This window comes from Jatrophihabitans sp. GAS493, from assembly GCF_900230215.1.
Taxonomy (GTDB): Bacteria; Actinomycetota; Actinomycetes; order Mycobacteriales; family Jatrophihabitantaceae; genus MT45.
On the sequence record NZ_LT907982.1, the window covers coordinates 1,206,410 to 1,264,080 of the forward strand.

Here is a 57,671-nt window from a genome sequence, read left to right on the forward strand (position 1 = left end):
GCCTGCAGTTGCGCGCGGACGGAGTCCCGGGTCCAGCCCTGCCGGTACAGGTCGCTGGGCGTTTGCACGGTCTCGTCGTAGGCGTCGGGGACGGAGCGAAGGGCAGATCGCGTCAGCACCTCACCAGCGTCGCGGTCAGTTGCCGGCCGCGAAGCCGCCGACGCGACCCTGTGGACGACCGAGTGGCCTGGGGACGACCACCGCCAGCGCGAAGCTCCTGCACATCGGGTATCGGAGTACGCAATGTGCAGGAGGTTTGCCGGGATGGGTGGGCGTCCGTGCAGAATGGCGGTATGACGAAACTCGGCGACCTCCTCTCCTCACCGACCCGCCTCGGCGACGACCCGGCCGTGGACCTGCTCGCTGCCGGCACGCCGGCGGTCGAGGTGGCCGCGAAGTATCCCGCCTCATCGGCCGCCTGGGCCGTGCTGGCCGAGGCGGCGCTCGCTGCCCATGAGCCGGTGACCGCCTACGCCTACGCCCGCACCGGCTACCACCGCGGCCTGGACGCCCTGCGCCGCAGCGGATGGAAGGGCAACGGCCCCATCCCGTGGTCGCACGTGCCGAATCAGGGCTTCCTGCGGGCGCTGCACGCGCTGGCCGAGGCCGCCGCGGCGATCGGCGAGACCGACGAGGCGACCCGCTGTTCGACCTTCCTGCACGACAGCGACCCGGCCGCCGAAGCAGCCCTGAGCTAGCCGGCCCGACCCGCTGGTCAACTGGCGTCAGCAGCCAGCCCGGGTCCGGTCCCGAGCTGGAGCCCACCGCCGATCCAGATCCAGATCCAGACCCAGATCCACCCGAGATTCCGCAGATCCACCCCCCGCCTCCTAGGATTCATGCACGTAGGGTGTCGGGGCGGCATCTGCTCCAGTGCTAGTCGCAGGCTGGATACAGGTGGCACGCAAAAAGCAGTTTGTCGGATTGCTCGGCGCTGCCTGGCTTGTTGAAAGGTGATCCATGCCGGCGATAGTTCTGGTTGGTGCCCAGTGGGGCGATGAAGGCAAGGGCAAGGCGACCGACCTGCTCGGGAGCCGGGTCGAGGCGGTCGTCAAGTTCAACGGCGGCAACAACGCCGGCCACACCATCGTCATCGACACCGCCGGCCAGCGGGAGAAGTACGCCCTGCACCTGCTGCCCTCAGGCATCCTCAGCCCCGGCTGCACGCCCATCATCGGCAACGGCGTGGTCATCGACCTCGAGGTTCTCTTCAGTGAGATCGACGGGCTGGAAGCTCGTGGCGTCGACACCTCGAAGCTGGTCGTCAGCGGCGCCGCGCACGTCATCACGCCGTACAACCGAACCCTGGACAAGGTCACCGAGCGGTATCTCGGCAGCCGCAAGATCGGCACCACCGGCCGTGGCATCGGCCCCACCTACGCGGACAAGATGTCCCGGGTCGGCATCCGCATCCAGGATCTCTTCGACGAGAAGATCCTGCGGGCGAAGGTCTCCGGCGCCCTCGAATTCAAGAACCAGGTACTGGTCAAGGTCTACAACCGGCGCGCGGTCGAGGTCGACGCGGTCGTCGACGAACTCCTCGGCTACGCCGAGCGGCTGCGTCCGATGGTGGCCGACACCCCACTGTTGCTGGAGCAACTTCTCGACGCCGGGCGCACCGTCATCCTCGAAGCCGGCCAGGCGACGCTGCTCGACGTCGACCACGGCACCTACCCGTTCGTCACCTCATCCAACGCCACCGCGGGCGGCGCCTGCACCGGCAGCGGAATCCCCCCGACGCGCATCAGCTCGGTCATCGCCGTGATCAAGGCGTACACGACGCGAGTCGGGGAGGGTCCGTTCCCGACCGAACTCCTCGACGCCGACGGAGAGCGGCTGCGCGATGTCGGCGCCGAATTCGGGACCACGACGGGACGCCCCCGCCGCTGCGGCTGGTTCGACGCGGTCATCGGCCGCTACGCCACGCGGATCAACGGCGTCACCGATTTCGTGTTGACCAAGCTCGACGTTCTCACCGGCATCGAGCAGATCCCGGTCTGTGTCGCCTACGACATCGACGGTGTGCGCCACAATGAGCTGCCCAGCTCGCAGGGCGACTTCGCCCGCGCGACCCCGATCTACGAGGTCTTCCCAGGGTGGAGCGAGGACATCTCGAAGGCGCGCACGCTGGAGGATCTGCCGGAGAACGCGCGTCGCTACGTCGCCGCGCTGGAGCAGATGATCAAGGCGCCGATCTCGGCCATCGGAGTCGGTCCCGGCCGCGACGAGACGATCGCCGTCCGCGACCTGCTGCGTTGACGGGCGTGGTTGCGGGGTGATCGGGCCGGTCGCCGGCGCTGAGAACTGGCTAACGCCCAAAGTCATGTGTGACACATCCGACCCAACTCTCTGGATGGGGCGCCGTTGCTGCGAGTAGCGTGAGCCGTTCGCGAGACACGTCGGTCACGACTCCGCCTTCACGAGCGATCCTGACCGGCCGATCACGAGCCGAACACGACCGGAAGGCCTTCGGATGCCACGTATGGGATTGACGCCCGAGAAAGTGGTCATTGCCGCCGCGGAGATCGCTGACTCCGGCGGACTCGACGAAGCGTCGCTCTCCAACGTCGCCGCCGCGCTCGGTGTGCGGGTCCCCAGCCTCTACAAGCACGTCGACGGGCTGGACGATCTGCAGGTCCGGATCGCCCTCTACGGGGCCGAGACGCTGCTGGCCAGCCTCGGGCATGCGGTGGACGGGAAGTCCGGGCGTGACGCGCTGCTGGCCGCATTCACCGCGCACCGCCGCTTCGCCACCTCGCACCCCGGGCAGTTCCAGGCCTTGGTGCGCGCGCCGCTCTCGGCGCAGCAGCGCAGCGAGTTCGGCAGCGGCATCGAGGAGATTCTGCGCAAGATCATGGACGACTACGGTGTGCGCGGCGCGGAGGCGACCCACGCCATCCGTTCGGCCCGCAGCGCGCTGACCGGCTTCGCGTCATTGGAGTCGCTGCGGGCCTTCGACGCCGACGAGGACACCGAGGCCAGCTTCTACGCGATGATCGCCCTCTTCGACCGTGGGCTGGCCGGCCCCGGTGTCGCTGCCCCGCGACGCGGCGGATTCCGCCTCCCCGGCCTGCCCGCACTGCCGATCCCGGGGCGCTGACCGTGCGCGTTCTGGTTGTCGGATCGGGGGCCCGCGAACACGCGATTTGCCTGAGTTTTTCGGGTGATTCACGGGTCACGTCGCTGATCTGTGCACCCGGCAACGCGGGTACGGCGGCGATCGCCGAGCAGCGTCCGTTGGATATTCTGAACCCGGCCGCGGTGGCTGCGCTGGCCGTCGAGCTCGGTGCCGAGTTCGTCGTCATCGGCCCGGAGGCGCCACTCGTCGCCGGGGTGGCCGACGCGGTGCGGGCGGCCGGCATTCCCTGCTTCGGGCCGTCGCAGGCCGCCGCTCAGCTGGAGGGGAGCAAGGCCTTCGCCAAGGACGTCATGGCCGCGGCCGGCGTCCCGACCGCGCGGTCCCGGCTCTGCCTGGACGCTGCTCAGGCCGCTGCGGCGTTGGACGAGTTCGGCGCACCGTACGTGGTGAAGGACGACGGGCTCGCCGCCGGCAAGGGCGTCGTCGTCACCTCCGATCGGGACGAGGCGCTGGCCCACGCGGCCGAGTGTGGCCGGGTCGTCATCGAGGAGTATCTGGACGGCCCGGAGGTGTCGCTCTTCTGTGTCACTGACGGCCACACCGTCGTCCCGCTGCTGCCGGCTCAGGACTTCAAACGCATCGGCGACGGCGACACCGGACCGAACACCGGCGGGATGGGGGCCTACGCGCCGCTGCCGTGGCTGCCGCCGGAGACCGTCGACCAAGTGCTGCGCGAGGTGGCCCAGCCGACGGTTGAGGAACTCGCGGCGCGCGGAGTGCCGTTCGCCGGCCTGCTCTACATCGGCCTGGCGATGACCTCGGCCGGCCCACGGGTGATCGAGTTCAACGCCCGATTCGGAGACCCCGAGACCCAGGTCGTGCTGGCGCTGCTGGAGTCGTCGCTGCTGCAGCTGCTCTATGCCGCCGCTGTGGGCACGCTGGCCGAGGTGCCGTCGTTGGTCTGGCGGGACGAGTCGGCGGTGACGGTGGTGATCGCCGCCGCGAACTATCCGGGAACGCCCCGGCTGGGCGACGTCATCACCGGATCCGAGGCCGAGGGTGTCATCCACGCCGGCACCCGGCGCCGCGAGGATGGAGCGATCGTCTCCTCCGGTGGGCGCGTGCTGTCGGCGACGGCGACCGCATCCACGCTGGCCGGGGCCCGGGATCAGGCCTACACGGTGCTGTCGGGCATCGACCTGGCCGGCGGGCAGTTCCGCACCGACATCGCCCAGCGCGCCATCTACAAGGAGATCGAGATCCCGCAGTAGGCCGGCCGCCGTCCTGCCTCCTTGCCCGGAGGGACTGTGACGCGCGACACTGTAGGTGTGCCCACCGGGCCGGAGGAGAGCGAACGCCTTCTCGACGTCGTCGAGCTCTACGCCGACGATCTTGACGGAAGCGCCTATTCGGCGCGGGCCAGCGACCTGGTATCAGACCTACCTCGCCCGCGGCGGCCCCGAGGTTGGCTAGGCGTTGTAGCCGTGCTCGGCCTTCTGCTGGCCGCGTTCGTCTTCGGCCGGGCATCGGTGACGCGGGTGCCAGCGGTGACGGCGAAGCTGGCTGCCCCGACGAGTGCGGTCAGCGTGACGTCGGCGTCCGAGTCGAACCTCATCTGCGACCGTCCGGCCTACGAGCTGACCGTGGTCGCCGGAGTCGGCACCGAGGACGCGGTGGCCGCCGTCGCCACCTACTTTCCGGGATTCGTGCTGCAGTCGGCGCATCGCTTCGTCTACGCGGACACCCTCAAGCTCTGCCGGGTGGAGCTCACGGCCAGCGACCGCGCGGGAGTCGCACTGCGGCTGCAGGCGCATACCGGCCCGGGCAACCCCTACGACGTGATGGCCAACCGGATCCTCACCGGCCAGCACGTCATCGTGCTGTCGCACATGTCCGACAACGGGTTCGTCGTCTCGATCGAGATCGCCGGGCCGGCCGCCGCGTCGCTGCCCTCGGTCAGCGACTTGGAGCGCTTCGTCGCCGATCCGGTGTTGGCGGCCTGAGACCGGATTGCGTGCGCCGAGCTGCCTGACACACTGGTCGGGTGAGCAATCGGGAATGGGAGAACCTCGAGATTATCGAGACCTTCGGCGAACAGGACGTCTACCGCGCCTTCGCCGCTCCCGCCCAGCGCACAGCTGCTACCGAAGAGGATTCAGTAGACGTCGGTGTCGAACCCGGCAGCCATCCGCCGGTATCGACCAGCACGCAATCGACCGGAATGCGGTGGCGCCTGGCCGGTGCAGTGCTTCTGACCGCGCTCCTCGCGTCGCTGGTCGGCTATGCGGTCGGCAATCACACGGGCCGCGGTGAGGCCGAACGTGCGCCGGTCGCGTCGTCTGCGGCGGTCGACGTGACGCCCCTACCGACGTATGAGTTCACGTCGCCCGACCAGGGGCCCTGTGACCGGCTAGCGGCGACCACCGACGAGATCGTCCCCACCTCGCCGCTCGTGCGGGCGATGCACTGGCACTTCCCGACGTTCCAGATCAGCTCGCTGAGCACCTCGCGCTACGACGACAACGACCAGGTCTGCAATGTCGCGGTCGATGCGGTCGATGCGTCCGGGATAACGGCCACGGTCCAAGCCGGCTACTACGGGATCGGGCAGGATTCGTCGGCGTCCGGCGTCAGCAGCTTCCAGGGTCAGTTTCAAGAGTCCTACGACCACTCGAGCATGGCCCACAACTACCAGGTCACCGTGTCGATGAGCTCCCTGAACAAGTCCAGACTGCCGGCCCCGGCTCGGCTGGTGGCCTTCGCGACCGACCCGCTCCTCTACGGCAACTGACCCGCTGCTGGACGGCAACTGACTCGCGTTCGCCGACCGGCCCGAGGTTTTGTGGCGGTGCCCGCCGGGCGGTGGCAGTCTGAGGCTATGCGTGACGACGATGGGGTCGAATGGCTAACCGCAGAAGCTGGTGAAGCTGCGGGACTGCCGATCCCCGGCCGTCCCGACCATGCCTTGGCCACGGTCGCGCCGCCCTTCACGGGGTCGCCCGAGACGATCTCAGCTGGAGCCCGACGCCGGCCGCTCTCGCCGACCTGGTCGCGTCGGCTGCGCTGGGGTGCCGTGCTGATCGCCGCGGTCGCGCTGGTCGGTGGGGCGATCCAGCTGGCCCGTCTACATGCTCGACCGTCGGCGTCCCAACTCGCGGCCCAGCAAGACCTGGTGAGTCGGATCGTGGGTGCGGCAACTCCGGTCGAACTGCAGCCGGTGATCGCCCGCGGGGTTGCCGACGGATCATGCCGACCGGTCACCGGAGACTCGATGACCAGCCGCGTCAATGTCGCCGTCGTCCCCCGGCTGGCCAACTATGTCAGCTTCGATCAGAGCGAGACCTTCGAAGCCGGCAGTTCGCTCTGCGCGGCCACCGTCCGTCTGCACGGGGTGGGCGGGGTGGTGCTGGTGGTGTCGGTCGAGACGCCGTTCAACGAGCCGGCTCGCTCGCTCTACGTCTCGCGTAGCGTCAGCACCGGACGCGTGCAGGCGCTGAGCCGAGTCACGCCGGACGGCTGGCGGGTGGTCGTCGGAGCCATCGGGCCGGCGAAGAACCTTCCGTCCCGGGCCCAGCTGGCGGCGATCGCCGCCGACCCGGGGCTGACCTGGTAGAGCGATGCGGGACAATTGAACACCGTGACACCGAAACCCGAAATCTCGAATGTTCTCGCCGGCCGCTACGCATCGACCTCGATCGCGACGATCTGGTCGCCTGAGCAGAAGATCGTCCTCGAACGGCAGCTCTGGCTGGCCGTCCTGCGCGCCCAGAAGGACCTCGGCGTCGAGGTTCCGGATGGTGCGATCGAGGACTACCAGCGGGTCATCGATCAGGGTGTGGCCGCCGTCGACACCGCGTCGATCACCGAGCGGGAACGGGTCACCAAGCACGATGTGAAGGCCCGCATCGAGGAGTTCGCCGCGCTGGCCGGGCACGAGCAGATCCACAAGGGGATGACCAGTCGCGACCTCACCGAGAACGTCGAGCAGCTGCAGATCCTCTCCTCGCTGCAGGTTATCCGTAGTAAAACATTGGCTGTTCTCGCGCGCTTGGCTCGGCGAGCCAGCGAGTACGAGGCGCTGGTGATGGCCGGACGCTCCCACAATGTGGCCGCCCAGGCCACCACGCTGGGGAAGCGTTTCGCGTCGGCCGCCGAGGAGTTGATGATCGCCGTCGAGCGCGTCGACGATCTCATCGCCCGCTACCCGCTGCGGGGTATCAAGGGGCCGGTGGGCACTGCGCAGGACATGCTCGATCTCCTCGACGGTGACCTGGAGAAGCTCGCCACGCTGGAGCAGCGGGTGGCCGAACATCTCGGCTTCAGCGCGGTCTTCATCAGCGTTGGACAGGTCTACCCGCGCTCACTCGACTTCGACGTCGTCTCCGCATTGGTGCAACTGGCGGCCGGTCCCTCGTCGCTGGCCAAGACGATCCGGCTCATGGCCGGCCTGGAACTGGTCACCGAAGGGTTCCGTCCGGGGCAGGTCGGCTCGAGCGCCATGCCGCACAAGATGAACACCCGTTCGGCCGAGCGGATCAACGGATTTGCCGTAATTATCAGGGGATACTCGTCCATGGTCGGCGAGCTCGCGGGTGACCAGTGGAACGAGGGAGACGTCTCCTGCTCGGTGGTGCGGCGGGTTGCCCTGCCGGATGCCTTCTTCGCCATCGACGGACTGCTGGAGACCACGCTCACCGTCCTCGACGACTTCGGGGCCTACCCAGCCGTCATCGAACGTGAGCTGGACCGATACCTGCCCTTCCTGGCCACCACCAAGGTGCTGATCGCCGCCGTGCGGGCCGGCGTGGGTCGGGAGGCGGCCCATGAGGCGATCAAGGAGCACGCCGTCGCCGTGGCGCTCGGGATGCGCGAGCAGGGTTCACCGGCCAACGATCTCTTCGCGCGCCTGTCCGCCGATCCGCGGCTGGGGCTGTCGAGTGCCGACCTGGATGCCCTGCTGGCTGAGCCGCTCTCCTTCACCGGCGCGGCGCAGACCCAGGTGGCGGAGGTCGTCGCCGCCGTCGATGAGGTGCTGGCCACCGACCCAGCTGCGGCCAAGTATCAGCCGGAGCCGATCTTCTAACGGGTCAGAGGGTCCACTCGGTGGGGCGGTCCAGCGCGGGGCGGGGCAGGCCGAGCGCCGCGATAACCTGCTCCACGCTCATCCGGATCGGCGCACTGTGATCGACCGGGAGCTGGCGGCCGGGGAAGACGTGCAGCCAGTCACCTGACGGCACGTTCTCGACGAAGCTGACCAGGCCGGTCTTGCGGTACAGCGGCCGGACGTCGGCCAGGCCGAGACGGACCAGACTCGGCAGGCGCGCGATACCGGCCAGCACTGACGGAACCAGGGCGATCGCGAAGTAGGTCGCGACCGATCCGTCGCTGCCGACCGAGCGGACCTCGCGCCAGTCGTCGCGCGGCACGGGGGTGACGCGCCAGGTCTGGCCATGCCAGCGGGCGAGCAGTTCGCGGGCCTGCCGGTTCGGGCTGATAAGGGTCACCTCGCGGGCCTGCTGCCACCGGGGCACCGCCCGCAGCCCGACGACCGTAGCTATCGCCAGGCCGAGGTTCGGCAGCAGGTCGCCGCCCACCGGCGCAATCAGCGGCACCAGCGCGATCGCCAGCAGCTGCGGCGTGCTCGGAAGTAGAAACGCCCGCCAACTGCGTCCCGGCCCGTCCATCGGGGTCAGCCGGACCGCCAGCAGAATCGCGACCACCGACCAGACGGTCACCGCAATAAGCCGGCCTCCCGACTGGGGGTAGCCGAAGGTCAGGGCGACGAAGAGGAGCCAGTAGAGCGTGCGCGTGACGATGATCATGCGTGCCGTCGGAGGCCGCTTGGCCAGGAAACGCGGGTGCTTCACGTCCTCGAGTTCCGAGAGCGGGTGCTCGGTGTACATCTGTTCTACATCGCGGAAGATCGTGACCTCCGGGTGCACCGACGCGACCTCGGCGACCACCTCGCGCGGCACGTCCACCGGCAGATAGAGCGCCTCGATCCGGGAGAACTCCGCCCGCACCCCGCGAGAGCCGGCGATCAGCTGCCCCCAGCAGGAGACCACAGCGGTAACCGTGCCGGTGATGCCGGTGCGCTGGGTGATCCAGGCCGGGTCGAGGTAGGCGTAGAAGCCGCACGTGCAGTCGGTCGCCGGCGCGTCATGGGAGAAGCCACGTATGCAGCGGGCGGTGTTCTTCCCCGGACTCCATGGCGCGTCCGATCCGCCTACCGGAAAGAGATTGCCGTCGTCGCTGAGCCCGAAGGAGCGAACCGCGTGGATCTCGCCGACCAGCGGTTCGACGGTGTCGGCGGCGAAGCCTCGCATGCTGGGGCGCTATCGCTAGCTGGGGGTTGAGGCAGGTTCCGCCGGTTCGCGAACCGGTTCGGACGGCGACTCGGACGGAGTGGTGGCCGGGACCTGCCGCGGCTCGCTGTGGCTCGGGTCGCCACTGGGCAGCACCTCGATGCGGCGCTTCTTACGACCGATGTTGCCCATGCGTCACTCTCTAATCAATCTGCCCGCCCAGTCAACTGGTGACCGGCCGGGTCGGTGGCTGACGCCGCTAGCTGGCCGAGCGGTGGCTGCCCGGGAACGACTGATCGGTCTTCACCTGCGGCCACTCGTTGACGACCTGATCCAGGAAATCGTCCACGTCACCGGTGTCGTACCCGCGCTTGCCGATCGGCGGCTTGCGGAACTGGGCCTTCCGCACGTCGTCGGCGGTCATCGAGGCACCGGCCGGGTCGCGGAAGAAGCGCTCGAGTCGCTCGAGCAGGTCGTCGACGTCATCCTCGTCGTATCCACGCTTGCCCAAAGGCGGCTTGCGGAACGCGATGTAGTGGATCTCGCTTGGCGTCATGCCTCAATCATTCCCGTAAAGATTCCGATGCGCACGTCGAAACCGGCGAATCCTCAATGTAACGATTCGCTGTGTGAGCGAATGTGCGCTATACGTGCTCCGGGCCGTGCCCGGGCGCCCGTACCGGGATCCTCGGATGGAAGAATGCGGCCGTGACCGAACTGACGCATCTGCACACCGGAAAGGTGCGCGACCTCTACGGCGCGCCGGACGGATCGCTGGTGATGGTGGCCAGTGACCGGATCTCGGCCTACGACTTCATCCTCTCGACGCCGATCCCGGACAAGGGGGCCATCCTCACCGCGCTCTCGGTCTGGTGGTTCGAGCAACTGGCCGACCTGGCCCCGAATCACCTCATCAGCGTCGACTCCCCGCTGATCCCGCCGAAGTGGCGGGGACGGGCAATGCTCTGCCAATCACTGGAGATGGTGAAGGTCGAGTGCGTCGCCCGCGGTTATCTGACCGGGGGCGGCCTGACTGAGTACGAGGCCTCCGGTTCAGTCTGTGGTCTGCCCCTGGTGTCCGGTCTGGTTGACGGATCCCAGCTGCCGGAACCGATCTTCACGCCAACCTCGAAAGCCGCCGTCGGCGACCACGACGAGTCGATGACCTTTGACGAGGTCGGCGCGCTGATCGGCGCGGCCGCGGCCGAGGAGATTCGTGCGCTCACCCTGGCCGTTTACTCCCGTGCCGCCGCCATCGCGGCCCAGGCCGGGGTGATCCTGGCCGACACCAAGATCGAGCTCGGACGGGATGCGACCGGTCGCCTGGTGATCGCCGACGAGGTGCTGACACCGGATTCGTCGCGCTTCTGGCCGGCCGACGAGTGGAAGCCGGGTCAGCGGCAATCCTCCTACGACAAGCAGTTCGTGCGGGACTGGCTCACCTCGCCGGCCGCGAACTGGGACCGCCGCAGTGGGGCCGAACCACCGCCGCTGCCCGAGGAGATCGTGCTGGCCACCCGTGAGCGCTACCTGCAGGCCTATGAGCGCCTCACCGGGCTGCGCTTCGCCGACTGGTCCGCAGCGCACCAGTAATCGGCACCAGTAATCGGCGCTGGTACCAGTGCACCGGTAGCGGGCACCAGTAGCGGGCACAGTAGCGGTCAGTGCGCCGGTGTGGGGCGTAGCGCCTACAGCCGGCAGATAAGCTGAACCCACCCGCAGACCGAGGAGTAGCTAGTGCCCACCGTGATTGTCGACGTCGTTCTCAAGCCCGAGATCCTTGATCCGCAGGGGCAGGCGATCGTCGGTGCGCTGGGGCGTCTCGGCGTCAACGGCGTGGTCGCGGTGCGGCAGGGTAAGCACTTCGAGCTGGACGTGGAGGACCACGTCGACGACGAGACGATCGCCCACCTCAGCCAGACGCTGCTGGCCAACCCGGTGATCGAAGACTTCACCATCCGCCGCTGACCCTGGCCACTTCGAGTGGGCCGGCTCTCGGCGCGGCGCGGCGAAGTGTGTGGAGCAGGTAATCTGGGGGGGTGGCTCAGCGCGTAGGTGTTGTTACGTTTCCCGGCAGTCTCGACGATACCGACGCGTTACGCGCGATCCGGATAGCCGGTGGTGAGGCGATCCCGCTGTGGCACGCCGACCCGAGCCTGCACGATGTCGAAGCGGTGGTCCTGCCGGGGGGTTTCTCCTACGGCGACTACCTGCGTTGCGGAGCCATCGCCCGCTTCTCCCCGGTGATGGAGGCGATCATCGCCGGGGCCCGTGACGGTCTGCCGGTCCTCGGAATCTGCAATGGGTTCCAGGTTCTCTGCGAGTCCCACCTGCTTCCGGGGGCGCTGATTCGCAACGACAGCCGCAAGTTCGTCTGTCGCGACCAGCGACTGCGCATCGAGAACGCGACCAGCGCCTGGACCTCGCACTACGAGGCCGGGCAGGAGATCGTCGTCCCGCTGAAGAACGGCGAGGGTGGCTACGTGGCTGACCAGCACACCCTGGACGAGCTGGAGGGCAGCGGTCGGGTCATCGCGCGGTATCTGGAGGACAACCCGAACGGCAGTTACCGCGACATCGCCGGCATCACCAACGACGCCGGCAACGTCGTCGGGCTGATGCCGCACCCCGAGCACGCCGTCGAGGCGCTCACCGGCCCGACCACCGATGGACTCGGATTCTTCCTCTCGATGGTCGGCGTCAAATCCCCCAGCGAGAACGAGCAGGTTTCAGCATGAGTGAGGATCGTAGCGAGGTACGAGTGAGGACCGGAGCTCATGCGGCGATGAGCGCTTGCGCGAAGAGCGGAGTCTCAGCATGAGTTCGGCGAACATAGACACGGTCAAGCATGCGAAGAAGAACCCGAAGCATCCGCAGCCCTACGCCGAACTCGGTCTGAAGGACGACGAGTACGCGCGGATTCGCGAGATCCTCGGCCGCCGCCCGACCAGTTGCGAGCTGGCTATCTACTCGGTCATGTGGTCGGAGCACTGCAGCTACAAATCCTCCAAGGTGCACCTGCGCCAGTTCGGCGACAAGGCCCCGGAGACCGACGTGCTCCTGGTCGGCATGGGCGAGAACGCCGGGGTGGTCGACGTCGGTGACGGCTGGGCGGTGACCTTCAAGATCGAGTCGCACAACCACCCGAGTTACGTCGAGCCGCATCAGGGCGCGGCCACCGGCGTCGGCGGCATCGTGCGCGACATCCTCACCATGGGCGCCCGCCCGATCGCGGTGATGGACTCGCTGCGCTTCGGTCGCGCTGAGGCCACCGACACTGCGCGGGTGCTCCCCGGCGTGGTCAGCGGAGTCGGCAGCTACGGCAACTGCCTGGGCCTGCCGAACATCGGCGGCGAGGTCGTCTTCGACGACTCCTACATCGGCAACCCGCTGGTCAACGCGCTCTGCGTCGGTGTACTGCAGGCCAGCGGCATCAAGCTGGCCAAGGCCGACGGCGTCGGCAACAAAGTGGTCCTCTTCGGCGCCCGCACCGGCGGCGACGGGATCGGCGGCGCATCGGTGCTGGCCAGCGCCACCTTCGACACCGAGGGCGTGACCAAGCGCCCGTCCGTGCAGGTGGGCGACCCATTCGCCGAGAAGGTGCTCATCGAGTGCTGCCTGGAGATCTTCGCCGCTGACCTGGTCGTCGGTATCCAGGACCTCGGCGCCGCCGGGCTCTCCTGCGCCACCACCGAACTCGCCGCCGGTGGCACCGGCGGCATGGACGTCGACCTCGACCTGGCTCCCCTGCGTGACTACACACTGGCTCCGGAAGAGATTCTGATGAGCGAGTCGCAGGAGCGGATGATGGCCGTCGTCACGCCGGAGAAGCTGGACGCATTCCTCACCATCTGCGAGAAGTGGGATGTGCTGGCCACCGTCATTGGAACGGTCACCGACACCGGCCGGCTGCGGATGAAGTGGCACGGCGACCTCATCGTCGACATACCCCCGCGTACCGCCGCGCATGACGGGCCGGTCTACAGCCGCCCGATCGAGCGCCCCTACGACCAGGACATCCTCACCGAGCACCACGGCGACGATCTGCGCCGCCCGCGAAACGGCGACGAGCTGCGAGCCACTCTGGTCCGGATGGTCGCCTCGCCGAACCTGGCGGACAAGTCCTGGATCACCGACCAGTACGACCGCTACGTGCGGGGCAACACGGTGCTGGCCCAACCACAGGACTCCGGCATGGTGCGGCTGAGTGACGACACGCTGCGCGGAATCGCGCTCGCCACCGACGGCAACGGCCGCTACACCCGCCTCGACCCGTACGCCGGAGCACAGCTCGCGCTGTCGGAGGCCTACCGCAACGTCGCGACTACCGGTGCCCGTCCGTTGGCGGTGACCAACTGCCTGAACTTCGGTTCGCCGGAGGACCCGGCCGTCATGTGGCAGTTCAGCGAAGCGGTCCGCGGGCTCGCCGACGGCTGCCAGCAGTTGGGCATTCCGGTGACCGGCGGCAACGTCAGCTTCTACAACCAGACCGGTTCCACGGCCATCCTCCCGACGCCGGTCATCGGCGTGCTGGGGGTCATCGACGATGTCACGCGGCGCACCAAGGCCGAGTTCGACAGCGACGGTGCCCTCGTCTACCTGCTCGGCGATACCCGCGACGAGTTCGGCGGCTCGGAGTGGATGGCGGTCGTGCACGGCTTCCTCGGTGGAAAGCCGCCGGCGGTCGACCTGGAGCGGGAGCGGCTGCTGGCCGACATCCTGATCAACTCCTCGCGAGACGGCCTGATCGATTCGGCGCATGACCTCTCCGACGGCGGCCTGGCGCAGGCCCTGGTCGAGTCAGCCATCGCCAATGACTACGGCGTGCGGGTGGTGGTGCCCGACGGGCTCGACCCCTTCGTCTTCCTCTTCTCCGAGTCGGCCGGGCGGGCGATCGTCTCGGTCCCGCGCAGCGAGGAGATCCGGTTCACTGACATGTGCACCGCCCGCGGCCTGCCCGCGACCCGCATCGGTGTCATCGACGTGCTCTCCGGCGAACTCGAGGTGCAGGATCAGTTCACGGTCTCTCTGCGTGAGCTTCGCGACAGCTGGACCGGTACGCTCCCGGCTCTCTTCGAGTAGCCGGAACCGCCGTCTGTGAGTCCAACGTTAAACGTCGTGAGCGCTGAGTGAGTCGAAAGGACGGTCAGGCCCGGCCGGAATCGGCCTACGCCGCCACCGCCGACGCCTTCGTCGCCCAGTGGGAGCTGACCCTGCAGTGGCTTGAGCGGCTCGCGCCCGAGTCGTTCTCGGTCGCCTCGGTACTGCCGGAGTGGGACGTGCGGCAGCTCACCGCGCACCTCATACTGGTGCGACGCGGTCTCGTCGAGCGGCTCACCTCACGCAGCGACGAGGCACCGACACCGTTGCCCGCTTACCTGCGCCGTTACCAGGATGCGGCGGGGCATATCGGGGCGCGGACGGACGCGGTCGCCGACGACCGCACGCCGCAAGACCTGCTGACCGAGCTTCGTTCGGCTCCCGATCCCCGCCCGCAGCTCTCCGAGGTCGGTCCGGCTACCGTGCTGCGGGGCGGTCGCGGCCCAATCCGAGCCGACGATTGGCTGCTGACCCGGCTGATCGAGCTGGTCGTGCACAGTGACGATCTCTCCCAGTCGCTGCCCGGGCTGCCGCCCATCCAACTGCAGCGCAGTGCCCTGGCGACGGTCACCCGGACGCTGGCCGAGATGCTGGTGCGAGAGGCTCCCGGACGATCGGTGGAGGTGCGGGTGCCCCCGTTCGTCGCGGTGCAGGCCATCAGCGGACCGAGGCACACGCGCGGGACGCCACCTAATGTAGTCGAGATGTCACCCTTGGTATGGATGCGATTGGCCGCCGGCCGTATCGGCTGGGACGCGGTCGCCGCCTCTGGAGCGGTTCGGGCCAGCGGCTCGCGGGCGTCGCTGGCTGAGCACCTGCCGCTATTTACGTAATTAACTATAACTTACTTACAGTTACTAACTGATAAGCGTTCTTGTCAATTGGTGCGGATAAAAACTAGCACGTATCTAACCCCCGGCATCCCCCGGCTTTTGTCCAGATTTGATGGCATTCAGGGCACCGTGGGTGAGCGTTTTGCGCCGTCGTGTGCCCAATGTGAAGGCGTCGAATAAGCCGACTCGTCAACGATTGACAGGTTTGTCGCCGCGCCGTAGTTTACTGCCCAGTAGCCAGAATTGCGTGACATCGGTTACTAAGTACCGGCAGCAACTGAAAAATCGTGAACGGGGGTTCCATGTCCAGCACAGCGGAAACTTACTTCCAGGTAAGTGAGGCCGGACAGGCCATGCAACGCAGTTTGATCAGCGAGCATTTGAGTCACTGGGCCCAGGTGATGCCTGATCGAGAAGCCCTTACTTTCGTCGACTATTCGGTGGAGCGCGCAGGCGTCAACGAGACGCTGACCTATGCCGAGCTGGACCAGCGAGTGACCGCCGCCGCGGCGCGCCTACAGTCTGTAGCCAAGCAGGGCGAGAGAGTAACCATTCTCGCTCCGCAGGGCATGCAGTACCTCGTCTTCTTCCTCGGCGCACTCCGTGCCGGCATCGTCGCGGTGCCGCTCTTCTCGCCTGACCTGCCCGGCCACTCCGACCGTCTCGCGTCGATCTTCGGCGACTGCGCTCCGGTGGCTGCGCTCGCCAGCAACGTCAACCAGCAGGTCGTCGTCGACTTCCTCAGCGCCCAGCCGGCCGGTGGCGACATCCCGATCGTCAACATCGACGAACTCTCCCTGGAGCTGGGCGCCGATTTCACGCCGGTCCCACTACAGGCCACTGATCTGGCCTACCTGCAGTACACCTCCGGCTCGACGCGACTGCCGGCCGGTGTGCTCATCTCGCAGGGCAACGTCGTGGCCAACGCCAGCCAGGCCATCCTCGCCCTGCAGGGCGAGGGCGACCCGGTGAACCTCGTTAGCTGGTTGCCGCTCTTCCACGACATGGGCCTGGTCTTCGTGGTCGGTGGCTGCGTGGTCGGTGGACTGCACTCGATCTTCATGGACCCGATCGCCTTCCTGATCAAGCCGCTGCGCTGGCTGCGGGCGCTCTCCGCCTACCCGAACACCATCAGCCCGGCTCCGAACTTCGCCTTCGACTACTGCTCAGCCAAGGTCACCGAGGCCGAGAAGGAGACGCTCAGCCTGCAGAACGTGCGGGCCCTGGCCAACGGCGCGGAGCCCGTCCGTCCGGACACGCTGGCCAAGTTCAACGCCGCCTTCGCTGGCTGCGGCCTGCGCGACAACGTCATCCGCCCCTCCTACGGCCTGGCCGAGGCGACCGTCTACGTCGCCGGCAGCACCAAGCCGGAGCCGGCCACCGAGGCGGTCTTCGACTTCGGCAAGCTCTCGCAGGGCATCGCCACCACCGAGGTCTCCGACACGGAGAACACCGTGCGGATGGTCTCGGTCGGGGCTCCGTTCGACCAGGTCGCGGTCATCGCCAACCCGGATAGCGGTGAGCACCTGGAAGACGGGCTCATCGGCGAGATCTGGATCCACGGGCCGAACGTCAGCACCGGTTACTGGAACAAGCCCGAACTCAGCGCTGAGGTCTTCGGACAGACCCTCGTCAACCCGCGCACCGCGGTTCCGAGCGGGCCCTGGCTGCGTTCGGGTGACCTCGGTGTCATGGTCGAGGGCGAGCTGTACATCACCGGACGCATGAAGGATCTGATCATCGTCGCCGGGCGCAATCACTACCCGCAGGATCTCGAGGCCACCGTCGAGGGCGCCCACGAGACGATCGGTCGCCACCGCACCGCGGCCTTCTCGGTGCCGTCGAGTGACGGCGAGGGCGTCGTCGTCGTCGCCGAGATCTCACGGCACGCCAGTGCTGACGCCTGGGACTCCGAGACGGTGTCGCGGGCGATCCGCAAGTCGCTGTCGCAGCGGCACAGCGTCTCGGCGCTGGATGTCGTGCTGGTCGTCCCGAACGACGTTCCGCGTACCTCGAGTGGCAAGATCGCGCGGGCCGCCACGCGCCAGCGTTACCTCGACGGCCAGCTCGTTCTCGCCGGTTCCACGGAATGAGCTCGGACCTCACACCGGAACAGCTGCGGGGCTGGCTCGTCGACTGGGTGAACACCAACATCGCCTCCGTTGCCGAACTGGGCGGAGCCGATCCCGACCGCCCACTGGAGGAGCTCGGTCTCTCCTCCCGCGACGCGGTCTCGCTGGTCGGTGACCTGGAGGACCTACTAGACGAGAACATCTCGCCGACGCTGGCCTGGGAAGTTCCGACCATCAACAAGATCGTCAACACGCTGCTGGCCGACGATTCGGAGGCCCGCGCGGCCAACGCCGACGCCATGGCGGCCGCCGAGGCGCTCGCCGCCGAGGCCACCGGCGGCGCCGACAGTGACTCCGATGACGACGACCTCATCGCGGTCATCGGCGTCGGCTGCCGGCTCCCCGGCGGCGTCGACGGTCCGGACAGCTATTGGGACCTGCTGACGCACGGACGGGACGCGATCGCCACGGTGCCCGAGGGGCGCTGGGGCCAGTTCATCGAATCCACCCCGGCCAACGACGCGGTGCTGGCCCGTACCACCCGCTGGGGCGGATTCCTCGACGACGTAGCGGGATTCGACGCCGAGTTCTTCGGCATCTCCCCGCGCGAGGCCGAGGTCACCGACCCGCAGCAGCGACTGCTGCTCGAGGTCGCCTGGGAGGCGCTGGAGCACGCCGGTGTCAACCCGGACGAGCTGCGCGGCAGCGCCACCGGTGTCTTCGTCGGCATCAGTGTCAGCGAATACAGCCACCTCACCGCGCGGGACATCACCGCCATCGACGCCTGGACCTCGACCGGTTCGGCGCTGAGTATCGCCGCCAACCGGCTCTCCTACCTGCTCGACCTGCGCGGTCCGAGCATGGCCATCGACACCGCCTGCTCATCCTCGCTGGTCGCGCTGCACAACGCCTGCACCAGCCTGCGCACCCGAGAGAGCAACACCGCCATCGTCGGTGGCGTGAACCTGCTGCTGGCCCCGACGATCACGGCCAACTTCGACCTCGGTGGCGTGCTGGCCGCGGACGGTCGCTGCAAGTCCTTCGGCGCCGACGCCGACGGCATCGTCCGCGGTGAAGGCTGTGGTGCGGTCGTCATCAAGCGACTGGCCGACGCCCGCCGCGACGGCGACCGCGTGCTCGCGGTGATCCGCGGTTCGGCCGTCAACTCCGACGGGCGCAGCAACGGCCTGATGGCCCCGAACCCGCAGGCCCAGGAAGCGCTCCTGCGCACCGCCTACGCCCGCGCCGGGGTCAACCCGACCGAGGTCGACTACGTCGAGGCTCACGGCACCGGCACCCTGCTGGGCGACCCGATCGAGGCTGGGGCGTTGGGCACCGTGCTCGGCCGCGACCGCGACCCGTCGCGCCCACTGCTCATCGGTTCGGCCAAGTCGAACCTCGGGCATCTCGAAGCGGCCGCCGGAATCGCCGGGATTATCAAGGTGGTTCTCTCACTGGCCAACGGTCGGATCCCGGCCAGCCTGCACGCCGAGCAGACCAACCCGCACATCCGTTTCGAGCGCGATCGTCTCCAGGTGGCCAGCGCGGCCGCAGAGTGGCCGCGCTACTCCGGCCGGGCCGTGGCCGGCGTCTCCGGCTTCGGCTTCGGCGGCACGAACGCGCACGTTGTCTTCACCGAGGCGCTGGAACCGGCGCCGGCGAAGGCCGACGTCGCCGACAATGCCGTCATCGCGTTGAGCATCTCCGCCATCTCGACGCCTCGGCTCAGTGACACCGCCTCCCGGCTGGCGGAGTGGCTGGCCACCTCGGACGAGGCGCTGGTCGACGTCGCGGCCAGCTTGAACGACCACCGCGGGCACGGTGCCCAGCGGGCGGCCGTGGTCGGGCGCAGCCGCGACGAGCTCATCGCGGCACTGCGGGTCGTCGGCAGCGACGATGCCCGCGTCGTCACCGGCAGCGCCAGTGCCGGAACAAGGGGACCGGTCTGGGTCTTCTCCGGCTACGGCTCACAGTGGGCCGGCATGTCGGCCCGGTTGATCGCCGACGAGCCGGTCTTCGCGGCCGCGATGGAGGAGGTCTCCTTCCTCGTCGACACAGCGGCCGGGCTGGACGTCATGGCCGGCCTGCAGAGTGCCACGGCCTTCGAGACCGTGGCCCAGAACCAGGTTGCGATCTTCTGCGTGCAGATCGCCCTCGCCGCGCTCTGGCGCTCGCGCGGGGTGGAACCAGCAGCAATTATCGGCCATTCCATGGGTGAGGTGTCGGCGGCGGTCGTCTCCGGCGCGCTCTCGTTGGCCGACGGGGTGCGAGTGATGGCGGTGCGCTCGGCGCTGCTGTCCAGCATCGACTCGGCCGGTGCCGGTGCGATGGCGGTCGTCGACATGACGGCCGACGAGTTCTCCCGGTGGAGCACGGAATCCCCGGTTGAGCTCGCCGGAGTCACCATCGCCGTCTACGGCGCGCCGACCCAGTGCACCGTCGCCGGACCGCGAGACGCGGTGGCCGCCCTGGTGGCGCGCGTCGAGTCACTGGGGCGCGACGCCTGGCCGTTGAAGGTGGCCGGGGCCGGGCATTCGGCCGCGGTCGATCCGATCCTCGAGGACCTGGCCCAGAGTCTGGCCGGCATCGCGCCGCGACCGGCCACCGTGCCCGTCTACAGCTCGGTGCTACTCGATCCACGCGAGACGCCGACCTTCGACAACGCCTACTGGGTCGCCAATGCCCGGCAGGCGGTCCGCTTCACGCAGGCCGTCGCCGCCGCGGCGGCCGACGGCTTCACCACCTTCATCGAGGTCTCCCCGCATCCGGTCGCCTCGGCCGCCATCAGCAAGTCGCTGCAGGGAGCGAATGTCGAGGGCGTGATCGTCGGCAGCCTGCGCCGCGACAACGACGACGCGCTGGCCTTCGCCGCCAACGCCGCCAAGCTGCACGTGCACGGCCACCCGGTTCTGCTGCTTCCGGCCGGTGCGACCGGTCGCTTCGTCGACCTGCCGCGCACCGTCTGGCGCCACGAGCGGTTCTGGTTCACCCCGCCGGCCCGGGCCATCGCCCCGCTCGGTGATCCCTTCCTCGGCGCACACGTTGAACTGCCTGAAGGCGGTCGGCACCTGTGGAGCAACCAGCTCGGCGCGCAGGAACTAGCCGGAATCGTCGAGGTGAAGGCGTTCGCCGTCACCGTCGTGCCCGCCGCCTTCTTCCTGGAGGCGATCCTCAGCGCCGGCGCAGCCGGTCTGGACGTCCCCTCGAGCGAGGTCGTCGTCACCGATTTCGCCCTGGACGCGCCGCTGACCCGAAGCGAGCAGACCGAGATCACCACCTCGTTCAGCAGCGTCACCGGCGCCGTGGAGATCTTCAGCCGCGGCAGCAAGCACGCCGCGTGGGTGCTCAACGCCAGCGCCCGGGTGACCTCCTCCGTCACAGCACCGCCACCGGTGCCGGCCGACGCGACAAGCGCTGCCGTCGCGGCGGCGCAGAACCCCTCGCACAGTCCGGTCTTCAGCCCGCGCGCAGCGGTACTCGATGAACTGCTTCAGACGGCCTCCGCGGAGCAGGCGACGACCGCCGACGAGTCGGATGAATCGCCGGCGATTGTCACCACGATCGCCTCGCTACGGGTCGTCGGTGACATCGACGCCGGTGGGCGGGTGGTCACCGCGGAACTCGACGCAGACCGCTGCCTCTGGCTCCTAGACGACTCCGGAGAGATCACCGCCTTCGTCCGGGGCTGGCAGTCGCGCACCATCGACCGGCTCGATGTCGTGGTTCCGGCGTCGAGACTGCTCTACCGCACGTCGTTCGTGCCGACTCCACTCCCCGCTCAGCCTGCCTCCACCGCCGCGTCCAACTCCGCCATCTGGCTGCTGCTGGACGCCGAGTCCGCGCCCCTGCTCTCCGCCCAGGTGACCGATGGGCTGCGCGAGCTCGGTCATGATGTGCGCCGTGCTCCGGCCGGTGAGCTGAGCGCCACCCTGGCCGGTCTCCACGACGAGGGGAGTGAGGTCGGGTCGGTCATCCTCTTCGCCGCCCAGCCGTCGCCGGAGGAGATCTCGGCTCCGATGAGTTCGCTGCCGCGCGACGAGGGCTTCGTCCTCACCGTCGGGCAGGTGGCGGCGACGCTCACCGACCAGATCTCCACCAAGCGGACCCGCCTGTGGATCGCCACCTCCGGTGCCGCCGGCGTGGCCCCGGGTGAGGCCGGACGCCCCGGTCAGGCCGCGCTGCGCGCAGCGGTGCGAGTGCTGGCGCTGGAGCAGCCCGGTGCCCGGGCCACCCTGGTCGACGTCGATCCACTGGCCAACGGCGGCGACCTGCTGCGTGAGCTGCTGGCCGACCACGTCGACGATGAGGTCGTCTGGCGCGACGGAGAACGGTTCAGTTCCCGTCTCGAGGCGGCGGCGGCGCGTCCGGTCGGTGCGACGCCGGTCCGCGCCGGGGCCTACGTGCTCAGTGGCGGAACGGGCGGCATCGGCCTGGTCTTCGCCCGCTGGCTGTCGGACAACGGAGCGAGCCGTATCGTGCTCACCTCCCGGCGGACACCGAGCCCGGAAGCCCTCGATGAGCTGAATGCGTGGCCGGCCGAGATCGTCTTCGTGCCGGGCGACATCACCGACCCCGAGGTGGCGGTGGCCGCCGTGGCGGCGGCGACCTCCGACGGCACCCCGCTACGCGGCGTGGCCCACTTGGCGGCGGCCCGTCTCAACGATCAGCTCTACGGTGACCTCACCGTCGAGGCACTGGGCTCGATCTGGCAGACGAAGATCATCGGAGCCTGGAACCTGCACGCGGCGGCGATCGGGCACCAGCTCGACTGGTTCATCTCCTTCTCGTCGATGGCGGCCGTGGTGGGTTCCCCGGGACAGGTCAGTTACGCCACCGCCAACGCGTGGCTGGACGCCTTCTCGGCCTGGCAGAACGCGCACGGCGTCCCCGGCTACTCGATCAACTGGGGCGCCTGGCTGAAGGTGGGCGGGGCGGCGGCGATCAAGAACGTCCTCCTCGACCCGATCACCCCGACCGAGGCGCTGCAGGCCCTGGACGTCGTCCTCTCCAGCGGTCAGACCCGGGCCACCATCGCCCTGCTCGATCCGCCGCGGGCGATCTCGCTCCTGCCCGGGTTGCTGGATATGCCGTTCTTCTCGACCCTGTTGCGTGATGTGGATGCGCAGAGTGAGGTGGAGAGCGAGTGGCAGGGTGCGGCGGCGATCCGCGATGCCGACCCCACGGTCGCGGCCACCATGCTCACCGCGCGACTGCGGGAACGGGTGGCGGCGGTGATGGGCTCCCAGCCGGAGAACCTCGACGTCAACACTCCGCTCATCGACATGGGCTTCGATTCCCTGATGGCGACCCGGGCCAAGAACGCGGTCGAACATGATCTCGGTCTGACGCTGCCGATCCGCCTGGTCCTACAGGGCGCGACGCTGCTCGAATTGGCGGTGCACATCGGCAACGAGCTCGGCGTGGACATGTCCGCGGTCACCGACGGCGGGCAGTCGTTCGTCTCGGCCAACGCCTCGATGCCGGGTAACAACAACCCGCTGCAGCTGCGGCCGGACGGCGCGACCACCGCCTACATGCCGCCGCGTGACCCGACCGAGCGCTTCCTCGTGCTGGTCTGGCAGGACGTACTGCAGCGCAGGCCGGTCGGTGTGAACGAGAACTTCTACGACCTCGGCGGAACGGCCGAATCGGCGCTCGAAGTGGCCCAGCTGATCACCGAACGGCTCGGGACTGCGCCCTCGGCCGAGGCACTCTTCGCCGGACCGACCATCGCCGAGATGTCCGACTTGATTCGTGAGCAGCTGGAGGGGAATGGCGGCTCGCCGGTGCGGGTGCTGCGCGGCACCGGCTCGCGGACGCCGGTGTTCATGTTCCACCCGGCCGGCGGACCGACCAGCGTCTACCAGCCGCTGGTGTCGATGCTCGACCCCGAGCAGCCCGTCTACGGGTTCGAGCGGATCGACGACGCGGACACCATCGAGGCCAAGGTGGCTCGCTACATCCCGTTGATTCGTGAGATCCAACCGCACGGGCCGTACCGTCTGATGGGCTGGTCGTTCGGCGGCGTGCTCGCCGGCGAGACCGCGCACCAGCTCGTCGAGGCCGGCGAGGAGGTCGATGTGCTGGCGCGCATCGACACGATCATCCCGCTCGTCGACCCGGATCAGGAGCTGCATGAGCTACTTGTCGGGCGCTACCAGCGCTTCGCCGAGTACATCCTGGAGACCTATGACAAGGTGCTCGAGATCCCCTACGACGACCTGCCGAACATGACCGAGCAGGAGCACATCGCGATCTTCCGCGACGCGCTCACCAGCGTCGGCGTGGGGATGCCGCCGGGCGTTCTGGAGCACCAGTACACCTCCTACGTCGACGCGCGCATCGCCGAGCGTTACCAGCCGAAGCTCTTCCACGGACGGATGATTCTCTACCGCGCCTCCCTGCACGAGGCGATCGCCGCGACGATCGACCCGCGCTACCGACGCACCGACGAGAAGCTCGGCTGGGACGAATACAGCACGAACATCGAGGTGATCCGGGTGCCCGGTGACCACATCTCGATGATCGACCGGCCGAACGTCGACGCCATCGCCGCCCACTTCGACGGCGTCCTCGCAGATCTCGCTGCGCGGGTGCTGTGAGCGCCGAATTCGTCTCCGACGATGGCTCGTCCGCTTCGGCGGACGGGACGCCCGGCCTGAGCACCACCGCGCTCAAGCTGGCGCACTTCGACAAGCTCGAGGCGCAGACCCGCAACGTCGGCTCGGCCCGGGCGGTGGAGCGTCAGCACGCCAAGGGGAAACTCACCGCGCGCGAGCGGATCGATCTGCTGGTCGACCCGGGCTCCTTCGTCGAGTTCGACGCGATGGCCCGCCATCAGTCGACCGACTTCGGGATGGAGGCCAACCGGCCACTCGGCGACGGTGTGGTCACCGGCCAGGGGACCGTCGACGGTCGAACGATCTGCTTGTTTTCTCAAGACTTCACCGTCTTCGGCGGCAGCCTCGGGCAGACGTACGGTGAGAAGATCGTCAAGATCATGGACCTGGCGGCGAAGATCGGCTGCCCGATCGTCGGCATCAACGACTCCGGCGGCGCGCGCATCCAAGAGGGTGTCTCGGCACTGGCCTACTACGCCCAGATCGGCCGTCGCAACGCTCGCCTCTCCGGCGTCATCCCGCAGATCTCCATGATTCTCGGGCCATGCGCCGGCGGCGCGGTCTACTCCCCGGCGATGACCGACTTCACCGTCATGACGGCCGAGACGTCGCAGATGTTCGTCACCGGTCCGGACGTCGTCTACGCCGTGACCGGCGAACGTACGACCTTTGCCGACCTCGGCGGCGCCGACATGCACGCCGAAGTCAGTGGCAACACCCACTACGTCGCCGCCGACGAGGAGGACGCCTTCGAGTGGGTTCGGGCGCTGCTGGCCTTCCTGCCCAGCAACAACCTGGACGACTCGATGAATGTCGACGAGACGGCTGACCTCGACCTCACCGCTCAGGACCACGCCCTGGACGTGCTCGTCCCGGACGCGGCGAACGCCAGCTACGACATGCTCGAGGTCTTCGCCGCCGTCGCCGACGATGGTGATTACCTCGAGATTTCCCCACGATTCGCACCGCAGATGCTCTGTGCCTTCGCCCGCGTCGAGGGTCGCACGGTCGGCATGGTCGGGAATCAACCCCGGTACATGGCCGGCACCATCGACATCAACGCCTCGGAGAAGGCGGCGCGTTTCATCCGGTTCTGCGACGCCTTCAACCTGCCGATCCTCACCTTCGTCGACGTCCCGGGTTACATGCCCGGCCTGGAGCAGGAGCGCAACGGCATCATCCGCCGCGGTGCGAAGTTGCTCTACGCCTACAGCGAGGCGACCGTGCCGATGGTGACGGTGGTGGTGCGCAAGGCCTACGGCGGAGGCTACGCGACGATGGGGTCCAAGCACCTCGGGGCCGACCTCAACTTCGCCTGGCCGACCGCCGAGATCGCAGTGATGGGCGGTGAGGGCGCGGTGAGCGTGCTCTACCGGGCTGAGCTGGCCCGGGCTGAGGCCGACGGCACCCTGAAGGAGGTCCGGGCCAAGCTGATCGCGGAGTACCGCGATACATTGGCCACGCCCTACATCGCGGCCGAGCGAGGCTTCGTCGACGCCGTGATCCGTCCCTCGTCGACCCGTGGCTATGTGACCCGCGCACTGCGCACGCTGCGAACCAAGGTCGATCACCTTCCCGCGAAGAAGCATGGAAATATCCCTCTTTGATCAGGTGATCGACGCCCACGGTCCAGGCCCGGGCCGGGCTGACCTCTGGTGGGCTTCGCTGGCCGACCTCCAGCCGGCGCACGGGACGCTCCTCGACCCGGTCGAACGGGAGAGGGCCGACCGCTACCTTCGCGACGCCGACCGCCGGCGGTTCATCCTCGGGGTGGCGATGACTCGCAGCGTTCTCGCCGGCATCCTGCGCGTGCCGGCGGCCGAGGTGCCGCTGGATCGTGAGTGCGCCGACTGTGGACGTCCGCACGGGCGGCCGCGGCTGGACTACGAGCGGCTGGACGAGCGGCTGGACCAGCATCGGCTGGACCATGAGCGGATAGACGCCGACCCCGATCCGGCCCAGCGACTGGACTTCTCGCTCTCCCATTCCGGTGAGTGGATCGCGCTGCTGATCGGCCGCGGGATGCGCGTCGGGATCGACGTCGAGGAGCTCACCGACGCCCCGGACCTGCCGTCGGTGGCTCAGAACGTCCTCACCCGCGGTGAGTTGGCCGACGTCCGCAGCGGCCCGGACGGGCCCGCCGACGAGTTCGACGTCCGCCGCTTCTTCAACTACTGGGTCGCCAAGGAGTCGGTGCTGAAGGCGACCGGCGACGGGTTGGGGCAGCCGATGAAGGCGGTGGCCGTGATGCCGCTGTCGCAGAGCTGGGGCCGCGTTGAACTCGGCTTCCGGCCGCAGGCGCAGGCCACCGTGCAGCGGCTGGACGCGCCGCCGGGCTACGTAGCCGCCGCCACCACGCTCACCGCGGAGCTCGTCCCGATCCGGAGCCGCGCCGGATTCGCGACGCGAATCACCGGCGCGTAGCCACCGTTCGGGTTACCGGCATCCGAATACGTCCGTACACTCGGTCACGTGGCTCGCGGCGACGGACGACTCTCACATGACCTCATGCCCGGCGAGAAGGGCCCGCAAGACGCTTGCGGAGTCTTCGGTGTCTGGGCCACCGGCGAGGAAGTGGCGAAACTCGCCTTCTTCGCCCTCTACGCCCTGCAGCACCGGGGCCAGGAGGCGGCCGGCATCGCGGTCAGCGACGGCTCCTCGCTACTCGTCTACAAGGATCTGGGCCTGGTATCGCAGGTCTTCGACGAGGCGACCCTCAATACCCTGCAGGGGCACATCGCCGTCGGGCACACCCGCTACTCGACCACCGGCTCCACCACCTGGGAGAACGCTCAGCCCAGTTTCCGCACCACCCCGACAGGCAGCGGGCTCGCGCTGGGGCACAACGGCAACCTGGTCAACACGATGGAGCTGGCGGCCGAGGCGAAGGCGGCCGGTCTCGGCGACCTGACCCGTTACGGGGCGACCACCGACTCCGACCTGCTGACCGCTCTGCTCGCCTCCCGCCCGGACGTCTCGGTCGAGCAGGCGGCGATGGACGTCCTGCCGAAGCTGCGCGGCGCCTTCTCGCTGGTCTTCATGGACGAGCACACCCTCTACGCCGCGCGCGATCCGCAGGGTGTCCGCCCGCTCGTGCTCGGCCGGTTGGAGCGGGGCTGGGTGGTCACCAGCGAGACCGCGGCCCTGGACATCGTCGGAGCCTCCTTCGTGCGCGAGATCGAACCCGGTGAGCTCATCACCATCGACGAGGACGGTCTGCGCTCGCAGCGCTTCGCCAACCCCGACCCGAAGGGCTGTCTCTTCGAGTACGTGTATCTGGCCCGCCCGGACACCACCATCTCCGGCCGCGGTGTGCACTCGACGCGCGTGGAGATCGGCCGGCGGCTGGCTCGTGAGCACCCGGTCGAGGCCGATCTGGTCATGCCCACTCCGGAGTCCGGCACCCCTGCCGCCATCGGCTACGCGCAGGAGTCCGGCATCCCCTACGGCACCGGCCTGGTCAAGAACGCCTACGTGGGACGCACCTTCATCCAGCCGTCGCAGACCATTCGCCAGCTCGGTATCCGGCTGAAGCTCAACCCGCTGCGCGACGTCGTGCGGGGCAAGCGGCTGATCGTGGTCGACGACTCGATCGTGCGCGGCAACACCCAGCGCGCTCTGGTGCGGATGCTGCGGGAAGCCGGTGCCCTCGAGGTGCACGTACGGATCTCCTCGCCGCCGGTGAAGTGGCCCTGCTTCTACGGCATCGACTTCGCGTCCAAGGCCGAGCTGGTGGCCAATGGCCTGGACGTCGAAGGCATCCGCCAGTCGATCGGCGCCGACTCGCTCGGCTACGTCTCCCTCGGTGCGTTGATCAGCTCCAGCGAGCAGCCCAAGACGCGGCTCTGCCACGCCTGCTTCACCGGCGAGTACCCGATCCCGCTCTCGGACATGGTCGGCAAGCACGTCCTGGAAGGCATCGAGCGCAACGTCAACCTCTCGATCACCGACGTCAGTGCGGCCGCCGCCGAGGCCGCCACAGCTGAGGAGGTGGCGGCGGCCGCCGCCGGTGCCTTCGTGACCGCCGACGAACTGACCGCCGACGAACTGACCGCCGACGAACTGAACCAAGAGAGCGTGCCCCTTCCGTGACCTCCACCCCACCTGCTCCAACTGCTTCGCCCACTGCCTCCTACGCCGCCGCCGGCGTTGACATCGAGGCCGGCGATCGAGCGGTCGAACTGATGAAGTCACAGGTGGCCCGGACCAATCGCCCTGAGGTGATCGGTGGTCTCGGCGGCTTCGCCGGTCTCTTCTCGTTGGACCTGCAGAAGTACCCGCAGCCGATCATGGCGAGCTCGACCGATGGCGTCGGCACCAAGATCGCGATCGCCCAGGAGCTGGGTAAGCACGACACCATCGGCATCGACCTGGTGGCGATGGTCGTCGACGATCTGGTCGTCGTCGGGGCCGAGCCGCTCTTCCTGAGCGATTACATCGCCACCGGCAAGGTTGTGCCGGAGCGCATCGCGGCCATCGTCAGCGGGATCGCCGAGGGGTGCGTGCAGGCCGGCTGTGCGCTGATCGGTGGCGAGACCGCTGAGCACCCAGGCGTGATGCGCCCGGACGAGTACGACATCTCGGGGACCGGTGTGGGCGTCGTCAACGCCGACGCCGTTCTCGGCTCGGAGCGGGTTACGACCGGCGACGTCCTCATCGGGATGGGGTCCAGTGGTGTGCACTCCAATGGCTACTCACTGGTGCGCCACGTCATCGCCGCCGCTGGCCTACAGCTCGACGCCAAGTACGACGAGCTGGACGGGGCAAGTCTCGGCGACGAACTGCTCACCCCGACGCGCATCTACGCCAAGAATTGCCTAGCCCTGGCCGCCGGGGCTGGGGCGCACGCCTTCTCGCACATCACCGGCGGAGGGCTGGCCGGCAATCTGGTGCGCGTCCTGCCACCACACCTCGACGCCGTGGTCGATCGATCCACCTGGAGTCCGCAGCCGATCTTCACCTTGCTGGCCACGGCCGGATCGATCCCGCGCGAGCAACTAGAGCTGACCTTCAACCTGGGCGTGGGCATGATCGCCGTGGTTGCGGCCGGGCAGGAGAGGACGGCACTGGCCCTGTTGGCCGAGCGCGGCGTGCCGGCCTGGCGGCTCGGCGAGGTCGTCGAAGGTACCGGTGTGGTGCGGATGACCGGTGACTACTCGGGCCCGGCAGCTAGCTGGCGCTGAGCAGGCGGCTGGATCAGCGGGTCGCGCTGGCCCAGCCCTCTTCGTCTTCGTCGTCATCCCACGACGTGGGCGTGGACTCACGCTCAGGTGCAGAGGGCGTCGATCCCAACTCGCGACGCAGTGCGTCGAGATCAGTGAATTGGGAAGTGTTGTACTTCAGATCGCGCGCCACTTTTTGCTGCTTGGCTTTTGCACGGCCGCGCCCCATGGCTCGACCCCCTCGCTCACACGGTCAGCCGGGCTGCGATGGCACCTTGCTCTCACTTGGTTGCGAGTATCTAGCTAACCAGAGTGTGGGCGGTGCATACCTGCGCCGGGAATGTTGTCATCGTCGTGGACGTAGCGTACTCCGTCCGGCTGGAAAGGCGCACATCGGAGGGCGTTCACCGGCCCGTGAGTCGTGGAGACCACAGTCGAGGAGTGGCTTGGGTCCGGATGGTCCGCTTGCGGTGGGGTTTGAGCGATGAGAACGACAAATACCAGTGTGTCCGTATATGTAGCGATATACCTGGCGGAACGGTAGCGTGTTGCAGGTAGTACGCATGGCAAAAAGTGGACACGTGGGACTTTTCCCATGGTTGAAATGCCCGATCTTCGGGATACTGGTCCATGACACAGAACAGGACCTGTGTCATCGGTTGCTCAGAAAGGGGTCGACAGGATGACAAATCCCCGTCACCGTACCGACAACGAACAACTCCTCACGCCGTCCGAAGTGGCCACGCTCTTTCGGGTTGACCCTAAGACCGTGACGCGCTGGGCCAAGGCCGGCAAGCTGACCTCGATTCGCACCCTCGGCGGGCACCGCCGCTACCGCGAGTCCGAGGTCCGCTCGTTGCTCGAGGGGAACACCAACCACACCCTCGGCTAGTTCCGGGGCTGCTTCACCTCCGGGCTTCTCGTTCGATCGAAAGAGCGACCGGCAGTTCGCTGCGGTCGCTGCAGATTCCGCGCAATTGCTTCCCGATGCCGTCAGGTCTGGTCAGGCCTGACGGCATCGTTGTGTCTGCACCCAGGGCACTGCGTGACTTGGTACGTGGGTGAGAGCCACCTCACCGTCCTCGGCGCAGTTTGCGGAATAATGCCGCCAGGTAGATGCTTGCTACATACATGCAGTTGCATGCGTCAAGCAATTCTCCGAGGCGAGGTGTCCAATGACTGAATCGATGACGGCCCCATCAGTGACGGCCCCGGTCCGCGCCTCGGGTCCTGCTGCAGCCGAGACTGAGGTGTCACCGTCGATGGCGGCGATCGAGCCGCTCACCCGCAGTTTCGGGCAGGTGATGCGCAGCGCCGGCCGGATGAAGCACCAGATCATGACGGCGGCCCGATCCGAAGTCGAGTTCTCGGCCTACATACTCATCGCCACGCTCATGAACGACGGTCCGATGCGCGCTAGCGCGCTGGCCGAGCTGGTGCACTCCGACCCGTCCACCGTGAGCCGCCAGGTCGCAGGTCTGATCAAGGACGGACTGGTCGAGCGTCAGATCGATCCCCGCGACGGCCGGGCCAGCCTGCTCGCGGCGACCGAGCGCGGACGGGGTGTCTGTGACAAGCACGCCCGTATCCGCAACACCCGTTTTCAGGCCATGCTCGAAGGCTGGACCGACGAGGAGTGCCTGCAGTTCAGCGACTATCTCGACCGTCTCTCGGCCGCCTTCGAACTCCGCGGCCCCACATTTGTTGCCGAAGCCGCCCGATCGGCGAGCTCGGCACCGCTACAAGACGATGCGCCGACAGCGCACCCGTCGGAACTCGAGGAGAACTAATGTCATCCGCTACCGCTACCCCCGAGGTGGCAGCTCCGCCGTCCGGTGAGCTCTCGCATCGGCAGGTGATGACCATCCTCAGCGGCCTGCTGCTGGGTATGTTCCTCGCCGCGCTCGATCAGAACATCGTGTCGACGGCTATCCGCACCATCGGTGACGACCTGCATGGCCTCAATGTCCAGGCCTGGGTCACCACCGCCTTCCTCATCACCTCGACCATCTCGACGTTGGTGTACGGCAAGCTGAGTGACATCTACGGCCGCAAGCCGTTGTTCATGGTTGCGATCACGATCTTCGTGACCGGGTCCGCGCTGTGTGGACTCGCGACCTCGATGTACATGCTCGCCGCGTTCCGCGCCTTCCAGGGCCTCGGCGCCGGTGGTCTCTTCTCGCTGGCGCTGGCCATTCTGGCCGACATCGTCTCGCCGAAGGATCGCCCGAAGTACATGGGTTACTTCATGGCCACCTTCGCGACCTCGAGCGTCCTCGGCCCGGTCGTCGGCGGGTTCCTCTCCGGCCAGTCCAGCATCTTCGGCATCGCCGGCTGGCGCTGGATCTTCTGGGTCAACGTGCCGATCGGCATCGTTGCGCTGACTGTCGTCGCCAAGGTACTGAAGATGCCTTTCGTCCGCCGCGAATCCCGCATCGACTGGTGGGGCGCCGGCACGATCATCGTTGGTCTGGTGCCGCTGCTCATCGTGGCCGAGCAGGGTCGCGAATGGGGCTGGGGCTCGGGCTGGGCGCTGGCCTGCTACCTGGTCGGGGTGCTCGGACTCGTCGCCTTCGTCTTCGCCGAGCGCATGATGGGCGAGGACGCCCTCATTCCGCTTCGTCTGTTCAAGGGACGCACCTTCTCCATCGGGGCAACCCAGTCCACGCTGCTCGGTGTCGGGATGTTCGGCGGTATCGCCTCGATCCCGCTGTACCTGCAGATCGTCAAGGGTGCCTCGCCGACGCAGGCCGGGCTGCTGATCCTGCCGCTGGTGGCGGGCATCATGGTCTCGGCGCTCGCCGCCGGCCAGATCACGTCACGTACCGGCCGCTACAAGATCTTCCCGGTCATCGGCTCGATCGCCCTCGTCGCCGCGATGCTGCTGCTCACGACGGTCGGCGCCGACACCACGCTGTGGATCACTGACCTGTACATGCTGCTCTTCGGTGTCGGTCTGGGCCTGAACATGCAGACGATCGTGCTGGCCATGCAGAACTCGGTACCGCCGCGCGACATCGGTGTCACCACTTCGTCCAGCACGTTCTTCCGTCAGGTCGGTGGCACGCTGGGTGCCGCGATCTTCCTGTCGATTCTCTTCAGCACCGCCCCGGCGAAGATCGCCGCGCAGTACAAGGAGGCGGCGACCGACCCGGCCTTCCAGGCTGCGGCGCAGGCCCACCCGGACCAGGTCAAGGCGATCATGTCGGGAACGGGAAGCCTGTCTGACACGGCATTCCTCAACCACCTCGACTCCGCGCTGGCCCACCCGTTCCTGGTCGGCTTCTCCAACGCGATGGACCTGGTCTTCCTGGTCGGCGCCATCGTCCTGGTCTTCGCGGTGATCGTGGTGAGCTTCCTGAAGGAGGTTCCGCTGCGCACGATGTCCGGAGCGCAGGCCGCTCGCGCCGAGGAGCAGATCGCCGCGGAGCTCGCCAGCACCGTCGCTCCCGAGGATCGAATGGCCGTCATCGACGCCGCGCTGCAGGCCGAGGAGGAGCAGCTCGAAGCCCTCGCCGCCACCACCGGTGCCGACCCGGGTGGAGCCACCCACAAGTAGTACCTCTCAGTAGTACCTCTCAGCGATTGGGGAGTTTTCGGTCCGGAATCCGGACTGGGAACTCCCCATTTCGCGTTGGTGTGAATATTGGTTTGCCTGGCTAATAGTTGTGTCGCTACAATCGATTTCGTGAGCATCCGAAACTTCGTGACCATCCGGAACGCTGTGCCGAGCCCGAGTTCGCGATGACCGAGTTGACCGCCGGGCGCCGCCGGCTGGTGCTGGCCATCTGCTGTATGAGCCTGCTCATCGTCGGCATGGACGCCACCATCGTGAACGTCGCGCTGCCGTCCATCCGCACCGATCTGAACGCCTCCGTCGCCGGCCTGCAGTGGACGATCGACGCGTACACCGTGGTGCTGGCCAGTCTGCTCATCCTCTCCGGATCGACCGCCGACCGACTGGGGCGCCGGCGGGTCTTCCAGTTCGGCCTGGTGCTCTTCACCCTCGGGTCGCTGCTGTGCAGTGTGGCCCCGGGCCTCGGTTGGCTGATCGCCTTCCGGATGGTCCAGGCGGCCGGCGGATCGATGCTCAACCCGGTTGCCATGTCGATCATCACCAACGTCTTCACCGATCCCCGCGAGCGGGCGCGCGCCATCGGCGTCTGGGGCGGGGTCGTCGGCATCAGTCTCGGCCTCGGCCCGGTGGTCGGCGGTCTGCTGATCCAGGTGATCGATTGGCGAGCAATCTTCTGGGTGAACGTCCCGATCGGCGTGGCCGCCTTCATCCTGGCCGCGATCTTCATCCCGGAGTCGAAGGCACTGCGCCCACGCCGCGTCGATGCGATCGGGCAGGTGCTGGTGATTGTCCTGCTGGCGAGCGTCACCTATGCCATCATCGAGGCGCCCCGGGCCGGGTTCCGTTCGGCCGAGATCCTTGGCTTCCTGGGGCTGGCGGTGATCGCGCTCGTCGGCCTGCTCATCTACGAGCCGCGACGGACCGACCCGCTCATCGAACTCCGCTTCTTCCGTAGTGCCCCGTTCAGCGGCGCCACCCTCATCGCGGTCTGCGGCTTCGGTGCCTTCAGCGGCTTCCTCTTCCTGAATACCCTTTACCTACAGGACGTCCGTGGCTATTCAGCATTCGCCGCCGGCCTGTGCACGCTGCCGATGGCGCTGATGGCGACGATCTTCGCGCCCATCTCCGGACGGGTCGTCGGCGCGCGGGGTCCCCGGCCATCGCTACTCATCGCCGGCGTGGCGATGATCCTCGGGGCGTTGATGCTCACCGGGATCACCGCCGCGACGCCGCTGTGGTGGCTGCTGGCCAGTTACTTCGTCTTCTCCTTCGGCTTCGGTTGGCTCAACGCGCCGATCACCAACACCGCGGTCTCCGGCATGCCGCGTGAACAGGCCGGGGTCGCCGCCGGAATCGCCTCGACCAGCCGCCAGGTCGGCGCCACGCTCGGGGTCGCCATCGTCGGCGCGGTGGTCGCCTCCGGCGTGCACGCGTCCATGCAGGGCGAGTTCGTCCAGGCCAGTCACGCCGCGTGGTGGATCGTCGTGGCCGGCGGGCTGGGGGTGCTGGTGATCGGCGCGCTCAGCTCCAGTGAGTGGGCTCGTGGCACCGCGGCCAAGCTGGTGGACGAGGAGCGGCGGGAGAACGCCCTCGCCGCCGCCGGCGCGTCGACGGGATGAGTGAGCCGGTGAACGGCACTGAATCTGCGGTGACGGCCGCGGCGGCCGCGTTTGCCGTGATGCGCAATCTGGTGCTCGACGGCAACGACGCCCGGGCCCGGGTCGCCGAGGAACTCGGTATGAGCTTCGGCCGCGCGAAGGCGCTGCGCCGCCTGGCCCATCAGCCGGCGCGGCTGCGCGACCTGGCCGTCGCGCTGGCTATCGACGCGCCCTACACGACGGTCATCGTCGACGACCTGGAGCAGCGGGGTCTGGTTGAGCGGAGGGTGGATCCGGCCGATCGGCGCTGCCGGCTGGTGAGTGTCACCCCGGCCGGGGCCCAGTTGGCTGCTCGGGCCGACGAGATCCTCAGCACCCCACCACCGGCGCTGCGCTCGCTGCCCGCGACGGAGCTGGCCGAGCTGGCCCGAATTCTGAGCCGCATTCCGTCTGCGTAAAGACCAAGGCCCGCGTCAAACAAAGGCGACCCGTCCGCTGGGCTGGCGGCCCCGTCTGCCTTTGCGCTGGAGCGCGGCAGATCATGGCCCCAAACTGCTGCCTGTCTAAGGATCTCTAGCCGCGCGCCGATACAGAACATGTGACCGAGACGGATCTCGGTCGAGATAGGCAAGGAGAGCCTAGTTGTGTACACGCATGCCTCGAGACCGAATGGGAAGTCGCCCCGGACGCTCCGGCGTCTCGGCCTGCTCTCTCTGGTTGCTGGACTGGGTGTAACCAACCTGTTGGTGCTAGCGACCAGTGGCCCGTCGGGCGGTGTGGTGGCCCATCGGGTCTCCGCGCTGAGTGCCCGGCAGGCCACGGTTGCACCGACCACTTCGGTGCCGATCTCGGTGCCATCGGCCAATGATTCATTGACGTTCAGCGCATCAGCGAGCCCGTTCGGCGACTCCTCCACGGCGCCGGTTGTACCCATCGCGCCGCTGGCCGGCCCGTCTCCGGCAACCGATGCAGCCGACCGGACCGCGCCCCAGGTACGGCCGGCCTCACTCGTGCAGGTACTCCCCACGATCAAGCAAGTGGCGAAGCCCACCGCGAAGAAGACCGCGAAGAAGACCGTGAAGAAGGCGGCAAAGCCGACGGCGAAGAAGGCGGCGAAGAAGGCCGTCAAGAAGGTCGTGAAGAAGGTCGTCAAGAAGGTCGTCAAGAAGCCGGCCAAGAAGGCCGTGGCGAAGCCGGCCGTGCGCAGGTCAGCCGTCCCGGCCTACACATCGTGGGCCGCGTTGAATTCGGCGATCGCGCGGATCCCGAACCTGCACCCACAGTGGGTCCACTTCGTGGTCGCCGACAAGGGCGCCTGGGGGGCGACGAATCTCAGTACCGGGACGGTCTACATAGCGCCGCGCGCCCCGGTGGCCTACCTCTACTCGATCGTCGTGCACGAGTACGCGCACGTGATTCAGGGGCGCCTCTACGGAAACATGTCCCGGGCGATCGCCGGACTGCGAGCGCGCTTCGGTAATGCCGGCGAGCGCACGATCGAGTACGCGGCCGACTGCGTCGCCCGGTTGGAGGGCGCGACCTGGACGAACTACACGGCGTGCACCAATCCGGCTTGGCGCCGCGCAGCGGCGGCCCTGCTCAGCCTGCGCCGACCCTGAGCGGCCGCGCTTCTCGCCAGTTCTGGTGGCCAGGGGCGGGATCGAACCGCCGACCCTCCGCTTTTCAGGCGGATGCTCGTACCATCTGAGCTACCTGGCCGCGCTCAACGTTGCGTTGGCCGCGCTCCGGGCGGGCCGGGCGGAGCCATTCAGGCGTTGAACCTGTCAGAGTCTAGCCGAGACTTCCGCGTCATATCGCCGCAGGACCAGCGAGGCCACCTCCGGGTGAGCCCCGATAACCGGCGCCACCGGGGCCAGGCCGCTGCAGACCGCCTGTAATCGGGTGAAGAAGAAGCCCTCGGCGAGCAGATAGGTGGCCACCACGGGCTGATCCAGCGCCGCCACGGCGGCCGCCAACCCCTCACCCAGGGTCAGCCCGTGAACCGGCAGGCCGGTCACCGCCTCGAGATCCGCGGCCGCGGCGGTGAGGTCGTCGGCGGCGGCCGGGATGGTCGAGCCGCCGGCGACCAGCGCGATCGACCTCGGCGATTGGCTCGTCTCGGCCTGCTGCAGGCGCGTCGACAGGGCTTGACTGAGCCCGCGATCGGGCCCGAGATGCCCGGTGACCGAGACCCCGGGGTGGCCGGCCACGATCGCCGGGATGTCTTTGAGGACGTGATAGCCGGTGGAGAGGAGCATCGGCACGACCACCGCCTCTGGGTGCTCGGCCAGGGTGCTCTCCAGGTCGGGCTGCAGCACGTCGAGGAAGCAGAGCGACAGGCCGAGGTCGGGCCGCTGCGTCAGGATGAGGTCGACCAGCCGCCTGATCGTCGCCTGCCCAGCCAGCGACGCGGTGCCGTGCGCGGCGGCGACGAGGGTAGGGCCCGACATCGGTCCAGCCTACCGACGGCGCGCGGCCCTCCGTGGGGCCCCAGTCGGGGCTTCTGCGCCGCGGGTCGAAATTCACTACCGGCCGGCGGGTAACTTCGTGCTGTGAGTTCAACACTGGTGGCCCGCGGCCTGGCGGCCGGTTTCGGGGCCCGGCAACTCTTCTCCGAGCTTGACCTCGTCGTCGCCCCAGGCGACGTCATCGGGCTGGTCGGGGCGAACGGCGCCGGCAAGTCGACACTGCTGCGCATCCTCTCCGGGCTCATCCCCCCGGAGGAGGGCAGCGTCTCGCTCAACCCGTCGACGGCGACGATCGGCTATCTGACGCAGGAGCAGGAGCGGCTGCCCGGGGAGACGGTGCGTGAGTTCCTCACCCGCCGAGTCGGAGTCACCGACGCGACCGTGGCCATGGATGCGGCGGCCGAGGGTCTGGCCGACGGCTCCGACGCCAGCGGCGACGTGTACTCGCAGGCGATGGAGCGCTGGCTGGCCCTCGGCGGCGCCGACGTGGACGACCGGATCCCGGCCGTGGCCGCTGAGGTCGGGCTCGGCGTCGACCTGGATGCCACGATGGCTTCGCTGTCGGGTGGGCAGGCGGCCCGGGCCGGCCTCGCGGTGCTGCTGCTGAGTAGATTCGACATATTTCTGCTGGACGAGCCGACCAACGACCTGGATCTGGACGGGCTGGATCGCCTTGAGCGGTTCGTGCAGGGCCTGCGCGGCGCGGCGGTGATCGTCAGTCACGATCGTGAGTTCCTGGCTCGAACCGTGACCTCAGTGCTGGAACTCGACCTGGCCCAGCAGCAGGTGAATCTCTTCGGCGGCGGCTATGACGCCTACCTGGCCGAGCGGGAACTGCTGCGCCAGCACGCCCGCGAGGCCTACGACGAGTACGCCGACAAGCGCTCGGCGCTCGTCGACCGCGCCCAGACGCAGCGAAACTGGATGGCCCAGGGAGTGCGGAACGCCCGTAGAAAGGCGACCGATCCCGACAAGTTCGTGAAGAACTTCCGGGCTGAGTCGTCGGAGAAGCAGGCGGCGAAGGCGCGGCAGACGCAGCGACTTCTGGAGCGGATGGAGGAGGTCGCCGAACCTCGCAAGGAGTGGCAGCTGCAGCTTCAGATCGCGCAGGCGCCCCGGGCGGGCGCGGTGGTGGCCTCCCTGCAGGAGGCCTCGATCCGGCGCGGCGACTTCACCTTCGGCCCCGTCACGGTGCAACTCGACTGGGCGGATCGGGTGATCATCACGGGCCCGAACGGCGGCGGGAAGTCCACGCTGCTCGGATTGCTGCTCGGCCAACTGGTGCCGACGGCCGGCACCGCCGCACTCGGGTCGGGGGTGTTGGTGGGTGAGGTCGATCAGGTTCGTCAGCTTTTTACGGTGCCTTCGCCGCTGATCGATGTCGTCGGGCGCGAGTTGCCGGAACTGGAGACGGCGGATCTCCGCACCCTGCTGGCCAAATTCGGCCTCCGCGCCGACCACGTGAATCGCCCGGCGGCGACCCTCTCGCCGGGGGAGCGGACCCGGGCTTCGCTGGCGTTGCTGCAGGCGAGGGGAGTCAATCTGCTGGTCCTGGACGAGCCGACGAACCACCTCGACCTGCCGGCGATCGAGCAGCTGGAGCAGGCATTGGCTGATTTTCACGGGACGTTGCTACTCGTGACGCACGATCGCCGGATGCTGAGCACGGTATCGACCAATCGCCACTGGCAGGTCGAGGACGGGAAGCTGTCGGAGCAGTAGCCTCACGCCGGTTTGGAGTACGGAGCCGTCGTTGTTGGCTGGGCCTACCCCGCGACCGTCGCTGCGACCGACTTGGTTGGCTTGCCGCCGTGTTGAGGGCCCACTGCGGCGTCGCTCACCAGCTCGTAGCGCGGATTGGCCAGCCCCAAGTGACCGTTGAACTCGCCGACCCGGCCGGTGGCTCGCAGCAGTTGCCCGGGGACGATCCCGGGGATCTGGGTACGGCCGAGGAAGAGCAGCCGCATCCCACCCGACTCGTCGAAGAGCTGCGCCTCCAGCGTCTTGCCGGCCGAGGTGCCGAGCTGCACCATCTTGATCCGGCCCTGCACGGTCACCTTGTCGCGCACCGACGCGTCGGCGATGGCCGTCGTCCCGTCCGGGCGCGGCACGCAGACTCCCCGCATCTGCAGACCACTTTCGATCGCGGGCTCGCCGTAGAGTTCGGCCCGCTGCTGCTCAGTCTCCAGACGGAGCTCCGTGCGGGCATCCAGGGTGGTGTCGAAGGGAACGATCGTCGCCGCCACGTGGGGCAGCCGCCCGACCGCCTCGGCGATCCGGTCGGCCGTGCGATCGTGCAGAAGACGCTGTGAAAGTCGGCGGAAAGTACGTCTAGGCAGCAGTACGGTCACCTCGGCACGATCGTCGACGACGCTGCGGTAGGCCAGCTCGACCGTACCGCGAACCAGACGACGGTCGGAGCATTCGATCACCTGCAACGGCACCTGGATTCCGAGTTCCAGCCACTCCGTCTGCAGCTGGGTCGAGACCTGCTCGTCCACCGAGAGGTGCACCGCCCGGACGTCGGTGGGACGAAGGCTGCCCGCGTAACGCAGCCCACGCATCACCGCGAGATCGAGGCGATCGACCATCACCAGCACGGTGTGCCGGGCGTAGTGCGCCGACTGGGTGGTCCGGTTCGCCGCCGCGGCCGCGGTGACCAACTGCAGGGCCCGGGCCTCCCGTCGGTAGCGCCGGTTGAGCCGCATCAGCACCACCCACATGAGCGGGAAGAGGATGACGACCAGCCAGGCGCCCTCGGTGAACTTGACCACCGCGAAGATGAGCACGACGAAGGCCGAGACGACTCCGCCGGAGAGGTTGATGGCGAACTTCACCCGCCAGTTCTCCTCGCGGTGCGTCCGGTGGTACTTGGCCATGCCGAGACCGGCCATCGTGAATCCGGTGAAGACACCGATGGCATAGAACGGCACCAGCCGGTTGACGTTCGCCCCCACGCCGACCAGCAGGGCGAGCGAGGCGACGGTGAGCACGATGATGCCGTTGCTGAAGGCCAGCCGATGCCCGCGCCGGGTGAGTTGCCGGGGCAGGAAGGAGTCCTCGGCGATGAAGTTGGCCAGGAACGGGAAACCGGTGAAGGGTGTGTTGGCGCCGGTGAAGAGGATCAGTGCGGTGGTGATCTGCACGGCGATGAATCCGACGTGCCCGATCAGCGATCCGCCGAACGCCGCCCGCGCGACCTGGCTGATCACCGTCGGCGAGCCCGTCTCGTACGGCGTCGCGTGCGTTTCGAAGGCGAGATAGGAGATGCCGAGCACCAGACTGCCCAGCAGCAGGCTCATGATCGACAGGGTGCGCCGGGCGTTGACGCCCTCCGGCTTCTTGAAGGCGCTCACCCCGTTGGAGATCGCCTCCAGCCCGGTCAGCGACGAGCCACCGTTGGCGAAGGCACGCAGCAGCACGAAGATGGCCGCGCCGGAGATGATGGAATTGTGCGAGTCGACGATCGGCATCATGCCGTGCGTATCGGTCGCGAACTTGGGTAGATCGCCGAAGATCTCGCGCACAATCCCCACCACGACGACCAACCCGGCCATCCCGATGAAGAGGTAAGTCGGTGCGGCGAAAGCCTTCCCGGCCTCGCGAATGCCGCGCAGGTTGCCGAAGGCCAGCAGCAGGATCACCCCGACGGTGATCGCCAGGCTCGTCGTCTCGCCGTTGAGCGCCGGGACGAGCGAGGTGATGGCGGCGGTTCCGGCGGCTGCCTGCACCGCCACCGTCACGATGTAGTCGATGAGCAGGGCCACCGAGGCGATCTGGGCCACCTTCGGCCCGAAATTCTCCCGGGCCACCACGTAGGAGCCGCCGGCCTTCGTGTAGACCATCACCACCTCTCGGTAGGAGAGGGTCATCAACAGCAGCACCACCAGCACGACCGCGGTGAGCGGCATCAAGATGTGGAAGCCGCTCAGTCCGAAGGCGCCGAGCAGGACCAGCAGCATCTCCTCGGTCCCGTAGGCGGAGGAGGAGATGCAGTCACTGGAGAGAACGCCCAGGGCCGCCTTCTTGGAGAGCTTCTCCTCATGCAGGTTGGCGCTCACCAACGGCGCGCCCAGCAGCCTGCGCTTGATCCGGTAACCGAGGCGCTCGGGCAGCCCCGTGCTGTCGAGATCAGGCCGTGGGTCGGGCCGTGGGCCGGGCCGTGGGTCCGACTGCGGTTCGGTTCGGGTGGCAGCAGTCTCGGAGGTGGAGAGGGTGGCAGTCATCGGGGTGATTGGTCCTAAAATCGTGGCGATCTTCAGCCTCGACGGTAGAACCGCGGAGACCCCGATTGGCCCAATCCTCACGGGCTCCTCACGCAGAGCTTGGTTACCTCGATCACCCCGAGGCGGCTAAGGCTGGTACCGGTACCCCATTCCCGATTCGGTGAGTAGATGACGCGGACGCTGCGGGTCGGCTTCCAGCTTGCGACGCAGTTGGGCCATGTAGATGCGCAGGTAGCTGGCATCGGCCTGCCCGGCCGGCCCGCGGGTCGCGGTGAGCAGCGACTGCCGGCTCACCAGGCGTCCGGGCTGACGCAGCAGGGCCTCCAACAGCGTCCACTCTGTCGGCGTGAGATGCACCGCATCACCGTTGTCGCGGGTGGCTGTCGTCGCCAGCAGGTCGATGGTGACGTCGCCGATGCGGGCCGACCGCTGCTCCTCGGCCCCGTGGCGTCGGATGCTGGCCCGGATGCGCGCCAGCAGTTCAGCCATGCTGAACGGCTTGGTCAGGTAGTCGTCGGCCCCGAGGTCGAGCGCCTCAACCCGAGCTGCGCTCCCCAACCGGCCGGAGAGGACGATGATCGGCACCGCGGAGCGCCGCCGAAACTCCCGGATGAAGTCCAGACCGTCGCGGTCGGGCAGCCCCAGGTCGAGGACGACGACGTCCGGCGCCTCGTCGTTGGCCGCGGCGAGTCCGGCCGTCACCGACCCGGCCTCGGTGACGAGGTACTCCCGCGCGGTGAGGTTCATGCTCATCGCCCGGCGCAGCGACTCGTCGTCCTCGACGAGCAGCACGCCGGTCACGCCGGCTCCCCGTGGCTTCGTTCCGCCGCCGGGTCGTCGCCGAGGCTTTCGTGCGCGCGGCTCAGCGTCACGACGAACGTGGCGCCGCCGCCGGGCGTCTCCTCCACGTCGACGCGGCCCCCCATCGCCTCGGTGAAGCCGCGGGCGATCGCCAGCCCGAGCCCCACGCCGGCTCCGTCGACCGGGGCGTCGTCGGTGCGCTGGAACGGCGCGAAGATCGACTCGTGCGAATCGCGCGGCAACCCGGGGCCGTGGTCGATGATGCTCAGCCGGACGTGCTCGCCCCGCTGTTCGCCGGTCACCTGCGGCGGCCGCTGGGTCGGGGCGTAGCGAAGCGCGTTCTGCAGCAGGTTCGCCACGACCCGCTCCAGCAGTGCGGCGTCGGCCTGCACCGCGGGAAGATCGTCGGGGATGCTCAGCTCGACGGTGCGGCCGGTCGCGACGTGGGCCAGCGCGCCGGAGACCACGTCGTCGAGCCCGACCGGGCCGGCCAGCACCGAGACGGCACCGACCTGCAGCCGCGAGAGGTCGAGCAGGTTCGTCACCAGATCGGTGAGCTGATCCAGGGCCAGGTCGGCTGAGGCCAGCAGTTCCAGGCGATCGTCGTCGCTCCACTGCACGTCGCTGGCCTGCAGGCTCGACACCGCCGCCTTGGCCCGGGCCAGCGGCGCGCGCAGATCGTGGCCGACGGCGTTCAGCAGGGCCGTGCGCTGCTGGTCGTACATCGAGAGGGTGGCGGCCCGGTGCTCGACCCGGGAGACGAGCGTCGAGCGGTGCGCGGCCAGGTAGACGACGCGCGACACCAGGATCGCAACGACCACGAAGACCACGAGGTCGACGACCCCCTGGGCGTCAGCCACGGTCAGCGTGTGCAGCGGCGGGGTGAAGTAGTAGTTCAGTAGCAGCACAGCCGCAACGGCGCTGCCGATCGCCGTCCAGAATCCACCGATCAGGCTGGTCACGACCACGACGAGCAGGTAGAGCGTGACGTCGCTCGGCAGGCTCACCTGCTTGCGCAGCAAAATCAGCACCACGGTCAGGCTGAGGAGCATCAGCGCCGCGAGCAGCGCCCGCCCGGCGTGGCGGCGGGTGGCAAAGCCAACCGGGTCGACCGAGCCAACCGCGTCAACCGGGTCAGCCGAGACCGGCGATTGGCCGGAGCGGGATGGCGAGCTCATTTGAGGGCGACTCTACGACCGTGCGGGCTCGGGCGGAGTAGTTTGTTACGTCGGCGCACTCAGGTGTCGCGAGGCGGTGCGAATGCCGCACCAAATACGATGCTGTGCCTAAAGCGATGCTGTGCCTAGGACGATGCTGCCGCCAGTAGAAACTGTGCGACCCCGACGGGACTCGAACCCGCGACCTCCGCCGTGACAGGGCGGCGCGCTAACCAACTGCGCTACGGGGCCTCGTGGAACCTGACTGTTCAGGCTCGCGAAACCATCTTACGAAACTTGCGAACATCTGCGTGCAAGCAAAGCTCAACCTTGCACACTGTACTGCGTACCCCCAACGGGATTCGAACCCGTGCTACCGCCGTGAAAGGGCGGCGTCCTGGGCCACTAGACGATGGGGGCCCTGACTTGCTCAGAAACCACGACTCGGTCTTGGGTGATGCACGATTCAAGACTGGGCCGGAGCAACCCTACGATCCTAGCCCCCTTCGAAGGCTGCTTCAGCATAGGGGACAACCGGTCATACCTCCAAAGCGAGGCGGTGTGACCTGCGGCCGGTTGCTCAGCGCAGGGCGATCGCCCGAATCTCACCGACCGGCAGGCCGCCGCCGAGTAGCGGGACGCGCTCCAGCTCGTCCAGTACGGCCGCCTCCACTCCGGCCAGCCGTAGTGCCGTCACCACGGCGCGATCAGCGGCCCGTGGTGCGCCGTCGTCGATCTTCAGTGCGATCGCCGTGCCGTCCGGCAGTGCCGCTGCGAAGATCGCCTCGGCACCGTCCTTGGCGATCAGCGCCGGGATGCCTTCCATCAGCCGGGTCGCCGACCGGCCGGTGCCGGCGATCAGGTCCGGTCGGCTGCGAATCGCCTCGGCGACGCGGTACTCGGGCGAGTCGCTCGCGGCGGTGGCGATCCGAGCGAAGGCGCGGGCGACCGCGACCAGACTCAACGCGAAGACGGGCGCCCCGCAGCCGTCGACCCCGACGCCGGCGATCGGCTCACCGGCCAACTCGGCAACGGTCTCGGCCAGGGCGACCTGCAGCGGATGGGCCGGGTCGAGGTACCCCTCCAGCGGCCAGCCGTGCTGCTGGCAGGTCAGCAACATTGCACTGTGTTTTCCTGAACAATTCATCCGGATGCGGGTCGGGCCGCCCCCACTGATCAGCCACTCGTCGTGCGCCGCCTCGCCGAGCGGCCAGTCCGGCGGGCAGCCGAGGTCGTCGGGGGTGAGGCCGCCGAGACCCAGTATCTGCTCCACCTGTTCGACGTGCTTGGCCTCGCCCGAGTGAGACGCGCTGCTCAGGGCCCGATGCGGCGTCGTCAGCTCCAGCCCCAATCGCTGTAGCCCGGCCGCCTGCATCGGTTTGTTGGCCGACCGGGGGAAGAACGGCTGGGTCGGATCGCCGAAGGCTGCTCGCACCGATCCGTCCGGCGCCAGGACGACCAGGTGCCCGGTGTGGACGGACTCGACGACTCCGGAGCGTTCGACCTCGACCAGGGGGACGCCGGATGAGAGACGGATCATGCGGCCAACCCTAGAGCTTGGGGCCTATCGGTGGGCTGGCGCGGCCGACTCGCTGCGCGGCCGGCTCACTTGCGCGGACGCATCCCGAGCAGGCGCACACCGTGCGGCTCGTTGGGCAGTATCGCGGTGATCCAGCCGCCGAGGCGTCCGTGCTCGAGGAGGTCGGCGATCGAGTCGCGCAGCTCCACCGGCTCGAACTCGCGGTGCTCCCAGTCGATGCGGGCGTCGTGGCCGGCGATCGCCAGCTCCAACACCGACCCGTCGTTGGCCAGGGTCTCGCGGGCCGCGGTGAGGTGAGCGATGGCGTCGTCCAGGGCGGTCACCAACGACGGGTTGCCGTCGCACCAGGTCGCGACCAGCTCCGGGCGGGTGCGGGCCACCCGGGAGCCGGACATGTAGGAACCGGCCGCCAAACTAAGGCCGAGCGGGCCGCCGGCGAGCCCGGTGAGGGCCAGTGCCTCGGCCAGCACATGCGGCAGTCCGATAACCCGGGCGATCGCGGCGTCATGGGCGGCGACGGTGGTGGGTACCGGCTTGGCGCCGAGATCGCAGATGAGTTCGGCCAGCCGCAGCCACGTCTCGATCTCGGTGTCGAACTCCAGCGTCAGGGCCCAGGGGGCGCTGCGGAAGAGCAGCGGGTCGGCGGCCGCGAAGCCGCTCTCCTCGGTTCCGGCCAGTGGGTGGCCGCCGACGAAGTGTGAGTCGGGGAGGAACTTGCGGACCAGCTCGTGGACGGGCGCCTTCAGGGTGCCGACGTCGGTGACCACAGCATCCGCCGCGATGGCCGGGGCGATCGCGGCGAGCGCCTCCGGCATCTGCGTCAGCGGCATCGCCAGCAGCACCAGGTCGGCGTCGCGGACCGCTTCGGCCTCATTGGCGGCGACCTCGAAACCGGCCATCCGGGCGGCTTCGGCGTTGGTCTCGTCGGGGTCGAACCCGACCACGTTCACCCCGCCGCCGCCGGCGGCCCGCAGCATCGAGCCGCCGATCAAGCCCAGACCGAGCACGGCGAACCGGCTGAATCGAGGCGTCGCGCGGGACGTCGAATCGTCGGCGCTACGCGCAGGGGTGTACGAGCTCATCGACGAACGGTATCGCTGCCCGTGCGGGACTAGAGACTTAGGTACGGAACGTGCCAAGATCGAGACGTTCTTGATACCGGAGCAGCCGAGATCGGGCCAGCACTACCATCGTGACGACCCGCACGACTAGGTTAATACAGCACGACCTGCCACAACCCATGCAACACGGGCGTTCTCGAGCATTTACGACGGCCCGCAAACCGCAAGATTGGTGCACGCCATGCCTGGAACCGGATTCGCTGTCGCGGCCTACCGCGACGGCGGGCAGTGGCAGTGCTCCATGCTGCCGCCGACAGTGCTCGACGATCTTGGTGTGTTGATTGCTGCGCTGCGCTCCCAGCCGGCCGAGGGTGGCCCGTTCGTGGTGGCCAGCGTGGACGACGAGTTCTTTCTGATCGCGCGGTCGGATGGTGTGCGGATCTCGTTGCTGCTCAGCGACATGACGGCCTCGGTGGAGTACCCGCTGGCCGCCCAGGTTCTGGAGCGTCTCGGCGAGGACCCGCCGGAGGATGATGAGCTCGACGAGGTGTGGCCGATCGGCGACCTGGATCTCTTCTCCGACCTGAAGCTGCAGGAAGAGGAGCTCGAGCAGATCCTGGAAGATCCGGATGCCTACCCGGACGAGATGCTGGAGGCGATCGTCGAGGCCATCGGCCTCGAGGACGAGTACGCCGCGGCGACTCGCTCCGTGCGCCACTGACCGGAGTTCGCCCGTGAATATCGACGAGGCGATGGTGGCGGCCCTGGCCCGGGCCGAAGCGGCGGCGGTGATCGGCGAGGTGCCGATCGGCGCGGTGGTGCTGGACCCGTCCGGGGTGCCGGTGGCCGAGGCGCACAACGAGCGCGGCCTGCTCACCGATCCGACGGCGCACGCGGAGATCCTGGCCCTGCGCCGGGCCGGCGAGGCCCTCGGTTCCTGGCACCTGGAGGGGTGCACGCTGGTCGTCACGCTGGAGCCCTGCTCGATGTGTGCCGGCGCGGTGGTGCTGGCCCGGGTCAAGCGACTGGTCTTCGGTGCGTGGGATCCGAAGGCGGGCGCGGTGGGGTCGCTGTGGGACGTGGTCCGTGACCGACGTCTGAACCACCGGCCGGAGGTTATCGGCGGTCTGCGCGAGGAGGAGTGCTCCACGCTGCTGGAGAAGTTCTTCCTAGATCGTCGCGACCAGCACTGATCACTCATTTATGAGTGGCCCCGGCGCTGCTGTAGTCTCATCGACGGTGGCGTGTCCGAGCGGCCGAAGGAGCACGACTCGAAATCGTGTGAGGTTAATCCCTCCGTGGGTTCAAATCCCACCGCCACCGCCACAAAATCCCCGGAACTGCTGGGCTTCACGCCTGATGCTGCCGGGGATTTTTGGATCCCAAATCCCACCGGTCTCAGTTTCGGTCTCATTTAGTTCCAGACTCCTTCGCGCGGCCAGGTAGCTCGTCCCAGATCAGGCCACCGACCCGATCCGCAATGTCGCGACGAATCGGCGCCACGATATGCGCGTACCGGCTCACCATTCCAGAGTCGGACCACCCCATCACGCCCATCACTGCCCGCTCGGGAACCCCGAGTAGCAGCAAGACCGTCGCCGCCGTATGGCGAGCGTCGTGGAGGCGACCATCACGCACCCCGGCCCGACTCAGAAGGTCCTTCCAGTTCGACCAATCCGTCCTCGGGTTCACCGGCCGACCAAGCACATCCGTGAAAACCCAGTCATCCTCCTGCCACAACTGCGCAGCGCGGCGACGCTCCAGATCTTGAGCTGACCGGTGGAGCACTAGAAGCTCCACCAACGAGTTAGGCAGGCCAACCAAGCGCTTGCCGGCCCGAGACTTCGTCTCGTCTGCATCAGGACGGATTTGCACCCGCTGCGGGCAATACCCCGCCTGTGCCTTCCCGCACGACGCGGCCCCACAACCGTGCTCGAACCGAGGGCGAAGCCTGTTCCGCCGGACGGTCAACGTGCCTGACTCAAAATCGACATCGGCCCACTTCAACGCCAACGCCTCACCCTGCCGAAGACCCAGAGCAAGAGCGACCGCCCACCGCGCGCCATTTCGCAGCGCCAAACCCGCCCGCAATATCGTCTGCACCTCCTCCACCGAGTACGGCACCACCTCGTCGTCATCACCAACTGGCGCCCGAGCGAGCAACGCCGGATTGCTAGCCAAGTAGCCGCGTTTCACCGCCTCGTTCAACGCGGCACGCAGCGTCCGATGCGCGTGATGCACCGTCGCCGGCTTCGTCAACGTGCCAGCCGGCGTCTTGCGCTTCAGCATCGCGACGTACATCAGCTCCAAATGCTCTGGACGCAACGTCACCAACTTGTGCTTGCCAATACCGGGGACCAAATGCACGCGAACGGCAGCCCGATACCCCGACAAAGTATTCGGACGAACGAAAGGACCAGCGATGTTCTCCAACCAGTGCTCCAACCACTGCTCAACCGTCCACTTCTCGCCAGCGCGAACCACCGAACCTGACTCGCGATCGCGCTCAAGCTTGCGGACCTTCTTGATGATCTCCGCCTCCGACTGAGCGCGGACGTGGCGCCGATCAGGACTTCCATCACCCTTCACCCCGACGGTCACCCGACCGTGCCAACCGTCTGAGCTCTGATAGATCGACGACGCACCATTCGGCTTGCGCTTAGCCATCAGGACGCCTGGGCCGTCTTCCGAAGCTGCGAGACGTAGGTCGCGAGCGCATCGTTCGGCACGCGGCGAAGGCGACCGATACGTACCGACTCCACCTCGCCGGCAGCAACTAAGGCATACATCAACGACCTGCCGACCCCGAGCCTCTGAGCCGCCTGCTCGATGCTCAGCAACAACTGATAGGACACCTCAGCACTCGTGTCCTCCGCCGCGGCGACACCCGGGAAAATCTCAACCGCATTCATCAACAACACTCCCTCAGATAGTTGGGTACATCTGCTTGCGTTCGTCGTCCCCCCGATATCGCGAGGGGGTTCAAGCCAGCCGGCGCCGGTAAAGGGCGCCTGCGGCGTCACTGCGTGATTCGCTGTCGCTCACCCTTGACCGGCACCGTCTGGCCCGAACAGCGGCAGTTATCGGGAGGCCGGGCAGGTGTGGTGGTCTGCTTGCGCTGCGGCTCAGGCTGTCAATGCGGTCTTGACGGGACCGGAGCCCGCAGGCCCACAGCGGACGCGGGTGGCGGCGCGGTGCTGCTGATGCTCTCGGGCTCGGACGGCCGCGGCGGTCGCTAGGGCGGTTTCGCCTTGATTGGTCCAGCCTTGACCGGCGAACTGCCACGCCCCGATGACGAGAGTGGTTTCCTCGTCGTCGGCCTGGTCGAGGTCGAGTTCGGTGAGGTCCCGGATCTGCTCGGTGTGCCGGGTCCGGGCCAGCGCTGCCCGGAATTTGCGGCGGGCGCCGCGCAGCGCACCAAGGGTGGTGGAGTAGCGGCGGGATTTGGTCGAGAAGTGCCCTCGAAACCCGAGAGCGGACTCCCATTTCCCCAACGTGGCGAACGGATTCTCCTCCACCGGATAGGTCTTCAGGCTGCGGGTGTAGAGGTCGCGGACAGTGGCCCGCAGCCGAGCGAAGTGCGGTGAGTTCGCCTCAGCGACGTCGGGGTCGGTGATCGTCTTGGTCGCGTACTTGGCGATGTAACCGGCGACCTGCTCCGCCGACAACCCGTCCCCTTCCAACCCCGCGGTGTTTCGGACGGGGCGGGTGTCGAGCTGGGTACCGAACCCGATTCGCCTGGGGGTGTCGTCGGCGTCGACGGGGTCGGTCACCACGCTCACCGCGGCGAGGGCGTCGTGGATCAGTTGCGCGAACTGCTCAACGCTCACATTGGCCGGCGGCGGTTGGATTGGGGTGTCCGGGATTTTCGGGCCGTCGAGGCGGATCAGGGCGTGGTAGTGGATGACGCCACGGCGTTGGTATTCGGCGACTTTCGCGAACTGCACGGACGCCACTTTCCGTAGCCCGGCATCGGTGACCCCGAGGAGGCCAGCGAGGCCGCGGGTCAGCGCGATGGTGAAGCGCCGCCATAGTTCCGGGGCATGCCACTGCCACAGCACCTGGGAGTCGTAGTCGTAGCAGGAGACGCAGAGAGGTTGCCCGACCGCTGGGTCCTCGACCGGGTGGGTGCGGTCGCAGAATTTCGGCTTCCCGTGTTTGCAGAACGACCGGGTCCGACGCGGCCGGCACCGTGAAGCACCGTCTTTGCTGGAGGTGTGGACAGCGCCGAACGAGGGTGCGGTGGCGGTCGCGAAGACCATCGGATGGGCACTGACCGATTCGGGGACGCCTTTCTTGCCTCCGGCGGCGCCGGCGGAGATCAGCTGCCAGGTGTCGGCGGCATATACCCGCGAGCAGGCCGGGCAGACCGAGGCGCGGCGGTTGCCGCACGCGATGCGGGTGACCCGGTTCCAGTCATGCTCGGAGGAGTACGCCCCGATCACTTCACCGGTCGCCGTGTTGATCGTTTGGGAGGAGCCGATAAGGCGGATCGGGTGGGCGCAGTTCCCGACCCGGGCGACCGCATCCGACCACTCAGGAAAGTCCGGGGACAGTAGTCGGGTGGTGATCTGCTCGACGGTGCCGGCCGACACCGGGCCAAGGTCCAGATCCTCAAACGTTGTTGCCATCGAATGTCACCTCCCTTTTCTTGTCGAGTCGGTCCGTCACGTGCTCCACCGGGTTTGGTGGGTTAGCCGCCGTCGGTGGAGGTCTGCGCGACGAGCCAGCGGCCGTTCATGTGCTGCAGGGCGACGTTGAGGTACCCGATCTCTGGTACTCCGCCGGGGCGGCCGTGCTGGTCATCAGCGGTGAGCAGGACGTCATAGACCACCCGGACCCAGCAACTCGCCGCTGTTCGCGGGGCTTCGGGGTTGACGAAGGAGTCCGAAACGGTGACCGCCCAGGTGACGTGGTCGGCTTTCGCTTCCTCCCAGGTCGCGCCAGAGGGGGCGTTGATCATCGGCGCCAAGTCGTGGGCCCAGTGCAGCGGCGTGGAGAGCGGGCGGATGGCGGGGAGGTAGCCGGCGGCGCCGTTCCAGTGCCAGTCCAGGCTCTGGGCGTGGGTGACATAGGCGGCGGCGACGGCGGTGGGGTCCCCGAAGTTCACGCCACGCGGTGCCGAGGGCGTGCCGGTCACCGTGGCGACCGGTGTCGCGACGGGCGTGGGAGCAGGCGTGTTCGCCGGCGCCGGGGACGTGACGATCTTCGACCGGGTCGAGGGGTGGCTTGCCGCCGGTCGGCTGTTGTGGTGGTGGTTGGGCCAGAGCCACACGACGGACAGCACCACTGCGCAGGAGACCGCGGTGATGAGCGGGCGTCGGACGGAGATCTTGGGCATGTCAGGCTCCGAGGAGGGTCGGTCGGGTCGCGCCGGCGTACTGGCGGGCGAATCCCGGTTGGGTAAACGGGTGGGTGACGATGTCGATGAGTTGCCCGGATTCGGGGGCTTGGATAATTGAGTCGTTGCCGAGCCAGATGACGACGTGATGTATCAGCTGCGGCACCGATGGGTCAGTGGAGAGGAACAGCAGGTCGCCGGGTTGCAGGTCGGCCCGGTCGATGTGGGGGCCGGAGTTGTATTGCGCGGCGGCGGAGTGGGGCAGCGTCAGCCCGGCGTGGGCGTAGGCGTACTGGACGAGGCCGGAGCAGTCGAACCCTGTGATGTGGCAGTCGTTCACCGCTGGCCCGGGCTGGCAGACACCGAGGGTGGGGCCGGCGGGGTTTGTCCCGTGTCAAGGTTTTTGGACAGTTCGAGGTATTTTTAGGTCATGGTCGGGGGCTCGTTGGTAGGCGCTGAGTGGCGTTGTTTGACCGAGTGTTTCGTGTGGTCGGATGCGGTTGTAGACGTCGCGGTAGGTTTCGATGTGCTCGACGAGGTTTTGTCCGTCGGTGATGTCGAACCGGTAGAGGTGCTCGTATTTGAGGGACTGGTTGAAGCGTTCGACGACGCCGTTGGTCTGGGGTGCGTAGTGCCGGGTTCGGACGTGGATGAGCTCGGGTCGGCTGGCGATGAAGCGGGCGAAGTCGGCGGATTTGTAGGCTGGTCCGTTGTCGGTGACGATGATCAGAGGGGTGATTTCACCGGTCGCAGGATTGGTGCAGTCAGACAGGAGCGAGGCGCCGAGGAGGGCTTCGGCGTTGGCGATAGCGGCTTGCAGACACACGATCGCGTCACGGGCCGCGATACGTGTGGACACTGGCGCGGCCAGACAGACTTTTGCGGCGTAGTCGGTTACCGGGCCGATCCACCAGGCGCTGCCGGAGCTGATCTCGATGCGGGTGAAGTCGGTTTGCCAGACCCGGTTGCGTCGGGTTGGGGCTTCGATGAATGCTTTCTTGCGGGCCGCGGCCATCTCTCGGCGTTCGGCGTGGTAGCGGGCCGGTTGGAGCAGGTTCTCCCTTTTCATTGCTCGGTAAACGCTCGATTGGGACACTTGAACGCCGTCTGCGCGCAGCATCGCCCAGATTTTGCGGTGGCCCCATGCTGACCATCTGTGGGCCTGTTGGGCGGCCGGTTCGACAAGCTCGTCGACGACGGGGGCAGGCCAACGTCTCGTCGGCCGTCCAGACAACTCAGCCGCACGCCACGCGTACCAGGTTGAGCGGGGGATCCCGAGGCGGATGCAGAACCGTTCCACGCTCACTTTCGTGTCGGCGCGGATTACCTCGAGGTCCGCGAAGGCGGGTAGAGAGCCCCCCCTTTTCGCCACACGCGAAGTTCCACGTAGGCCTCGCCGAGGGCGGTCGTCAGGTCTTCAATTTGGGCTTGGAGCTCGCCTTCGCGCCGGCTAGCCGGCGCCCGCGGGTTCTCCCCGCGGGCCAGGCCCTCGAGCCCGGATTGGGTGAAGATCTTCAACCACTTCGACACTGTGGTCTGCGAGATCTCCAACCGGCGAGCGATCTCGACTTGGGTCATCTCGCCCTTCAGGACCGCCAGAACAACCGACAGCTTCTCCTCAGCGCTATGAATCGCCTTCCGCCCCATGCTCTGCCACCCCTCAGACGACCTATGACCCAAGTGTGTCCAAGAAAGTCTGAAGCACAACAAACCTCCTACACCGACGCCAACGGAACCACCTCGACCACTGGGTATGACCTCCTGGGCCGCAAGACCAGCCTGAACGACGGCAAGGGCACGACCACCTGGGCTTATGACTCATCGTCGGAGCATCGGGGTGTCGTGACGAGTGAAGATATCGGCGTGGCCGGTGCCCCATCGACGTTCACCGCGACCTACAACGCCGGCGGTGACCTCGCCACCCAGACCTACCCCAACGGCCTTGTCGCCACCAGCCGATACGACAACGACGGAAACCGTTTCGCGCTGAACTACACCAAAGACGGCACCCAGTGGATGGGGTTCGCGGCAGCCACCGACGTCGACGGGAAGATCCGAGCCCAAACCAGCCCACAATCGGCTCAGACCTACGTCTACGACTACGCCGACCGGCTGGTCTCGGTCTCTGACGCCGTCAACGGCACCGGTAGCAGCACCTCCTGCGTCGTGCGGGCCTACACCTTCGACACAGACTCCAACCGCACCGCGCTCGTGTCCTACCCAGCCGGGACCGGCGGCGCCTGCCAGGCATCGAGCAACCCCACGACCAGGTCAAACACCGTCGACGCCGCCGACCGGATCACCAACGCCGGTTACACCTACGACACCCTCGGCCGCACCCTCACCGTCCCCGCCACCGACGCGGTCTCCACCGGCGCCAACACCGCCGCCGTCGGCAACCTGACCGTGGGCTACTACACCAACGACATGGTCGCCACCCAAACCCAGGGCACCGGATCGGTCACCACCACCCTCGACCCGAACCGTAACCGCATCGCCACCACGACCAACAACACAACCACGACCACCAACCACTACACCGGCGACGACGACTCACCGGACTGGACCAGCACCACCCCCACCGCATGGACAAGGAACCTCACCGGCACCGACGGCGACTTCGCCGCCACCGCCGACCACACCGGCACCGTCACCCTGCAACTCACCAACCTCCACGGTGACATCATCGCCACCTGCGCCGACACCACCACCGCGACCGCGGTGAGCAGCTACACCGAATCCACCGAATACGGCCTACCCCGCGACACCACCACCGCATTCACCGACTACGGATGGCTCGGCACCAAACAACGCTCCCAAAACGCCCTCGGCGGCCTCACCCTCATGGGCGCCCGCCTCTACAACCCCGCCACAGGACGATTCCTCACAACCGACCCCATCCCCGGCGGCAACCCCAACACCTACACCTACCCCCTCGACCCCATCAACCAACTCGACCTCACGGGCCAATGGGGCTTTAGGAAGTGGATAAAGAAGCACTCAAAGGTGATCGGCCGCGTGGTCGCTGTCGCTGGCATTGTCGCTCTTGCGGCAACGGGCGTCGGAATGATCGCCGAGGGCTCGATGCTCGTTGGCGCGATCGGTCTCGCCGCCACAGGTGTGAGTGCAGCGGGAGGTGGCGCGCTCTGCTACGGGGGCGGCGGGAGCCGAGGCGCGAGGTTTGCGAACTGTTTCGGGGCGGCGATGGACGCTTTCGGAGGTGCGGCCGCCGGCGCCGGTATGCTCTATAAGGGACTGTCCATCGGTCGCCACGCCGCGCACGGCTTCAGATTCGCGGGTATGTCCCGCGGCTTCTCGGCGATAGGCGGCCTTGAGTCTGTCGCTTCCTCGAGCTGGCTATGGGCAAGTCACACATCGCGGCGGCGTTGGTGGTGAAGGAGTCGGTGATTCAGAGCGAGGCTAGGCACTTAAGCAATTCGGGCCGGACGGCAAATCGTACTTCCCGGCGGAAACGGTCGCGTGCACGTTGGCGAATTCGTCGCGCCGTAATGTTTGGGGGACGAATAGCTGATGAGGACGTCCCACATGTTCTCCGATGGGCTGACGACTTGAAAAGCAGGCTTCCCGCTGCCCTAATAACCGGAATCGGGACAGTGGTTTTAATATCCGGTGCACTGGTTTCCTCTGGGCCGTATTCGGGTCTTTGGGGGGCTGCTATTTTTTGCGGTGCGTCCGTGGCAGTGCTTCTATACATCGGTGGCCTTCTATTCGCAATCCGCATGACCGCTTGGTCAAGACGCTATCGTCGTAGGATCTAGCGACTGCTGACAAATCGCTCCTCAGCGGGGCATCAGAACTTGCGGCCGTCCTTTAGCCCGAGCGTCCTCGGCCCGCCCCGCGGGCTGGACACCTTAGCAACACAACCCCAACACCTACACCTACCCACTGGACCCCATCAATCAGATGGACCTCACCGGACAGTGCATGTTTTGTAGCATTGGTCACGCGTTCAAGTCCGCAACGCACTACGCAACAAAATATGTGAGGAAGCACGCTGTAGCCCTGACGTTCGCGGCGGCCGGTGCAGCCGCATGCTTCGGATCAGCCGGCGTCGCATGTGCCTTCGTCGTGGGCTTTATCGCAGGCGGAGTCGGCAACGGGCTTCAGTATTCGTACAATCATCGCAACGACAGAGATCTCGGCAGCAATCATTGGATGTTGGGCCTGGCGCGGTCCACGGGCATAGGAGCGATTAAGGGCCTTATCACAAAGGGCGGCGGAGCCTACCTCAAGAAGAACCTCCTGCCTGCCTACCGGTATAAGCCGCGACACGCATGGTGAGTCAAAGAACCCGTAAGCCCTTCAGAGGAGGGAGCAATGACACGGTTTGGTAGCTTCGACAAACTTCCAACGCGCACCAAGCAAGAAGTGTTCGACCTTGCCAGGGAGGGTCGATTGCACCCAGATCCAGGCGTCGCGTCGCTCTCGCTTACTTGGGCGGACGACTATGTTAACAGGGCAACACCGACACGGATCGCACTTTGGTCGGTGATCAATGTTCTACTGCTTGCAATTGGGCCGACCAGCGCCGACTACACGGTGACACAGTGGCGCGCAGCCCGAAGCATCGTCCGAATCAGTGGCGGAGCTTCACCTTGATTCCGACGAAACGTGGGCGGACGGAGACGTCCAACACAGCGTGACCGAATAAGCCACCGTCGCGCATCAACTGCCGGAATACAGTGCTCTCCGGCACGTGTCTCTCCGGCACGTGTCTCTCCGGCATGTCTCTCCGGCACGGTGTCTAGTGCCAGATGATGGGTAACGGATCGGGTTCAGGTGATGGGTAACAGTTCCTAGGTTTGATTGACAGTGCGACTGTAGGCCTTGTGCCTGGTGACCTCCTCAGTGTTGGTCCTGGGGGTTTCGGCGATGATGTCGCCGGCCTCGTTGCGGATGATCAGGATCGTCTCGCCGACCTCGACAGTGACGATCGCCCGGGCGTGGGACATCCCGACCTGCACGCGTTGCTTGTTCACCTGGATTCCGCCGCGGGAAGACACGACCCGCTGCACTCGCTGCGGCCCAACCGACGGTCGACCGCTGGTCGTCGCTGGGCGGTGACCGGGAAGCCGGCGCCTGGCGGCCGCCGAGATCGGGTAGGGCAGTGTCTTCCACAGCGTCGCGTCGCGGAGCATCACGACCGCAGTCCGTCCGTCGAGGCGGATGGTGACCCGCTGCCCGGCCAGCGGCGATCCGACCGGCAGATGCTTGTCGGCGATGCTGACCAGGCCGTTGGCGGTCACGGTCCGATCGATCTCCACCGCCCCACCCGGGGTGAGCGCAGGCAACCGCCGAGCTGGCGGCGGACCAGCTGGTCGGGCTCCGGCCCGCGGCAGGCGAGCCAGATCAATACTGCTGAACCGTGACGGCAGCGTCTTCAGCAGCAGTCCACCCGAGCTGATGTGCACGGTGGTGTCATCGATCCAGAACGTCAACACCTCCCCGGCCCGCTGCGGTCCGAACCAGAACTGCTGCGGACCCATGGACACATTCCCCGACGGCGGGACCGCCCGCTCGATCTCCCACGCCACCCCGCCATCGTCGGTGTCGGTGTCGGTGTCGGTGTCGGGCCGGGGGCTGGGGTCGGCTGTCGGTGGGACCGCCGCATCTGCAGGGGTGGTCTCCTCGTCGATGCTTGGTTGCAGCCCGGGCGGCACCCACAACACCATCGTGGCTCGTTCCTCGGCGGTGCGGGGCTGGAACCGGTCGGCGGGCGAGGCCATGTCCAGTGCTTGATGCGGGCGGGTCGTGTTGTATTCCTCCCGCCAGGCATCGACCGCGGCCTGCGCGGCGGCGATCGTCGCGAACGGCGGGTGATCATCGAGCAGCTCCCGCTGAATCGTCTGATGCCACCGCTCGACCTTCCCCGTCGTCGTCGGCGAGCGGATCTTCGTGAGCAGATGCTCGACGCCATTCAACCGGCAGATCCGATCGAACAGCACCTCCGCCGGCTTCGGGCGAGTGTATTTACCCGTGAATTGCTTGCCATTGTCGGTCAAGATCTGATCCGGCACCCCATACACACCCAACGCCGAAGTCAACGCCGAACACACCGCCCGACTCGTCGCCCGCGCTGTCACCGAGGCGATCACCGAGAACCGGGAATGGTCATCCACCCCCGAGATCAGCTTCGCCTCCGACCCGTCGACCATCCGGACCGAGCCCATCACATCCATCTGCCACAACTGCATCGGCGCGGGCCGCTCCCACCGGCGGTAATCCTCCCGCCGCCGTTTACGCGGTGTCGCCGCGACCAGCCGGTGTCGCACCAACACCCGATACACCGTCGACCGCGACGGCACCGGATCCACACCGGCCCGGCCCAGCTCGAACAACAACCGCCGCGCCCCCCACCGCGGATGCTCGATCCGCAGCTGCACCACCATCGCCTCGACCCGAGCCGACACCTGCCCCGGATGCGACCGCGGCCGATGCGAACGATCCACCAACCCACCCAGACCCGACTCGCCATACCGGTTCAACCACGAATGCACCGACTTCCGCGACACCCCATACCGGGCCGCGACCTCCGTGACCGGCGACCCGGCCAACACTTCCATCACTGCGTGATACCGCTGCTCCACAACACTCAACTCCACGAGCATCAACCCGGGCCTCCTCCAAGCGACAACAAACATCACCCGAAGCCGACACCGAGTCGGTCGTGTTACCCATCAACTGAAGCCAGCGTGTCACCCATCAAGCGG

Annotated in this window: 49 protein-coding genes and 4 tRNA genes (1 of these 53 cut by a window edge); 31 read left to right on the top strand and 22 right to left on the bottom strand. The window is 67.5% G+C overall.

Features of this window, described 5'->3' with window-relative positions; genetic code table 11:
* Positions 1–119 carry the start of a DUF559 domain-containing protein gene (locus CPH63_RS05520; protein WP_096301927.1) on the bottom strand. Its footprint begins 796 nt before the window's first position, so the window shows 119 of its 915 coding nt (coding positions 1–119); its start codon is at positions 117–119; its stop codon lies beyond the left edge, outside the window.
* 174 nt (positions 120–293) lie between these two features.
* Between CPH63_RS05520 and CPH63_RS05525 the strand changes: the two genes are divergently transcribed.
* The 8 genes from CPH63_RS05525 to purB all read left to right on the top strand — a co-directional run bounded on the left by CPH63_RS05525 (position 294) and on the right by purB (position 8,162).
* On the top strand, positions 294–698 hold the full coding sequence (locus CPH63_RS05525; protein WP_096301928.1) for a DUF3151 domain-containing protein: 405 nt from the start codon (positions 294–296) through the stop codon (positions 696–698).
* Positions 699–960: 262 nt separating this feature from the next.
* On the top strand, positions 961–2,259 hold the full coding sequence (locus CPH63_RS05530; protein WP_096301929.1) for an adenylosuccinate synthase: 1,299 nt from the start codon (positions 961–963) through the stop codon (positions 2,257–2,259).
* A 223-nt stretch (positions 2,260–2,482) separates the two neighbouring features.
* Entirely contained in the window at positions 2,483–3,100 is a 618-nt protein-coding gene (locus CPH63_RS05535; protein ID WP_172892162.1) for a TetR/AcrR family transcriptional regulator, read from the top strand.
* 2 nt (positions 3,101–3,102) lie between these two features.
* Positions 3,103–4,350 (top strand): phosphoribosylamine--glycine ligase, encoded by a 1,248-nt coding sequence (gene purD, locus CPH63_RS05540; protein ID WP_096301931.1) that lies wholly within the window; start codon positions 3,103–3,105, stop codon positions 4,348–4,350.
* Positions 4,351–4,386: 36 nt separating this feature from the next.
* On the top strand, positions 4,387–5,082 hold the full coding sequence (locus CPH63_RS05545) for a hypothetical protein (RefSeq protein WP_157749309.1): 696 nt from the start codon (positions 4,387–4,389) through the stop codon (positions 5,080–5,082).
* 41 nt (positions 5,083–5,123) lie between these two features.
* Positions 5,124–5,870 carry a hypothetical protein gene (locus tag CPH63_RS05550; RefSeq protein WP_096301933.1) on the top strand — a complete coding sequence of 249 codons (747 nt, stop codon included), beginning with the start codon at positions 5,124–5,126 and terminating at the stop codon, positions 5,868–5,870.
* Between the two features lie 87 nt (positions 5,871–5,957).
* On the top strand, positions 5,958–6,692 hold the full coding sequence (locus tag CPH63_RS05555) for a hypothetical protein (protein WP_096301934.1): 735 nt from the start codon (positions 5,958–5,960) through the stop codon (positions 6,690–6,692).
* Between the two features lie 15 nt (positions 6,693–6,707).
* A complete protein-coding gene (gene purB, locus CPH63_RS05560; RefSeq protein ID WP_172892163.1) occupies positions 6,708–8,162 on the top strand; it encodes an adenylosuccinate lyase in 1,455 nt (484 codons plus the stop codon).
* 4 nt (positions 8,163–8,166) lie between these two features.
* Here the strand turns inward: purB and CPH63_RS05565 are convergent, their stop codons facing one another.
* The 3 genes from CPH63_RS05565 to CPH63_RS23480 form a co-directional block, all read right to left on the bottom strand.
* Complete coding sequence (locus CPH63_RS05565; RefSeq protein ID WP_096301935.1) at positions 8,167–9,405, bottom strand: hypothetical protein; 1,239 nt, start codon at positions 9,403–9,405, stop codon at positions 8,167–8,169.
* Positions 9,406–9,420: 15 nt separating this feature from the next.
* A complete protein-coding gene (locus tag CPH63_RS22100; RefSeq protein ID WP_157749310.1) occupies positions 9,421–9,576 on the bottom strand; it encodes a hypothetical protein in 156 nt (51 codons plus the stop codon).
* Between the two features lie 67 nt (positions 9,577–9,643).
* Entirely contained in the window at positions 9,644–9,940 is a 297-nt protein-coding gene (locus tag CPH63_RS23480) for a DivIVA domain-containing protein (protein ID WP_096301936.1), read from the bottom strand.
* A gap of 152 nt (positions 9,941–10,092) precedes the next feature.
* On the opposite strand from CPH63_RS23480, the gene CPH63_RS05575 reads away from it, so the two are divergent.
* The 11 genes from CPH63_RS05575 (at position 10,093) to purM (ending at position 29,192) form a co-directional block, all read left to right on the top strand.
* A complete protein-coding gene (locus tag CPH63_RS05575) occupies positions 10,093–10,977 on the top strand; it encodes a phosphoribosylaminoimidazolesuccinocarboxamide synthase (RefSeq protein ID WP_197704588.1) in 885 nt (294 codons plus the stop codon).
* A 144-nt stretch (positions 10,978–11,121) separates the two neighbouring features.
* Positions 11,122–11,352, top strand: a complete 231-nt coding sequence (purS, locus tag CPH63_RS05580; RefSeq protein ID WP_096301937.1) for a phosphoribosylformylglycinamidine synthase subunit PurS — start codon at positions 11,122–11,124, stop codon at positions 11,350–11,352.
* 71 nt (positions 11,353–11,423) lie between these two features.
* The gene (gene purQ, locus CPH63_RS05585; protein WP_096301938.1) at positions 11,424–12,122 is read left to right on the top strand and encodes a phosphoribosylformylglycinamidine synthase subunit PurQ; all 699 of its coding nucleotides are present in this window, start codon (positions 11,424–11,426) and stop codon (positions 12,120–12,122) included.
* Between the two features lie 79 nt (positions 12,123–12,201).
* Positions 12,202–14,466 (top strand): phosphoribosylformylglycinamidine synthase subunit PurL, encoded by a 2,265-nt coding sequence (gene purL / locus CPH63_RS05590; RefSeq protein ID WP_096301939.1) that lies wholly within the window; start codon positions 12,202–12,204, stop codon positions 14,464–14,466.
* A gap of 47 nt (positions 14,467–14,513) precedes the next feature.
* Positions 14,514–15,317: a sterol carrier family protein gene (locus tag CPH63_RS05595; protein WP_096301940.1), complete on the top strand. Its 804-nt coding sequence runs from the start codon at positions 14,514–14,516 to the stop codon at positions 15,315–15,317.
* A 353-nt stretch (positions 15,318–15,670) separates the two neighbouring features.
* The gene (locus tag CPH63_RS05600; protein WP_096304969.1) at positions 15,671–17,410 is read left to right on the top strand and encodes a fatty acyl-AMP ligase; all 1,740 of its coding nucleotides are present in this window, start codon (positions 15,671–15,673) and stop codon (positions 17,408–17,410) included.
* Positions 17,407–23,991 carry a type I polyketide synthase gene (locus CPH63_RS05605; protein ID WP_096301941.1) on the top strand — a complete coding sequence of 2,195 codons (6,585 nt, stop codon included), beginning with the start codon at positions 17,407–17,409 and terminating at the stop codon, positions 23,989–23,991. Before CPH63_RS05600 ends, CPH63_RS05605 begins: the two co-directional genes overlap by 4 nt.
* Positions 23,992–24,047: 56 nt before the next feature.
* Complete coding sequence (locus tag CPH63_RS05610) at positions 24,048–25,616, top strand: acyl-CoA carboxylase subunit beta (RefSeq protein ID WP_096304970.1); 1,569 nt, start codon at positions 24,048–24,050, stop codon at positions 25,614–25,616.
* On the top strand, positions 25,597–26,433 hold the full coding sequence (locus tag CPH63_RS05615; protein WP_096301942.1) for a 4'-phosphopantetheinyl transferase superfamily protein: 837 nt from the start codon (positions 25,597–25,599) through the stop codon (positions 26,431–26,433). The genes CPH63_RS05610 and CPH63_RS05615 overlap by 20 nt, the downstream gene beginning before the upstream one ends.
* 48 nt (positions 26,434–26,481) lie before the next feature.
* The gene (gene purF / locus CPH63_RS05620; protein ID WP_096301943.1) at positions 26,482–28,101 is read left to right on the top strand and encodes an amidophosphoribosyltransferase; all 1,620 of its coding nucleotides are present in this window, start codon (positions 26,482–26,484) and stop codon (positions 28,099–28,101) included.
* Positions 28,098–29,192 (top strand): phosphoribosylformylglycinamidine cyclo-ligase, encoded by a 1,095-nt coding sequence (purM, locus tag CPH63_RS05625; protein WP_096301944.1) that lies wholly within the window; start codon positions 28,098–28,100, stop codon positions 29,190–29,192. The genes purF and purM overlap by 4 nt, the downstream gene beginning before the upstream one ends.
* 13 nt (positions 29,193–29,205) lie before the next feature.
* On the opposite strand, the gene CPH63_RS05630 is transcribed toward purM, so the two are convergent.
* Positions 29,206–29,400 carry a DUF3073 domain-containing protein gene (locus CPH63_RS05630; protein ID WP_096301945.1) on the bottom strand — a complete coding sequence of 65 codons (195 nt, stop codon included), beginning with the start codon at positions 29,398–29,400 and terminating at the stop codon, positions 29,206–29,208.
* 453 nt (positions 29,401–29,853) lie between these two features.
* Between CPH63_RS05630 and CPH63_RS05635 the strand changes: the two genes are divergently transcribed.
* The 6 genes from CPH63_RS05635 (at position 29,854) to CPH63_RS05660 (ending at position 35,965) form a co-directional block, all read left to right on the top strand.
* Positions 29,854–30,063 carry a BldC family transcriptional regulator gene (locus CPH63_RS05635; RefSeq protein WP_091351923.1) on the top strand — a complete coding sequence of 70 codons (210 nt, stop codon included), beginning with the start codon at positions 29,854–29,856 and terminating at the stop codon, positions 30,061–30,063.
* Positions 30,064–30,346: 283 nt separating this feature from the next.
* On the top strand, positions 30,347–30,961 hold the full coding sequence (locus CPH63_RS05640) for a MarR family winged helix-turn-helix transcriptional regulator (protein WP_096301946.1): 615 nt from the start codon (positions 30,347–30,349) through the stop codon (positions 30,959–30,961).
* The gene (locus CPH63_RS05645) at positions 30,961–32,730 is read left to right on the top strand and encodes an MDR family MFS transporter (protein ID WP_096301947.1); all 1,770 of its coding nucleotides are present in this window, start codon (positions 30,961–30,963) and stop codon (positions 32,728–32,730) included. The genes CPH63_RS05640 and CPH63_RS05645 overlap by 1 nt, the downstream gene beginning before the upstream one ends.
* A 185-nt stretch (positions 32,731–32,915) precedes the next feature.
* The gene (locus CPH63_RS05650) at positions 32,916–34,367 is read left to right on the top strand and encodes an MFS transporter (protein ID WP_096304971.1); all 1,452 of its coding nucleotides are present in this window, start codon (positions 32,916–32,918) and stop codon (positions 34,365–34,367) included.
* 8 nt (positions 34,368–34,375) lie between these two features.
* The gene (locus tag CPH63_RS05655; protein ID WP_197704590.1) at positions 34,376–34,804 is read left to right on the top strand and encodes a MarR family winged helix-turn-helix transcriptional regulator; all 429 of its coding nucleotides are present in this window, start codon (positions 34,376–34,378) and stop codon (positions 34,802–34,804) included.
* A 186-nt stretch (positions 34,805–34,990) separates the two neighbouring features.
* Positions 34,991–35,965, top strand: coding sequence for a hypothetical protein (locus tag CPH63_RS05660; RefSeq protein WP_157749311.1), 975 nt, complete (start codon positions 34,991–34,993; stop codon positions 35,963–35,965).
* 23 nt (positions 35,966–35,988) lie between these two features.
* On the opposite strand, the gene CPH63_RS05665 is transcribed toward CPH63_RS05660, so the two are convergent.
* Positions 35,989–36,065: transfer RNA gene (locus CPH63_RS05665), tRNA-Phe, on the bottom strand.
* 65 nt (positions 36,066–36,130) lie between these two features.
* Positions 36,131–36,796 (bottom strand): sirohydrochlorin chelatase, encoded by a 666-nt coding sequence (locus CPH63_RS05670; protein WP_096301949.1) that lies wholly within the window; start codon positions 36,794–36,796, stop codon positions 36,131–36,133.
* Between the two features lie 102 nt (positions 36,797–36,898).
* Here CPH63_RS05670 and CPH63_RS05675 point away from each other — a divergent pair, with 102 nt between their 5' ends.
* Entirely contained in the window at positions 36,899–38,536 is a 1,638-nt protein-coding gene (locus tag CPH63_RS05675) for an ABC-F family ATP-binding cassette domain-containing protein (protein ID WP_096301950.1), read from the top strand.
* Positions 38,537–38,580: 44 nt separating this feature from the next.
* Here the strand turns inward: CPH63_RS05675 and CPH63_RS05680 are convergent, their stop codons facing one another.
* The 7 genes from CPH63_RS05680 to CPH63_RS05710 all read right to left on the bottom strand — a co-directional run bounded on the left by CPH63_RS05680 (position 38,581) and on the right by CPH63_RS05710 (position 45,620).
* Positions 38,581–41,040: an amino acid permease gene (locus tag CPH63_RS05680; protein ID WP_096301951.1), complete on the bottom strand. Its 2,460-nt coding sequence runs from the start codon at positions 41,038–41,040 to the stop codon at positions 38,581–38,583.
* Positions 41,041–41,166: 126 nt separating this feature from the next.
* On the bottom strand, positions 41,167–41,841 hold the full coding sequence (locus CPH63_RS05685) for a response regulator (protein ID WP_096301952.1): 675 nt from the start codon (positions 41,839–41,841) through the stop codon (positions 41,167–41,169).
* On the bottom strand, positions 41,838–43,019 hold the full coding sequence (locus tag CPH63_RS05690) for an ATP-binding protein (RefSeq protein ID WP_096301953.1): 1,182 nt from the start codon (positions 43,017–43,019) through the stop codon (positions 41,838–41,840). The genes CPH63_RS05685 and CPH63_RS05690 overlap by 4 nt, the downstream gene beginning before the upstream one ends.
* 157 nt (positions 43,020–43,176) lie before the next feature.
* Positions 43,177–43,250, bottom strand: a tRNA-Asp gene (locus CPH63_RS05695).
* 95 nt (positions 43,251–43,345) lie between these two features.
* Positions 43,346–43,418, bottom strand: a tRNA-Glu gene (locus CPH63_RS05700).
* A 160-nt stretch (positions 43,419–43,578) separates the two neighbouring features.
* Positions 43,579–44,538, bottom strand: coding sequence for an asparaginase (locus CPH63_RS05705; protein ID WP_096301954.1), 960 nt, complete (start codon positions 44,536–44,538; stop codon positions 43,579–43,581).
* 65 nt (positions 44,539–44,603) lie between these two features.
* The gene (locus CPH63_RS05710; RefSeq protein WP_096301955.1) at positions 44,604–45,620 is read right to left on the bottom strand and encodes a prephenate dehydrogenase/arogenate dehydrogenase family protein; all 1,017 of its coding nucleotides are present in this window, start codon (positions 45,618–45,620) and stop codon (positions 44,604–44,606) included.
* Positions 45,621–45,840: 220 nt separating this feature from the next.
* Here CPH63_RS05710 and CPH63_RS05715 point away from each other — a divergent pair, with 220 nt between their 5' ends.
* The 3 genes from CPH63_RS05715 to CPH63_RS05725 all read left to right on the top strand — a co-directional run bounded on the left by CPH63_RS05715 (position 45,841) and on the right by CPH63_RS05725 (position 46,925).
* Positions 45,841–46,320 (top strand): tRNA adenosine deaminase-associated protein, encoded by a 480-nt coding sequence (locus CPH63_RS05715; protein WP_096301956.1) that lies wholly within the window; start codon positions 45,841–45,843, stop codon positions 46,318–46,320.
* A 31-nt stretch (positions 46,321–46,351) separates the two neighbouring features.
* Entirely contained in the window at positions 46,352–46,792 is a 441-nt protein-coding gene (gene tadA / locus CPH63_RS05720) for a tRNA adenosine(34) deaminase TadA (protein WP_096304973.1), read from the top strand.
* A gap of 45 nt (positions 46,793–46,837) precedes the next feature.
* Positions 46,838–46,925 (top strand) — tRNA-Ser (locus tag CPH63_RS05725).
* Positions 46,926–47,009: 84 nt separating this feature from the next.
* Here CPH63_RS05725 and CPH63_RS05730 read toward each other — a convergent pair.
* The 7 genes from CPH63_RS05730 to CPH63_RS05760 form a co-directional block, all read right to left on the bottom strand.
* Positions 47,010–48,266, bottom strand: coding sequence for a site-specific integrase (locus CPH63_RS05730; RefSeq protein ID WP_096301957.1), 1,257 nt, complete (start codon positions 48,264–48,266; stop codon positions 47,010–47,012).
* Positions 48,266–48,511, bottom strand: coding sequence for an excisionase family DNA-binding protein (locus tag CPH63_RS05735; protein ID WP_096304974.1), 246 nt, complete (start codon positions 48,509–48,511; stop codon positions 48,266–48,268). Before CPH63_RS05735 ends, CPH63_RS05730 begins: the two co-directional genes overlap by 1 nt.
* 213 nt (positions 48,512–48,724) lie before the next feature.
* Positions 48,725–50,230 carry a replication initiator gene (locus CPH63_RS05740; RefSeq protein ID WP_157749312.1) on the bottom strand — a complete coding sequence of 502 codons (1,506 nt, stop codon included), beginning with the start codon at positions 50,228–50,230 and terminating at the stop codon, positions 48,725–48,727.
* 62 nt (positions 50,231–50,292) lie between these two features.
* Complete coding sequence (locus tag CPH63_RS05745) at positions 50,293–50,940, bottom strand: hypothetical protein (protein WP_096301959.1); 648 nt, start codon at positions 50,938–50,940, stop codon at positions 50,293–50,295.
* A 1-nt stretch (position 50,941) separates the two neighbouring features.
* Positions 50,942–51,280 carry a C40 family peptidase gene (locus CPH63_RS05750; RefSeq protein ID WP_096301960.1) on the bottom strand — a complete coding sequence of 113 codons (339 nt, stop codon included), beginning with the start codon at positions 51,278–51,280 and terminating at the stop codon, positions 50,942–50,944.
* 54 nt (positions 51,281–51,334) lie between these two features.
* Complete coding sequence (locus CPH63_RS05755; RefSeq protein ID WP_096301961.1) at positions 51,335–52,312, bottom strand: IS3 family transposase; 978 nt, start codon at positions 52,310–52,312, stop codon at positions 51,335–51,337.
* Positions 52,264–52,587 carry a helix-turn-helix domain-containing protein gene (locus CPH63_RS05760; RefSeq protein WP_096301962.1) on the bottom strand — a complete coding sequence of 108 codons (324 nt, stop codon included), beginning with the start codon at positions 52,585–52,587 and terminating at the stop codon, positions 52,264–52,266. Before CPH63_RS05760 ends, CPH63_RS05755 begins: the two co-directional genes overlap by 49 nt.
* Before the next feature lie 33 nt (positions 52,588–52,620).
* Between CPH63_RS05760 and CPH63_RS05765 the strand changes: the two genes are divergently transcribed.
* Positions 52,621–54,336 carry an RHS repeat-associated core domain-containing protein gene (locus CPH63_RS05765; protein ID WP_096301963.1) on the top strand — a complete coding sequence of 572 codons (1,716 nt, stop codon included), beginning with the start codon at positions 52,621–52,623 and terminating at the stop codon, positions 54,334–54,336.
* A 1,289-nt stretch (positions 54,337–55,625) separates the two neighbouring features.
* Positions 55,626–55,709, top strand: coding sequence for a pentapeptide repeat-containing protein (locus CPH63_RS23625; protein ID WP_157749738.1), 84 nt, complete (start codon positions 55,626–55,628; stop codon positions 55,707–55,709).
* 48 nt (positions 55,710–55,757) lie between these two features.
* On the opposite strand, the gene CPH63_RS05770 is transcribed toward CPH63_RS23625, so the two are convergent.
* Complete coding sequence (locus tag CPH63_RS05770) at positions 55,758–57,557, bottom strand: IS481 family transposase (RefSeq protein WP_371364869.1); 1,800 nt, start codon at positions 57,555–57,557, stop codon at positions 55,758–55,760.
* Between the last annotated feature and the right edge of the window lie 114 nt (positions 57,558–57,671).

Bases quoted from the DNA above. Each gene is read 5' to 3' on its own strand.
- CPH63_RS05710 (WP_096301955.1), bottom strand. From the start codon at position 45,620: ATGAGCTCGTACACCCCTGCGCGTAGCGCCGACGATTCGACGTCCCGC.
- CPH63_RS05690 (WP_096301953.1), bottom strand. From the start codon at position 43,019: ATGAGCTCGCCATCCCGCTCCGGCCAATCGCCGGTCTCGGCTGACCCG.
- CPH63_RS05735 (WP_096304974.1), bottom strand. From the start codon at position 48,511: ATGAATGCGGTTGAGATTTTCCCGGGTGTCGCCGCGGCGGAGGACACG.
- CPH63_RS05535 (WP_172892162.1), top strand. From the start codon at position 2,483: ATGGGATTGACGCCCGAGAAAGTGGTCATTGCCGCCGCGGAGATCGCT.
- CPH63_RS05670 (WP_096301949.1), bottom strand. From the start codon at position 36,796: ATGTCGGGCCCTACCCTCGTCGCCGCCGCGCACGGCACCGCGTCGCTG.
- purL (WP_096301939.1), top strand. From the start codon at position 12,202: ATGAGTTCGGCGAACATAGACACGGTCAAGCATGCGAAGAAGAACCCG.
- CPH63_RS05760 (WP_096301962.1), bottom strand. From the start codon at position 52,587: ATGGGGCGGAAGGCGATTCATAGCGCTGAGGAGAAGCTGTCGGTTGTT.
- CPH63_RS05615 (WP_096301942.1), top strand. From the start codon at position 25,597: ATGGAAATATCCCTCTTTGATCAGGTGATCGACGCCCACGGTCCAGGC.
- CPH63_RS05530 (WP_096301929.1), top strand. From the start codon at position 961: ATGCCGGCGATAGTTCTGGTTGGTGCCCAGTGGGGCGATGAAGGCAAG.
- CPH63_RS05635 (WP_091351923.1), top strand. From the start codon at position 29,854: ATGACAAATCCCCGTCACCGTACCGACAACGAACAACTCCTCACGCCG.
- CPH63_RS05650 (WP_096304971.1), top strand. From the start codon at position 32,916: ATGACCGAGTTGACCGCCGGGCGCCGCCGGCTGGTGCTGGCCATCTGC.
- CPH63_RS05555 (WP_096301934.1), top strand. From the start codon at position 5,958: ATGCGTGACGACGATGGGGTCGAATGGCTAACCGCAGAAGCTGGTGAA.
- CPH63_RS05525 (WP_096301928.1), top strand. From the start codon at position 294: ATGACGAAACTCGGCGACCTCCTCTCCTCACCGACCCGCCTCGGCGAC.
- CPH63_RS23480 (WP_096301936.1), bottom strand. From the start codon at position 9,940: ATGACGCCAAGCGAGATCCACTACATCGCGTTCCGCAAGCCGCCTTTG.
- CPH63_RS05630 (WP_096301945.1), bottom strand. From the start codon at position 29,400: ATGGGGCGCGGCCGTGCAAAAGCCAAGCAGCAAAAAGTGGCGCGCGAT.
- CPH63_RS05715 (WP_096301956.1), top strand. From the start codon at position 45,841: ATGCCTGGAACCGGATTCGCTGTCGCGGCCTACCGCGACGGCGGGCAG.
- tadA (WP_096304973.1), top strand. From the start codon at position 46,352: ATGGTGGCGGCCCTGGCCCGGGCCGAAGCGGCGGCGGTGATCGGCGAG.
- CPH63_RS22100 (WP_157749310.1), bottom strand. From the start codon at position 9,576: ATGGGCAACATCGGTCGTAAGAAGCGCCGCATCGAGGTGCTGCCCAGT.
- CPH63_RS05680 (WP_096301951.1), bottom strand. From the start codon at position 41,040: ATGACTGCCACCCTCTCCACCTCCGAGACTGCTGCCACCCGAACCGAA.
- CPH63_RS05640 (WP_096301946.1), top strand. From the start codon at position 30,347: ATGACTGAATCGATGACGGCCCCATCAGTGACGGCCCCGGTCCGCGCC.
- CPH63_RS05740 (WP_157749312.1), bottom strand. From the start codon at position 50,230: ATGGCAACAACGTTTGAGGATCTGGACCTTGGCCCGGTGTCGGCCGGC.
- CPH63_RS05645 (WP_096301947.1), top strand. From the start codon at position 30,961: ATGTCATCCGCTACCGCTACCCCCGAGGTGGCAGCTCCGCCGTCCGGT.
- CPH63_RS05565 (WP_096301935.1), bottom strand. From the start codon at position 9,405: ATGCGAGGCTTCGCCGCCGACACCGTCGAACCGCTGGTCGGCGAGATC.
- CPH63_RS05730 (WP_096301957.1), bottom strand. From the start codon at position 48,266: ATGGCTAAGCGCAAGCCGAATGGTGCGTCGTCGATCTATCAGAGCTCA.
- CPH63_RS05745 (WP_096301959.1), bottom strand. From the start codon at position 50,940: ATGCCCAAGATCTCCGTCCGACGCCCGCTCATCACCGCGGTCTCCTGC.
- CPH63_RS05605 (WP_096301941.1), top strand. From the start codon at position 17,407: ATGAGCTCGGACCTCACACCGGAACAGCTGCGGGGCTGGCTCGTCGAC.
- CPH63_RS05600 (WP_096304969.1), top strand. From the start codon at position 15,671: ATGCAACGCAGTTTGATCAGCGAGCATTTGAGTCACTGGGCCCAGGTG.
- CPH63_RS05705 (WP_096301954.1), bottom strand. From the start codon at position 44,538: ATGATCCGTCTCTCATCCGGCGTCCCCCTGGTCGAGGTCGAACGCTCC.